The organism is Flavobacteriales bacterium, assembly GCA_016704485.1.
In the GTDB taxonomy this organism is placed as follows: domain Bacteria; phylum Bacteroidota; class Bacteroidia; order Flavobacteriales_F; family PHOS-HE28; genus PHOS-HE28.
This window is the reverse complement of the sequence record JADJAA010000001.1, coordinates 115,344-173,014: the sequence shown is the minus strand read 5'-3', so window position 1 is coordinate 173,014 and position 57,671 is coordinate 115,344. Positions and strand designations below refer to the sequence as shown.

Below are 57,671 nucleotides of genomic sequence, written 5' to 3'. Positions count from 1 at the left end.
AAATTACGGCCCTCATTCCGATCACGTAGAGTGGCAATCCTTCGAGTGCACTACCCCTTATCACTGAACCAAGCCTTGCGGCATCCTTTTCAGTGGTGACCAGCATTTTTGGGCCGGGTGCGAATTTACCAAAAACCGTCGCCAGATGGTGAAGGTCTTTTGAGGTGAATGCATGGTGGTCCTTGAAAGCGATGTGTTCAACGCTATCGGCCAAGCTGCGAACGTGTAACAGGAGAGGCCGAGGATCAGCAATTCCCGTGAACAAAAGGATCTTCGGCTTTTCGCCTTTTACTGCTACAGGATCACTATAAGGACGGAGGCTCTCGTATTCGATCCCACTGAAAAAAAGCTGCTGATGAGCATCGATCCGTAGCCGATGTCTCCACTTATCCTGTTCCGTATCGCTGGGTAAAGAAGGGCATTTGGTGACCACGATCACCTGCGCGGCTTCGGCCCTGTAACGCAGATCGCGTAGGGTCCCGGCCGGAAAGAGCACATCATCGCAATACGGTCTTTGCCACGTAGTAAGGAGAATGTTCAGGCCAGCATTGACTTTTCGGTGTTGCAAAGCATCATCCAGTACCACGGCACTCACATCCGGTAATTGTTCCTGTATTGCTACAATACCCGCAATTCGATCGGCTCCAACGAAGACATGAACTTGGGGAAAATTTCGTTTTACTTGTACGGGCTCATCGCCTGATAGCGCCGTTGCGTCATTGGCATTCACTTCGTGCAGGTCGGATCCCTTTCTGCCATAACCTCGGCTTAGCGTTGCGATCTGTTCAGTGCCCTTCAAAATTCGCAGAACAAGTTCCATCATTGGCGTTTTTCCAGTTCCGCCTAGTGCAAGATTTCCAATAGCGATGGTCGGTATTGCGGGGCGGACCGGTCTGATCACACCAGTGTCATAGAGCAGATGACGTATGCGAAGGACCGCAGCATGTAGCAACGTGAATGGAGCGAGAAGAATGCGCAGCAGGGTCATTGGGGGATCAAAGATGGCACAACTGCGGAATTGCTAACCATCGAATGGTTCAACCTGGACACAAACCATATTCACGGATGACCTTTCACTCAGGTCAACCGTAGTGGTCAGCTCACGATCATCAAATGCCCACGTTTGCTCACCTCACGTGTAAGTTCGCATGGGTCTCTGTGGCGCATGGTGTATACGCACTTGCCTACGGGCATCAGTGCGCCACCATACCTACTATCCTATTGGTCATTGGTATCCGTGGTCCTCCGCATTTCGGCGACAAATGTCAATCGTTGTTCGATGCAAATTCTGGGTTCAATAAGGCGTTTAATTTTGAAAGGAGTGCGGCAAGGTCGTTCCTTCGTGACATGAAATTGAGTAAATTGATCGCTGCTCTGGAACAATGGGCTCCTCTTAGCCTACAAGAGGCATATGACAATAGTGGATTACAGTTGGGCGATCCTAATATGGAAATTTTGAGTGCTATGGTCTGTTTGGACTGTACCGAGACTGTGATAGAGGAAGCTGCAATGCAGAATTGTCAACTCATCATTAGTCATCATCCATTGATATTCAGAGGGTTAAAGTGTCTGTCCGGGAATGGTTACGTAGAACGGACACTTAGAGCCGCGATAAAGCACGACATCGCTTTATATGCAATTCATACGAATCTGGATAATGTGCATGATGGCGTGAATGGAGAGATCGCGTCACGTCTGCGATTAAAGCCAATGGGCGTTCTGGAACCTAAAGTTGATCTACTCCGCAAACTATCGGTATTCGTTCCGCATTCACATGCCGAACAAGTGCGTGAGGCTATGTTCCGGGCCGGGGCCGGGCACGTGGGCGATTATGACGAGTGTAGTTTCAATGTTGAAGGAACCGGCACATTCAGAGGTACGGAAGGAACGGTGCCCTATGTGGGGAAGATCGGTGAACGCCACAAGGAGCCCGAAACGCGCGTGGAGGTCATTTATCCAGTATTCAAGGAAAGGATGATCATCAGCACCATGAGAGAAGCACATCCCTATGAGGAAGTGGCTTATGACCTGGTTCCATTGCATAACAGGCATCCTCGGGTCGGAAGTGGTCTGGTCGGTGAATGGGACAAGCCATTGTCAGAACAAGAGTTCTTGGCACGATTGAAGGAAGTTTTCGGGCTAAAGACCTTACGTCATTCCAAATTATTGGGTAGACCCATTAAGCGCGTTGGAATGTGTGGTGGTTCCGGTGCTTTTTTGATCAACAGGTCGAAGAGCGAAGGTGTTGATGCGTATATCACTGGGGACGTGAAATACCACGAATTTTTTGATGCTGATGGCAGTCTGTTATTGGCTGATATTGGGCATTTCGGCAGCGAACAATTCACGATGCACCTGATCCAACGCAGATTGGCCCAACTTTTCCCTACCTTTGCCGTCCGTTTGACGAAAATTGTCACGGATCCCATATACCATTACTGACCATGGCGAAGACCAGCGTGAAAGAAGCAAAGACTGCATCGGATAACGGTAAGGCTACTAAAAAGGCCGCAACGAAAACCGATAATACGATCGCTGAGAGGCTCGTTGAATTGTACCGTTTGCAGCACTTCGATACATTGGTCGATAAGATCAAGACCCAACGTGGAGAGCTTCCACTTGAGGTACAGGACCTTGAAGATGAGGTTACTGGACTTGAGACACGCATGACCAAGCTGCAAGGCGAGCTCACGGAGATGGAGGAGCAGGTCACTGATAAGCAGAATGCGATCAAGGACGCCAAAGCACAGATCAAAAAGTACGAGGCGCAACAGGCCAAGGTGCGTAACAACCGTGAATACGATTCTTTGACCAAGGAAGTGGAATTCCAGAACTTGGAGATCCAGCTTGCAGAGAAACGCATCAAGGAAGCCAAGGCGCAGATAGACGGCAAGAAGACGGTGGTAGAGGAGAGCAAGGAGCGTTATACTGAGCGCAAGAAGGATCTTGCTTTGAAGAAGAAGGAGCTTGATACCATCATTGCCGAGACGGAGAAGGAGGAGAAGGACCTGATCAAGAAAAGTGACGCTGCTGCTAAGCACATCGAAGCGCGTCTGTTGAGCGCCTATGCCCGTATTCGTGAGAACTCACGGAACGGGCTTGCTGTTGTACCCGTTGAGCGTGGTAGCTGCGGGGGTTGTTTCAATAGCATTCCGCCACAGCGCCAATTGGATATAGCTAGCCATAAGAAAGTGATCGTTTGCGAACATTGCGGACGCATCCTTGTGGATGAATATGTAGTGGAAAGTGTTGAAGGCGGTAAGTGATCCTTTAATACCATTTGGAAATAGAGATCCATTCAATCTGCTCGCTCTTTTCCGCCCATGCTTCTTCAAAAACTAGTTCCGTAGCTATGGCTATGCAAATATTTTTTGAATCGCCTGGTCAAAACTTAACACGTGCCTTCGGCAGTCAGGTTCGCATCTTCGGACGAATCTCTAATTCCAAATGGTATAACGAACCAGAAATTCAAAGCCCTTCGCCTAACGGTGAGGGGCTTTTTGATGTGTGTCGAAAAGAATGGAGTTCTTGGTTCGAACTGTGCTATGGCCTTAGGCTCACAGTGACCAATCCTCGATAATTGGTCAGATCCTCACGGATCGGATCGACCAGATCAGCATTGTAGGGGTATCTGGTCGCTGAGCGATCACTATAGTTCAGACCCAATTCAACACCTACATGGTCCGTGCGATAGCCGATGCCCGCAGCATAGGTCTTCAGCGCCTGTCCATGTCGTGGATCCGAAGTCAAATAGGCATCAGGAACAAAGCTCCAACCCAACCGGTAATACCAATTTCCAGCTCGCCATTCCATCCCAACACGGATAGTATGAACAGCTCTGAAGCTTTGTTTGATCGCAGCATTCTCTAAGGAAAAATCATAATCATCAACCAATTTATCATTTCTACGGAATCGCATTTTCGCATAGTCCGCATATTCATAATCCACACTGATCACTCCGTTCTTTCCGGCAACGTAAGCGGCGCTTAGCGCCGCTCTCCACGGAGACCTTACACGGTAGCTGAACGCGCCATCAGGCGATGTTTCGGAATAGCTGGATCTCCCATCAGCATCAGGAGTGCGGAACGAGGTCTTCAATTCATAGACATAGACGTCATTCAACTGCATCCATTGAGGACTATGGAAAGCAGCGCCCATGCGGAATCGCTCCGTAATTCGGCCTATTACTCCCACTTTCGCGTTCACGCCATTCCCGGTCGTATTCAGGTCCTCGGTATAGGTAAGGTCCTTCAGGTCCAGACTTTCATCCAAGCTGGTCTCGGTATGCTTGGTCGTGCGTTTGAACCGGTGACTTGCAATGCCGATTGAAATGCCAACGTAGAGCCGATCCATGTAGTTGCCGGAATAAAAGAAATTAGTGTTCGTGTTCGCTCCACGGGAATCCACGGAATGGACTTGTTCAGTGGTCGACCCGAAAGGAATGGCGGGTGTATACTCGTTCAGGAGTGTATCACCATCCACAACCGCAGGATCTATTCCATACGCATACCAAGCCAAGCTAGAGCTGAATGGAAACGCATCGGTACTTAGATCGTCAATACTGGTTCCGCTCGCCTCATTTACGAATCGCTGAAGTATAGTACTGGGGATCTCCTTGCCTACCGCTCGGGATGCATAGTGGTGACTTTGTTGTCGGTCATAGACCACGCCGAAAGTCCCACTGCGCCATTCATTATCCTTTTTGGCTGGGTTATGCAGGATCAGTGATAAATTGTTGAAATAGAAGCGAGCTTTAGAGTCGGATGTGTTTTGTCCATAGAATCTACTTGAGGCGTCATTCACTTCCAACGAAGGCGTTAGAGTAAGCTCGGAGTTGCGGTACAACCCAAAACCTGCGGGGTTTATTCCGATGGATCCGGGGTCTGCGCCAATTGCACCAAATGCATTGGCCATACCATTGCTACGTGCTGTACCACCTGGCAAAAGGGAACTGATCCGAAGTGCATCTTCTTCGTTCTGGGCCATGGACGCAGTAGCCAATACCAAAGCCAGTCCGGTAAGTACGGAAAGCCGGATTCGATCTAGAGCCATCATCCCCGATCCGCTGATCATCGACGACGTCCGCCGCTACCTCCGCCGGAACCACTACCGCTACCAGAGTCATTGTTATTTCTACTGCCGCCGTCATTACGAGACGGTGTGGCTCTTTCTGTACCATGGTTCTCACGGGCCGGGGCAGTTCGCGGTGAGGTTTCCCTCGTGGGCCTTGTAGTCGGTTGACGCTCAGGTTCGTAATAACGGATCCTGGAATGGTCCGGTGTACGTGTTTGTTGACCTTGAACAGGTTGTGACCGCACCCCTCGCTCGTCAACAGCCCGGTTGGTCAAACCTATCGGATCCCGGAATTCATTGGCTGGTCTCGATGATGTTCCACCATTTCCTGAACTGTTACCACCCATTCCAGGGCGATGGCTTACCACGGTACTGCTGCTACCACCTACAATTACAGGTGAATAATACGGGCAGGCGTTACCATACGGACCATAGTAAGGTCCCCACCCACCATTATATCCACCGTATGGATTTCCATAATAACCACCGTATGGGTTTCCATAGTAGCTACCGTATGGGTTTCCATAATAGCCCCCGAAACCTCCGTAGCCAATATCATAGGTCCATGGTGCGTAATGTGCGTTTCCATAATACCCGCCATATCCATACGGAATTGAGGACCAACCGCTGTACACTCCGGTACCGTAGCCAAAACCGATCATCATTCCATTCTGCCCATAACCATAACCGGTCCTTCCTGCTAAGCCGGTCAGGCCAGAGTTGAATCCGAAGCGACCATAATTGTAGTAGTATGGGTCGTTATAGGCCATGTCGTAATAATTGCTCGGGGCATATTGTGTGGCCGTTTCAGCATTGTAATAATCATCAGTTGGAGGTGTACTCTTTGGTGCAGGCTCGGGTGCAGGTTCAGGTGCTGGAGGCACATCCGCGACACTGGCAGTCAGGGGAGCATCGCTCGGCATGTAATACACATCATCACGTACATCACTCGCGGTGCGTATACTGCCACAAGAGACAATAGTAAGAGCCAATAGAGCAACTACTGGCGAGATCCGGATCGAAGTGTTCATGTTCATCTTGTTGTTAAACCCGTGTAACGCTGCCACGCGTTATCGGGATGTGTACTTTAGCCGCCCATATTTCAGGGTGTACAGAACAAAAATAATACCACATTAGAGGCGATGGCGGATAATCTTACTAAAAGAGCGGATGACTATGCAAAATGGTACAACGACCTTGTACTGAAAGCGGACATGGCCGAGCATAGTGCTGTGCGAGGTTGTATGGTGATCAAGCCACATGGTTACGCTATTTGGGAGAAGATGCAAAGTGCGCTGGATCGAATGTTCAAGGACACCGGACATGTAAACGCATACTTCCCCATTTTCGTGCCTAAAAGCCTGTTCGAGGCCGAAGAAAAAAATGCGGAAGGGTTTGCCAAGGAGTGCGCCGTTGTTACGCATTACCGGCTAAAGGCCGATCCGAACAATAAGGGTAAGTTGATGGTGGATCCGGAGGCCAAGTTGGAAGAAGAACTTATCGTACGACCAACAAGTGAAGCCATCATTTGGAACACCTATCGTGGCTGGATAAAAAGCTATCGGGACCTGCCGTTGTTGATCAACCAATGGGCCAATGTCGTTCGTTGGGAAATGCGAACGCGCCTTTTCCTTCGTACCGCTGAATTCTTATGGCAGGAAGGGCACACAGCACATGCCACAAAGGCCGAAGCGATCGAGGAGACCGAACGTATGTTGCAAGTGTATGCCACATTTGCAGAGGAGTGGTTGGCGATGCCGGTATTACAAGGGGTGAAAACCGCTAGTGAACGTTTTGCAGGAGCTGAAGAAACCTATTGCATTGAAGCGATGATGCAGGACGGCAAAGCGTTGCAAGCGGGTACTTCGCACTTTCTCGGACAGAACTTTGCCAAGGCCTTCGATGTGGTCTTTACCAATAAGCAGAATACGCAAGAGCATGTTTGGGCAACAAGTTGGGGAGTTAGTACGCGGTTAATGGGAGCGTTGATCATGACCCATAGTGATGACAATGGGTTGGTCCTGCCACCCAAACTGGCACCGGTGCAGGTGGTTATTGTACCTATTGCCAAGAATGAAGAGCAGATGGAGGCGGTCCGTACTTATGTAGCTCCAATGATCGGCGAGCTTAAGGCCAAGGGGATCTCTGTGAAGTTGGACGATGATGACAAGCGGAAACCCGGATGGAAGTTCGCAGAATATGAATTCAAAGGTTATCCTATACGTATCGCGATCGGCCCTCGGGACATGGAAAATGGAACCGTGGAGGTTGCTCGTCGCGACACGTTGGAAAAACAGGTTATGCAGGTAACGGATATAGCGGAAAAGATCGAGCATTTGCTAGGTCGCATCCAGGACAATCTTTACCAGAAAGCGTTGGCGATGCGCGAAGAGTTCACTACTGCGGTGGATACATACGATGAATTCAAAGTAGCCATAGAGAAGGGTGGATTCATATACGCACACTGGGATGGTACGCCAGAAACCGAAGAGAAAGTGAAGAACGAGACCAAAGCCACGATCCGCCTTATTCCGTTAAAAAGTGATGGGAAACCCGGGAAGTGTATGGTTACGGGCCAACCAAGTACGCAACGCGTAGTTTTTGCTCGCGCTTACTGATGAAAAAGTCGAAAGAGATCGCACCGGACCCACATGACTTGGTTGTAAGGGCATTACGGACCAAAGCCGCTGTTAAGCAGGACATTTATCGACGTACAAAAGAGATGTACGCGGAAATGAAAGAAGTCTTAGATGAGATCGCGACGGACCTGAAGGAGTCGGTCAAGGAGGATGAACGGCTCGTGGTCGATTTTTTGGATAAGGGCAGTGCATCCTGTGAGCTGAAAGTTGCCGGAGATACCTTGATCTTTCACATGCACACCAATGTGTTCCGGCTGGATCAAAGCAATAGTCTGTGGAAGACCAGCTATCTTGAAGAAGATGAAATGCGAGGCTACTTTGGAGTAGTGAACATGTATAATTTCCTAAGCGATTCGTTCTCATTCAATCGCGAGCGGGACGTCGGTTACCTTGTTACGCGTCTGCTATTGAACAAGGACGGGCATTTTTTCGTTCAAGGCAAGCGGCAAATGGGGTTCTTGTACAACGATCTTGCGACGAATGTCCTGGATCGGAAGCAACTGAAGGAACTATTGTACGCTGTGATCAATTACGTCATGGAATTCGACCTGCTTGCACCGCCTTATGACCAGGTAAGCCAAGTGTCAGTCAGTGAGATGAACGAATTGAATGCGAACCAACAATTGAGTACAGGAAAGCGCTTGGGATTCAGGTTCCAGGCCGATGTGGACTCCACGCATTAACTTTTCTGACAAAAAGAATCGGTATCGTTATTTGTAGAACCGCTTCAACTCGCTACATTTGCCGTCCCTTTGCAAAAAATCGTTGCAGCGGGAATTGACTTAATGGCCCGTTCGTCTAGGGGTTAGGACGCGTCCCTTTCACGGATGAAACAGGGGTTCGATTCCCCTACGGGCTACAGGCAGAACGCCGCATTCCTTACATTAGTAAGAGAATGCGGCGTTCTTGATTCCGCTGACCTAGGTCGAACTCCACATGCCATCAGGCAGCATTTAAGGTGGAGACGTGGATACTATCTACCGGCCCTTCGACGTTCATGCAGGTTCATACACGCTTCATTGTGTGTTATTAGCAATACATCCTATCTGCACCGCAGCTCCCCGTGTATCTTTGGCCGTTGTTCTGTTAGAAGCCTCATGGAGTGCTGGAACATAGCAATTGAATACCGGTTCATACCAACTACATCCACCACGCATAGATCGATCGAGCATGGCATTTAAGAAGAATTGGGTCCTTGGAATTTTAGTGGTCCTCATGCTGGGATCCTGTGTAGGTAAGCGTAATATCAATTACCTGAATGACCGTTCGCTGAGCACGGGCTCAAGCAAGTTGTTCGAGAATCGCAAGTTCGAGTATCGTATTCAGTCCAATGATGTTCTCTCCATCAGGGTGCTTGGTCTCGATGAAGCAACAAGTCGGTTCTTCAATGTTGAATCTGCCGGTGCTGCTGTGGGTATGAATGAATCATCGTTATACGTGAATGGCTTCAGTGTGGATAAGAATGGTCAGGTCCAACTACCTACCGTAGGTAAAGTGAAGGTCCAAGGGCTTACTGTGGGCGAGGCCCAGGAGCTTTTGCAGCGGAAGATCAATGAGTATTTCACCAACGCTACGCTGATCATGAAGTTGGTCAGCTTCCGCGTTAGCGTTCTGGGCGAAGTTGGGCAGCCAGGAGCTTATTTCGTGTATAACAATCAGATCACCTTATTGGAAGCACTTGCCATGGCTGGTGGGCCAAAGGAATACGGCGATAAAACGCATGTGACCTTAATGCGCCAAAGCGAACGCGGTGTTCAAGCACTGTATGTGGACCTTTCCAGTACGGATGTGTTGAGCAGTGAGTATTATTATTTGTTACCGAACGACGTTGTGTATGTACCGACCCTGAAAGCTAGACCTGGCCGGATGAACCTGGAACTTCTCGCGATCCTGCTCAGCACATTGAGCACTGCTGCGGTCGTGTTCACGGTTATTCAGAACAATACCAAGTAAATGAGTGCATCTGCGAACGATACGATCGATCTGCAAGCGATCTTCAAGAAGCTCCTTTCTAAATGGTGGGTGTTCTTCATTACATGCGCGTTGGCAATAGGCGGAGGAGTGGCCTACATCAAGACCACGGCCAAGATCTACTTGGTGAAGACCGTAGTGATGATGAGTGAGAAGGACAAGAGTGCAATGGGGTCAAAGGAGGAATTCCTTAAAGGCAGTGCGCTCATGAACAATAGTTCCGCAATTGAGGACCTGATCGCACAGTTGGTCTCGGTCTCCAATGTTACCAAGACCATGCAACGGCTGGAATTCGGTATCGCTTATTATGAACGGAAGGATTTTCTTACACAACAGAAATTCGAGTATCCACCATTCTTCGTGAAGTTGGATACGGTCGCCATACAGGTCTTTGGCCTTCCCATTCATGTGAAAGTGGACCGTGAAGCAGGTACCTATCGTGTGCAGGCAGAAGCAAAGCACGCACAGCTGTACAACGTTCAAAAGCAGATCGAACTGGAGGGCTTCATTGCCGATTACAAAGTGGATGAAGTACGCAAGATCGGTGAACCATTCGTTGCGGAAGGGCTCAGCTTTACCATTGAATTCCCTGAGGATCGCAACTATGGGAACGATAAGGAACGGTACTTCACGATCAATAGTTTGGACGCGTTGGTCGCGGAGTACAGGGACAAAACAACAGCCGGTGCGCTGAGTGAAGAGAGTAACATCGTAGAAGTGATGACCACAGGTGAGGTCACTGCGAAGGAAAAGCAATACCTCAATAAGTTGGTGGAGACCTTCATTGAAAGTGAGCTGTTGCGTCGCCAGCGAAAGGGTCGGTCCACGATCAACTTCATCGATGAACAGATCGGGGTCGTTTCCGATTCATTGCGGAAATCACAGGAAAGCGTTGAGAAGATCAGAAAGCAGGATGGCGTATTTGATGTTGGCCAATCAGTTGACGTGATCCTGAATGATCGTTCACGCTTGGAGGATGAGCGTTCACAATGGGTTAGAAAGAGACAGTATTGCGTGTCCATACTTTCGAAATTGCGTACGAATACGGACTACCGCAACGTACCTGCACCACAATCATCCGGTATTGATGATGCCGTACTGAACAGTACTGTTCTGGAGCTGACCAAACTCTCTGCGGACCTGGCGGCCGAGAACATGAACACCGTGAAGAGCAATCCGAAGATCGTGACCATGGAGCGCCGTATTCGTAACCTCGTGGGTTCGTTGATCAGTACTGCGGAAGGATTGGTCGAGCAAGCTGATATTACCATCGCGGACCTGAGCAAACGGTTGGGAACGTTGAATTTCCGCATGAATAAGATGGGGAGGACTGAAGGAAGTATTTCCAGCGCTGCGCTCACTTCTGAATTGACCGGAGACCTCTACAATTATTTGATGGAGAAGAAGTATGAGGCGAGTATTGCGGTTGCCAGCGATCAAGTGGATAAATACGTGATCGATATTGCACGGAATGCAAGCGGGAAGCCCATCAAGCCGGCCAAAAAAATGGTGTTCGGCACGGCGTTGATGTTAGGACTTCTGCTTCCATTGGGATTCCTGCTGATCCGTGACTTCTTCAATGATAGTATTGAGAACCTGGATCAGTTGAAACGCGTTTCATCCATTCCGGTGCTGGCTACGATCCCTTCCAGCAAGCGGAAACGCATTATGCCGGATGAGCCAAAGTCGTTGCTGGCGGAATCGTTCCGGACCGCACGGATCAACTTGCAATATTTGAATACGGGTAAACAACGCCAGGTCGTAGGATTCACTTCCAGTACGAGTGGTGAGGGTAAGACGTTCTGCGCAGTGAACCTTGCCACGGTAATGGCATTGAGCGGTAAGAGTACGATCATGGTCGATGCTGACATGCGCAGGCCACGACTTACCGAAACGTTAGGGCTTACCGAAGAGAACAAGGGTTTATCGACCTATTTGATCGGTGAAGCGCGATTGGATGAGATCATTAGGAAGACGGACATTCAGGGCATGGACATGATCAGTGCAGGACCGGTTCCTCCGAACCCATTGGAACTGGTTGAATTACCCAAAATGGAGGAGTTGTTCATTGAGTTGCGCAAGCGTTACGATAACATTATCGTAGACGCATCGCCAATGGGCCTGGTCAGTGAATATGTGATCATTTCTCGCCATACGGACGTAACACTCTATGTTGTGCGTGAGCGATATACCAAACGTGGCGCATTGCGGTTGATCAATGAGATGGTGAAAGGAAAGAAAATGACCGACATCGATCTGTTGTTCAATGATGTGGAACAAGCCAGTGGCGATGGCTACGGCTACTACACCAAGTAGGAACGGCACCCACGTATGCTCCGCACCGCAGGGTTCCAGAAATACCTCGCCAACACCTCTTGGTTGTTCGTTGAACGCGTGGTGCGTTTGGGCGTTGTTCTACTCACCGGAATACTGGTTACACGCTACCTGGGTCCGGAACTTTTCGGCCAACTCAACTATGCTACCGGATTTGTAGGGATCTTCTTTGCACTCACGACCATGGGCTTGGATGAGATCGTAGTACGCGATCTCGTTAAACGTCCGGATAGAAGGGATCAGCTACTAGGGACAGCGGCTGTGATCAAACTTGGTGGTGCTGCGTTATTGATGTGTCTGGTCATTATCGGAACGGTAGTGCGTGATATGTCCAGCCTAACAGCTTCTCTTGTTGTGATCGTAGGAGCGGCCGAATTGCTGCGTCCATTCGGGGTGATCGATTGGTACTTCATGGCCAACGTGCGGAGCAAAGAGACCGTGGTCGTGCAAATGGCCCAGGTCTTCATCAGTGCAGCCGCAAAGGTGATCCTGGTGTTCATGGAAGCCCCGTTGGTCTGGTTCGCTTGGATCTATGTACTCGAAACGGCAGCATTATCCATCGGGTATGCCATCATGTACGTGCGAAGCGGCGCAGCAATGCGTGCATGGAAGTATACCAAGCACATGGCTGGTTATCTTTTGAAGCAGAGCTGGCCCTTGGTGATCTATGGCCTCGCATTGTACATACAGGCCAAGATCGATCAGGTCATGATCTTCGAGGTGTTGAAAGAGCGGATCGGAGAAAAGGCGGCGAACATCGAGGTCGGTCAATATTCCAATGCATTGAAGATGATCGAATCACTTGGGTTCCTTCCGGTGATCATCCAAAAGTCTCTTGCACCTGCCATAACGCGGGCCAAAGTGCAAAGTGAAGCGCTTTATGCCGATCGCTTATTGAACCAGTACCGCTTGATGTTCCTGCTTTTCCTAGGAACGTCAATACCGCTGTACTTTGTTGCCGAGCCAATGATGGTCTTCTTGTTCGGTGAGGAGTTCCGAGCATCGGGTCACTTGCTCGCGTTGTTCGCGATCCGGTTGTTCTTTACCAATATGGGCGTGGCAAAAGCCAGCTTCATTACAAATGAAAGTCTGTTCCGATATTCCTTGTTAACGGCCGTAGTTGGTGCATCGTTGAACATCGGGCTTAACCTGGTCCTCATCCCTCCGTTCATGTCGGTCGGGGCGATCTGGTCCATGATCATATCCTTCTTCGTAAGCTTATTTGTTTTAGACCTGTTCTTTAAGAGCACAAGACCTAACTTCGGTTGGATGATGAAGGCCATGGTCAGTTTCTGGAAGATCAATAAAGTGACATGAGCAATTACGAAAGCGATAGGCACTTGGTACCGCTTTATCCTACACCTGTAGCTCCGGGTAAATGCCCTGTGTGCGATAGTGAGAATGTTGAGGTGAAAGGAACCGTGTTCCCCGGGATCCATGTCATGGCCAATGTGCATTGCACCCAGTGCGGTTCGGACCTGTTGCAGGATCAGCCCGTGGGTTTTGCCTTGGACTATCCAATGGCCATTAATACGCAGACGAAAGCCTTGGTGAAAGCCGAGGAGAAATTGGATTGGATCCACAACCCGTTGATCACGAATTATTTGGCGCCTTCCAAAGATTCCGTAAAAGTGGAACGCAAAGTGCATAAGGAGCACCGACGTGTGGTGATCCTGAACACATTGGATTTTCTATACGGGCACGTTTTGTTGAAGCTGTATAACGCTGCACATTACCTGGAGCGTTATCCGGATCTCGGCTTGATCGTGATCGTGCCGCGCATGTTCGAGTGGTTGGTGCCTAAGGGGACAGCTGAGGTATGGTCCGTTGGTCTGCGCTTGGGACAAATGCACGGCTGGTATCCAGCGTTGGATGCGTTCGTTCAGGAACGTTTGAAACAATATGATGAGGTCTATCTAGGGCGCGGCTATGCCCATCCGGAATTCGCCACGATCGATATTGAACGGTTCACCGGCGTGCAGCCATTCCCGTTGCAGGAGTTCGATAAGCGTCCACCACACATTACGTTCGTCGCTCGTGAGGATAGGTTGTGGTTCGCGACCCGACCGGGCAAATTCGTCTATCGCGCACTCGGACGGTTAGGACCGTTCAAGGGGTTGCGCCGTTGGTTCGTTTGCAAACAGGACCGCATGATCAAACGCTCCATGCGCGCTATTTTGGAACGCATACCCGAAGCAAAATTCACTGTTGTGGGGTTGGCAAAACCTGGCGGTTACGGTTCCATTGCTGAAGATCTGCGTACGCGGAATATGAACGACACCGTTGAGATGGCTTGGGTAAATGCATACGCGCAAAGTCAGGTTGTAGTTGGAGTGCATGGTTCCAATATGCTCTTGCCAACGGCACATGCTGCGGGTTGTGTTGAGATATTGCCGGATGATCGCTTCGGGAACATCGTTCAGGACATCTCCGTTCGTTGGCACGATCGCATGCAGGTCTTCATGTACCGGTTCGTGGACGAATTCGCACCACCAAGGACCGTTGCGCGGCATGTAACGGCAATGTTCAGTGAGTTCAATAATTACCATCGGAACAATAGGCTCAACGGTTTTGCGAACGAACGATGAGTACCATACCGTTCTCAACGACCGATCGAAAGCAAACGGATCCAGAAACGCAGTGATTTGCAGATCTCCAAACGCAAACTGATCAATGGCCTGTTCACGGCAGGAATACCCTTCTACGGAGTAGGGTTCTACATCGGTGCGCGGTTCTCGTTCTCTATGGGTATGCTCGTTTCGCTCATACCATTCGTACTCCTCCTATTGGTGCATTTCTTGGACCTGATCTATCGTGGTACGGCATTGCGCATGGTCAATAAGGTGTATTACATCGGGTTGTTGGCGTTGCTATCAATGGCGGCTGGTATGTGGGTGGCATTCAGTCGGGGCTTCCCCGGATATGATGCATTCAATACCTCGCTACAAACGCTGATGATCCTCTTGCCGTTCCATGCAGGTATTATCGTACAGATCACGAATCGGGAGAATGATGACTTCGATTTCGCCCGCATGTTCCTGAAAGGGGTTTCAATCTTGATCGTTGTGAATTATTTTGGGTACGCAGCGGGTTTCCATAATTTGATGCATGCGTTCCCAGGCAGGATCAACTTACCGTTCATGCGGGGGTTGTACGATGCTGCTCACTTGTTGTCCATCATCAATCTGATGCTCTTATTCTACATCAAGGACTTCACCAAAAAGCCGGGTACGTTCGTCGGCTTATCACTTTTCTATATGGTGAATATGGCAGTAATGATCAGTGTGAACAGCCGCTTATCATTCCTGGTCTTCTTGATCATAACCATCCTGTTCGTAAGCAGGATCATGCGCACGGCACGGTTCGTTTACCCTATAGCAATGTTCACCTTGCCCTTGCTCATGAGCTTTGCATTGTTGATCTATGAGATCCTGACATTGCCGATCTTCTCAGCTGTGCTTTCGCGGGTGAACAAGGCCGACATTACCTCATTCAATGGAAGGTCCTACATCTGGGAAGCCGCGTGGGATTGGTTCGTGAATGATCGTCGTGATCTCATATTCGGTGGGGGATACAATGGCCAGTATTGGATCGGATTCATGGACCGGATAGCGGTCTTGTGGGGAGTAAAAACACCGAAATTGATCCACATGCACAGCAGCTCATTGCAGGTCCTGTTCGCTCAAGGTATCGTTGGTGTAGTGCTCATGTCCGTTTGCTTGTGGTACATCTACAAGTGGTATCGCGAGCGTTATATCGCCAATGCCATGGAGGGACCTTTATTCGCGGTTGCAGTTTATTTCGTGTTCATCTGGCAGATCGATATCTTCGTTTACGGGCTTGATTTTGGTGTTCCACTGGTTTTCATGATGCTCTCTTACATTGCGATCAAACCACAATTCATTACGCGCAAGAATGCCAACACCATGTTGCCACAAGAGCCAATAGAAGCCTAATGGAAGGAGGAACACGCACATTGGGAAAAGGTCCGGTGGGAACACCCCAAGAACCTCTGGTCAGTATTGTAACGGTGGTGTACAATGGTGAGGCATTCCTTGAACGCACCATCAAAAGCGTGTTGGCACAGAACTGGCCGAACATTGAATATGTGATCGTTGACGGAGGATCCACGGATGGGACATTAAAGATCATCAAGAAGTATGAGGATCGGATAGCCTATTGGAACAGCGCGAAGGATAAAGGGATCTACGATGCCATGAACAAAGGCATTTCACTTTGTACGGGCGAGTGGGTAGGTCTGATCAATGCAGACGATTGGTACGAGGAGGATACGGTCGCACGTGTAATGCGTGAGGCATTAGCACATCCGGAAGTGAATATCGTTCACGGCGATATCTGGTTGCATTATCCGAATGGAGAACGTGGACTGAAGAAAGCGAAGGTGAACGGCTTTCTGTTGAAGTACTGGGAAATGGTGCTGAACCATCCCAGCTTTTTCGTGCGACGTTCCTATTACAATGGGCGACCATTCGATGATAAGTTGCGCGTAAGTGCCGATCACAAATGGACTTACGAAGCGTTCCGAGAAAGTGCAGCCCAATTCATCTACATCGCGGAACCGTTGGCTAACTTCACGGTAGGTGGTGCGAGTATGAGCGTTCCGTTGTACAAGGTGATCAAAGAAGGAAAGCGTGTTAGTCAGGACCTGGGTATGGGAGCATTCCAGACCATGATCGGTACGGCGGTGCGCGCAGGCATGTACCCGCTGCAGCACATGAAGTTGCGGTACAATCAATACGTTAAACCCAAGCTGAAAGGCTCGAAATAACATGGCAAGCGTATTCGCCATTTTTCAGGACCGAAAGGCCAACGCGGGCAATCCCAAGGGCATGTTCGTCATGGTACTTTTCCGCATTGCGCATCTACTGCGACAGAGCACGATCACCTTCATTCTGTTCTTTCCTTATTTCTTATGCTATCGCTTTTTCGTGGAATGGATCCTCTGCATTGAGCTACCATGGAAAACACGGATCGGTCCGGGTTTCCGCATAGATCATGGACAAGCGTTGGTCGTAAATGATAAAACTGTTTTCGGCGCGAATTGCATCGTGCGCAACAGCACGACGATCGGCAATAAAAAGCTGGCGGATGGCACGTACAGCGCATCACCGAAATTCGGTGACCGAGTGGATATCGGTGCGAACGCCGTCATCATCGGACCGATCACCATTGGCGATGATGTCGCGATCGGTGCAGCAAGCGTAGTCCTGAAAGATGTGCCAGCCGGGCATATCGCGGTAGGGAATCCAGCGCGGATCATTCCGCGCCGCGGTTGAGCATCTGCTAGTGCGGGCTGTGGCGTAAATTCGTTCATCTCGCTGCTCAGCCCATTTGGATTTTATTTTTGTTGATCGTTACACCACCAGCTGTTTTCAATATGGATGTGTTGGTAGGTATTACTTCAACCGCAAAACCACAAGCATTTCAACTCGTACCGAACCCAGCACACGACCGGATCCAGATCCGGTTGGAGTCCACCTCGTTGGTCCAGTACCGTGTAAACGATGCACTGGGTCGCGTTGTAATGATTGGAACAGTGGCGCCGAACGGTTGGGTGGACCTACAAGCGCTTTCGGCGGGGCCATATCTCTTGGAAGTGTTGCACAACGGGACATGGCCTAGCCAGCGGTTCATGAAGCAATAGTTCAGAAAATTGCAGTAGTCGGTACTGTCAATGTTTGCGAATGGGTGCCTCTTAACTGTCAAGCGTTAACTTGCAGACAGCGTTTTTCTGTTGAGCTATGTCTATAAAACGAACGGTCTTTCAAGTTTGAAACGACCAAACGATCAGTCGCTATGAATATTCGATCTTTTGTTTTCAGCAGTGTGCTAGCAGTATTTGCGGGAGGTATAGCAGATAACATCAATGCGCAGGTGTTCATACCTGACCTTAACATGCGTGATGTGCTGAATTCATACATCCCCGGTATTGTTGATGTATCGGGCATGATGGATACTTTAGATCCAGGCATAGCTGATCTCGAAGTTATGAGTTTGGGCGAAAGCTTCAGTACTCTTCCTGGATCGATAGATCTAAAAGGGATAGAATATTTGGATTCACTCCGATCCTTGTATCTCGATCTATCTTATGGTTGGCAGCAGTTCGAGTTGACTTGGGAGGCTTGCCCGCCAAATTTGAGAATGCTTGAAGTACAGAAGGTCTGTGGGTCGATCGTGGTTCCGACGCTGCCACAGACTTTGGAGCGCATGGAACTGAAAGGGTTGGGTTGTACTAATGGCACTTCGACCTTTACGATCACCGACATGCCGGATTCGCTCGATCTGGTTATGGAAGGCGATTTTAATGTGGATTGGTCCGTAATGGAATACATTAAATATATGGAGATCAGACCTTGGGACCAGGATAATATAGTCATCCCACCCATCCAAGTTGAGTCTCTGCTTTTGGACTTGGTCTATTCGCTTCCTGTGTCCCTCGACTTTTCTGCTGTCGACTGCCCATGGGTTCATTACGTGGAAGGTGAAAGCACCATCATTTGGCCGCCGACAATGGAAGAACTAACGGTAGGTTTCGATGTTTTTGGATCTCTCGGATCCATACCCTCTTCACTGCAAAGCCTGATTATTAATTCAACATATACCTGCGTACCTTTTCTACCGGATGGATTGACACTACTCTATATTACCTCTGTGTCCAGCTGTATTCCGAATTGGCCTTCAGCTTTAACAGAAGCTTTCATTGGTGGCGAGGATATCACACAAGAAACGGCCACCTATTGCTCGATCCTGAATACCTATTGCACGGGTATCTATCCTGGGATCACCGGGCGCGTGTTCATGGACACTGATGCCAATGGCCAATACGATGTTGGTGAACCAGGCCTGCCACAGGTAATGGTCAAACTACAACCCGGAGGTAATACGGTTGGCTGTAGTGATCTCGGATATTGGGAGACAATAGTGCAACCAGGAAGTTATACGGTTACACCAGCATCGAGCTATCCGTACATCGCATCCATTGCTCCTACACAGCATACCGCCGATGTGCTAAGCATGGGCGACATCAGTACGGGTAATGATTTTGGAGCGGTACTTACCCCGAACATCCAAGACCTTCGCGTATCGCTCACCGCAGATCCACCGCGGCCGGGCTTCGATAACCGGCTCTACCTTTCCTGCCAGAACTACGGTACCATACCCGTGGGTGCTAATGTTACACTGACCTACGATAGCGACCAATCGTGGGTTGGCAGTTCCATTGCTCCGGATGTGCAGAACACGACCACCGCAACATGGAATCTTAGTGGCATCGCGGTCGGTGAAACGAAATATATTTCGGTAGATCTGAACACCGCTGCAAGCATCGCACTCGGCACCAACATTCTGCACACGGTGATTGCCGCTCCATTGGCCACGGACGAAACCCCTGTAGACAATAGCTACACGTTCAAGGATAGTGTTGTAGGTAGCTACGATCCGAATGACAAACTCCTCACCCCGAAAATGCTCTCACCCGCTGTTGTTGTACAAGGTGAAACACCACTCGAATACACCATCCGTTTCCAGAACACCGGAACGTATCTCGCAGAGCGCGTCCTGATTCTGGATACACTTTCAGAAGACTTGCAATGGGAGAGCATGCGTTTCATTGCAAGCAGTCATTCGAACCACTGGTACATTACGGATGGTGTGTTGCATGTTTTCCATGATGACATCATGCTACCCGATAGCACCAGTGATGAACCGAACAGCCACGGCTTTTTCTCGTTCAGCATGTTGCCCGCAACGGACCTACAGGATGGTGCCACCGTTACCAATATTGCACACATCGTTTTCGATTTCAACGAGCCGATCATTACACCACCAGCCGTGTTCAGCGTGGATGTGTTGGCCGGTATAACCTCAAGTACAGAACAGCGAACATTCCAACTTGTGCCAAACCCCGCACACGACCGTATCCAGATCCGGTTGGAGTCTACCGCATTGGTCCAGTATCGTGTGAATGATGCACTTGGTCGCGTTGTAATGAACGGCACGGTAACACCAAATGGTTGGGTGGATATACAAATACTTTCTGCAGGGCCATACCTTTTAGACGTATTGTACAAGGGGACATGGACGAGCCAGCGGTTCATGAAGCAATGAATATTTGTAGCGTTGTTTTCAATAGTGCCAAGTGATGTGATCCGGTGTTGACCGAAACAGCAAACAAACTATTGTAAACTAAAGAAAGCCTGCATTTATGCAGGCTTTCTTCAATTTTGAGTATGTCGTTTTTTACAGAAATGGAACTTCTTCTTGGAGGTGCTACCGCGTAACGACCAAATGGATTTCTTCATTGCGTGTTTCGGACACCAGTACCACATTGTAAGCACCCGGACGAATGTTCGCATTGATGTGGATGTAGTTCTCACGTGGGTTCATGCGGGTCTCTTGCACAACACGGCCTGCAATGTCGAACAAACGTACTTGGGTTGCGGACTTCATTGCTTCAGTGAATGTTAGTTTCTCACCAGCGGAAATTGGATTCGGATAAGCGACAACGTTGTTCAACTTCGTCATGATGGGATCATCAACTCCGGTCGTGAGTGCGCAGCTGCTTTCCGGTTCCAACTGCAATGCCAACGAGCTATAGGCAGGTAATGTGATGGTACCGAAATGCACTACTCCATGAACATCCCTCCAGCACTCCGTTAGTGTGAATTGCTGTGGTGTGGCTTGATCATTCACGAGTAGGGTATGGCGCTCGTAGGCATCCACTTCCTGTACGGTTACGCGCTCAAGCGTAACGTTGTCCATCCAGTAACGACTTTCCATATAGCTGTTGATGAATTGGATACGTGCGGTCTCTGTGCGGTCACTTTGGAAAATGATCGTCTTGTCCCGACGAACAGCATCGAACGCTACGTTGGTATTGAAGAAGCTGTATGGACCGGTCATTTGTGAAGCGCCTTTCACCTCTGTACGCAGCATTCCGGTCGCATTGCTTTGGATGCTGAAATTCAATCGGTACCACTCGTTGTTCTGGATCGCTGGCATGGCATCAGGGTACATGAAGAACACATCGTATGTAGCGTTATTGCTGAAATTCACCTTCAGTGCTCCATTGTCCAGAAAGGTCGCATCGCGGGTCATCTGTCCTTCGGTAGGCCAGCCGGTCCATCCAGTAGTGTTGCTATCGAACGCACCGTTCGGGATCATGTTGGCACCGTGAACTTGCGTAACATCATACTTGTTCAGATTCTGCATGCTTCGGGTACTGTTGGAGTCCTCGTTGCGGGCCACTTGCCATTGTTCCAAGGTGTAGTACTTCTGAGCACCGCTGTTGGTATTATAGATGTAGATGCTCACATCCTCATAAGGGCTGAAGTATTTATTATTGGTGAACGTGCCGAAGTCAACAGGGTTCGGGCTGTATACGTTGTAGTGGCGCATGCACAATTGGTCCGGGCGTATGCTGTACATGATATTTCCGGAGTAGATATCATTGAAGTTCGGAACGTGGTAAGGTGCTGTTGCTCCTGGTCCTGCGGCGTTACTGAAATCGCTGAGACTTAGTTGGACCTTGTTGTCGAACAGGACGTTGTCCTTGATCTGATTGTTTATGGATACCATGGTATGGTCCACGTGGATACCTGCACCGGTACAACGTGCTACAGTGTTCCGTTGAACCAAGGTGTTCTTCAAGGATGTATTCCCGAAATAAATACCGAAGCAGATCTTGTAATAGGCTTGGTAATTCGTGGCAACGCTCTCCAAGCTACCGACCATGTCCGTAACGATGTTGTCGCGAATGATCATACCGTCGGAGTTATCGAATGCGATACCACCACCATCATTCAGCAGTGCAACTGCGTTCGTCACAACGTTCTTTTCGATCAATGCATTCTTGTTCGCTGCAATGCCGATGTATCCGATGTTCATCAAACGATTACTTGCAATAACGTTGTCGAAACCGGTCGAGTTGATGCCCATATGGCCCCAGATGTTTTCACCAAGTCCAGGGTGCATACCACAATCGGTCAATGTGTTGAAGGTGATCGTAGCATTGTCATCATAGATGTTGATCGCGGAAGCGTAGATGTCATTCAAGATGTTGTTGGTGTAGGTATTGTTGGTGCCTGAACTGCTGATTGCTTTGTACATGTGGCGGAATGTGCAGTTGCGTACGATCACATTCGAACTATTCTCCGTGCTGATACCTGCATCTTTCTGACCTTGGAAACAGAGGTTCTCAATGATCATATCATGTTTCTGCCATCCGGGTACGAAACCTTTGGCGTGTATGGACCCAAGTACGTTCAGGTTGTTCGGGTTAGCGTTGTTTGGCGCCCACAAGTACACTTTGCCTTGGGCAGCATCATAGTACCACTCGCCGGCCATGTCCAATTCGCTCAGCTTATTGCTTAGGAAGAATCCCCAATCATTGTCATTCAAACTGCTGGAGATCGCACTGAATGTGAGATTACCACCATTGGATGCGGTCACCGTTGCATTCTCGAAGCACCAGTTCGTAGAACGTATCGTTACGGTTGCACCGTTCCAATAATTGGATCCTTGGGTGAGCGCGCTACCCGCGTTGATCTGCGTGTTGCTGCCGTTGATGTTCCTTAGCCAACCTGTATTCGGATAGCGGGCAACCGTCATCGGCGTATTATTGACCATCAGGTATTTCACAGGTTGCGCAACCGAGGCACTGTAGATATTGCCTTGGTGAACGGTCCATGTGGTGACGGGAAGTCCACCGGAAATGATCGGTTGTTCGCCCGTACCATAAGCACCATAGGTGACCGGTGAGCCGGAGGTTCCATTGGCATAAAGGGATAGTTCACCAGGGAACGTGCCTCCGCGTTGGAAGAGAATGATGTCGCCGGGCAAGTAGTCGTACATGCTTTGCTGTACGCGGGCTACGGATGCCCAAGCAGTACTTTGTGATGTGCCATTGTTGGCATCGTTACCGGTTGACGATACATAGTATGTGGTCGCCATTGCGGATATGCTGCTCGTAAAGGCGGCGAGGAGCATTAAGTTTCTGATCTTCAATTTCATCATGGTGCTGGTATTGTTGGGTCGTTGAACCCCATTATGGGTACTACGGTTCGCAGATCTAGACCAAAGGCACAAATTGCCCGACGAATGACCTTTAGGATATGGTTCACTGTTCCACCTTTGAATGTTCATGGTAGGTTGGAGGCAGCGGAAAAGGACTGCTCAAGGGGTCTATTTTTGCGCAGTGGAACAGGTCCCTTACCGCATTCTGATCGTTGGTCAAACGCCCCCGCCTTTTGGTGGTCAGGCGGTAATGATCCAAAAGTTATTGGACGGTAAATTCACGCGGATTCGCTTATTCCACGTTCGCATGGTCTTCTCGGATGATATGGAGAGCGTGGGCAAATTCGCGTTCAAGAAGCTTTGGGTCCTATTCACCACGATCCTGCATATCTGGAGGGCGCGGTTCCGGTACAGGTCACCTGTGCTTTACTATCCGCCTAGTGGTCCGAACAAGGTTCCTGTGCTGCGCGATATCATTTTGCTATGTGCTACAAGATGGCTATTCAGGAAAGTCGTTTTCCACTTTCATGCGGGAGGCGTTTCTGGTTTTGAGAAGGAACTGCCATCGCCATTAAGGCCATTGTTCCGGTGGGCGTATCGCGGTCATACACTGGCAATTCGAACCGCACCTCAGAATCCGGAGGACGGAGAACTTCTAGGCGCGAGAAAAAGTATTGTCATTCCGAACGGTATCGAGGATATGCGTGGCTCCGTACCGGAACGAACTGCCGGTCCAGGTGAGCCGGTACTGATCCTGTTCACCGGCGTGTTGATCCCAAGCAAAGGTGTTTCGGTGTTGTTGGAAGCATTTCGCATCGTCATTGCCCAAGGGATTGATGCGCGGTTGCAGGTCATGGGTAAATGGGGCGACGTGGCCTATGAACAGGAATGTAGAACATTCATTGAAGCACACGGCTTGAGAGATAAGGTAGAATTTCTAGGTGTGAAACGGGATGCCGAGAAGTTCAACTTCTTCGCGGGGTGCGATATATTTTGCTTCCCCAGCTATTTCGAGGCCGAGAGCTTCGGGCTTGTGCTGGTGGAGGCTATGCAATTCGCTAAACCGCTGGTAAGTACGCAATGGCGAGGTATACCATCCGTGGTGCGGGATGGGGTGAATGGTTATTTGACACCTATTCAGGAACCAAGCGTTACAGCGGAGAAACTGGTACTCTTAGCACGGGATCCGGCATTAAGGGAAAGGATGGGGCAGGAGGGAAGACGCATCTTTGAGCAAGAATTTACGTTAGAGGGATTCCACCGATCCATGGAACGAGCGTTCGTGGGCCTTTTTGAACAGCAATAGAAGAGCATGCGATTATTGGTAACCGGCGGTTCCGGATTCATTGGTACCAACTTGATGGAGGTCTATATTCCACTAGGAATACCCTTGGTGAATATTGATTGGAACCCGCCCTTGAACAAGGATCAAGCTCCATTCTGGAAGGAGGTGGACTTAATGGATCCCGATCAGTTGCAAAAAGCCTTCGAGGAATTCAAGCCCACGCATGTGGTCCATCTTGCGGCCCGCACGGATACGGATGAGAAAACAGATGTGGACGCCTATCGTCAGAACCATGAGGGTACGCGGATCTTGCTGGAGGTCGTGAAGAAGTTCGCCGCAATTGAGCGGGTCATTGTTACCAGCACCCAGTTCGTTTGCGAAGCGGGTTATCAGCCGAAGCATGATCAAGATTACAAGCCGTTCACGGTTTATGGTGAAAGCAAACGGCTAACCGAGCAGATCACCCGCAATGCTGGCCTTCATTGTCCATGGACCATCATCCGGCCAACCACCATCTGGGGACCTTATTCGCTACGTTACCGCGATGTCATGTTCAAGGTGATGCGCAAGGGGCTTTATTTCCACCCTGGCAGAGGCAAAGTGGTGCGTAGTTATGGCTATGTGGGTAACGTAGCGTGGCAGATCCAGCAAATGCTTGCCGCGCCCAAGGATAAGATCGATGGACAGGTCTACTATGTCGGTGATCGACCACTTGATCTTAAGGTTTGGGTAGAAGCTGTTTCAATGGAACTTCTTGGTAAACCTGTACGTTACATCCCAACGTGGTTGATCAAGACCATCGCTTTGGGAGGGGACGTTCTGAAATTCATCGGGATCCCATTCCCTATTACCAGTGGTCGTTTTCGGAGTATGACCAGTGATTACATAACGGATATGGACAAGACCATCACCGCGTTCGGTGAAGCTCCATATAGTATGGAACAAGGTGTGAAAGAGATCGTGAATTGGTACGATACGGTTAGTCATGACATTAAGGCACCCGGGCGTATCGATGTACGCAAGGCGCAGGACAATTGATGCCGATCGAGCCACAACCCCTGCCGAAGCGGCGCGTGATCACTGCGGATATTTCCGTTGGAACGTTCGCGGAGCATATTGAGCGGTTCGTTGCATTCGGGGCTGCGCACAAGAGCAGCTACGTGTGTTGTGTAAATGCACACATGACCGCGGAAGCAAGCAGACCTGATTTTGCCAAGGTGGTCAACACTGCGGATTTCGCTACTGCTGATGGAATGCCCGTAAGGAAAGCATTGAGCATCTTACAGGGAGTCAAGAACGAACGTGTAGCTGGGAACGATATCATGCCTGCGTTACTCGCTAAAGCAGCGGAGCTTGACCTCGGAGTATACTTGTATGGTGGCACTACCGAAGTTCAGGAGACCATAGTTAAGCGTGCAGCGGTGGACTATCCGGGGATCCGGTTCGCCGGGATGTTTGCACCACCATTCATGCCGATCGAGAAAATGGATCTTGCTGCCGAGGCGGATCGGATCAATTCCTCTGGAGCACATATCGTTATGGTTTCCTTAGGCTGCCCGAAGCAAGAGCGATGGATGTCCGCCATGAAAGGTCGGGTGAATGGGCTGATGTTAGGACTTGGTGGAGCGTTCCTATTATACGCTGGAGTTGATACACGGGCGCCGAAATGGATGCGCGATCTGTCATTGGAGTGGCTTTATCGATTGTGGTTGGAGCCTGGTCGACTTTGGAAACGTTATTTGGTCACGAACAGTCATTTCCTGTTACTTTTCGCTGGAGCCTTCGTCAATAGGCTGCTAAGAGGGCGTGACAGGCGAGGTGAAAAGAATGGAATTGTTGATGGATCGGTTACTATTTAGGTCAGAATATGGATCTGGCACGGGATGTGATTAGAGCGGTAGAATTAAATAAATGTTCGACGAATGATAAGTTATCAACGACGAACTTGACAAACCTCGGGAGTCGGCCTACTTTTGCCCTCACTTGCGGATTGATCTCTTGAGTTGCTGGCTAACAGCAAAATGGAAAAAACGACATTCAACAACGGAAAGGGTCCTGGTCCCATAAGGCGGATCTATTCGGCAGCGGAGGTTTCCAGTGAACTTTCCAGCTTGTTGCGTACAAGTCGTAGAGTTCAGGATGGTCTCAACAAGGTTCTTACGTTGGAGCCGCTTACGGCAGTAAAGGATCTGGTCATCGTTGGCAATAGCCCTGCTGCGGAAGACATATTTCAATATTGTCAGGACCAAACGGTACGCGGTTATCGGTTTTGTGGTGTTTTCAGTGATGAACCCATAGAAGGAAAGTTGGGGTCCCGGTTGATCGGTGATGTTGAATCAGCGAAGGCCTACACGTTGCAGAACAAGATCGATATCGTTTATTGCGCTTTGCCAGGAACGCGCAGGCAGGAGATCACGGATCTAATGGAGTTCTGTGAGCGTAATACGATCCGCTTCCGGGTAATTCCGAGTGCAGAGAGCTTCATCCCTGTAGTGAACGCCTCACAATTGGAGTTCCATGGTGCAGTGCCCGTAAGCAAATTGCGTAGGGAACCGTTGGATAAGAAACTTAGTCGGGTCGTTAAAAGAGTGTTCGACTTCGTCTTCTCTTTAAGCGTTATTCTATTCATCTTCACTTGGCTTTTTCCGATCCTTGCTCTATTGATCAAATTGAGCAGTCGTGGTCCGGTATTTTTTAAGCAGAACAGGTTGGGCCGCGATAACAAGAGCTTTGTGTGCTGGAAGTTCCGGAGCATGAAAATGAACAAGGAAGCAGATAGCAAGCAGGCCGTTAAGAACGATCCACGTGTAACCGTGGTGGGCCGGTTCCTACGCAAAAGCAATTTGGACGAAATGCCTCAGTTCCTCAATGTACTGACCGGGCAAATGAGTGTTGTAGGCCCGCGCCCGCACCCTTTGAAACTGAATGATCAATACCGGGATATCATTGATAAGTACATGGTCCGTCATTTCGTTCGTCCGGGAATTACTGGTTGGGCGCAAGTAAATGGGTTGCGCGGCGAAACGCGTACACCGGAACTGATGGAACGTCGTGTAGACCTGGATATATGGTATTTGGAGAATTGGTCTTTCTTTCTGGACCTGAAGATCATCGTGAAAACGGTGACCAATATGTTCGGAAAGGACCCTAATGCTTACTGAGCCGCCTCGCTAGCGCTCTGAATGGTCCTGCTTGTCAGGGCCATTTTCTTTTAGTGCATAGTTGCCAGAATAAGAAAGTACCCTATATTTGCGCTCCCTTTCCAAAGAAGGAACACTAGAAGCCAATGGCCAATCATAAGTCAGCCCTTAAGCGTGTCCGTCAAACAGAGACCCGCAACGACCGTAACCGTTACCAGCACAAGACCATGCGTAATGCGCTGAAGGTCATTCGTACAACGGAAAGTAAGAAAGAAGCTGAGGCATTGCTTCCAGAAATTGCGAGCATGTTGGGCAAGTTGGCCAAACGCAATATCATCCACAAGAACAAAGCAGGTAATTTGATCTCCTCCGTGACCCGTCACGTAAGTACACTCAAGTAGACCAACTCATACGTTATCTTGCGCAGGTCCTCAATTTGGGGACCTGTTCTTTTTCCACCCCATGGAAGACTCGCTACGGGAAGCAAAATTGAGCATACGTGACTGGGCCAAGAGTGATCGCCCTCGCGAGAAGCTTATGACCCTGGGTGCAGGTTCGCTCTCTGATGCAGAGCTTATTGCGATACTTATACGCAGCGGCAACACCAAGGACAGTGCACTGGAGGTGGCCAAGAAGATCATGTCCAGTGTTGGTAATGACCTCCATCGGTTGGCTCGATTGGGTGTACATGACCTCACAAAATTCAATGGCGTTGGAGAAGCCAAAGCGATCTCCATTGTAGCGGCATTGGAATTGGGTCGAAGACGAAAGGATGGCGCACAAGCGGAACGGTTTCACGTGATCTCAAGCGTTTCGGCCTACGAATTCCTTCGGCCTTTCATGGCGGATCTACAGCACGAGGAGTTCTGGGTACTCTTCCTGGACCGCGGCAATCGTTACTTGGACCACCAATGCATCAGCAAAGGTGGGATGCATGGTACAGTAGCGGATCCGAAGGTCATCTTCAAAGCAACATTGGATCGGAAAGCGGTCTGCATCGTTATTGCACATAATCATCCAAGCGGGCAATTACGCCCTAGCGAAGAGGATATCAAACTTACCAAGAAGGTAGTGGAGGGAGGCAGGTTGTTGGATGTACAGGTCCAGGATCATTTGATCATCACGTCCACGGGCTTCTACAGTTTCGCTGATAACGGCTTGCTCTATTGATGGGATCTCCGTTGCGATTGGTCACCATATTAGGAGCCCGGCCCCAGATCATTAAATCCGCGGCAATTAGCCGAGTAGTGCGGAAACAATTCCAGGATAGGATCCAAGAAACACTTATTCACACTGGACAGCATTATGATGCGGCCATGTCCAGTGTGTTCTTTAATGATCTAGGAATACCGGAGCCGGATGTTCAGTTGAATGTGGGTGTGGGAACGCAGAGTACGCAAACAGCTCGAATGATCGATGGGCTGGATACAGCACTCCGTTCGGCGGCACCTGATCTTGTGCTCGTATATGGAGACACCACCAGTACGTTGGCAGGAACAATTGCTGCTGGTAAACTCAATATTCCGGTAGCTCATGTTGAAGCGGGTCTGCGCAGTTACGACCGTAGCATGCCCGAAGAGTTGAACCGATTGGTCTGTGATCACACGAGTACGTGGCTGTTCTGCCCGACCACTGTTGCCATGAATAATTTGGAGCGAGAAGGCTTGAATGTCACAGGGGGTGGATCGGCAACACCGGATGATCCGAAGGTTGTTCTAAGTGGCGATGTCATGTACGACAATGCCCTCTATTTCGGTGGCATTGCGAATGATCGAAGCACGTTGATCCATTCAGCGGGTCTTCCAGGGAAGGAATACATTTTGGCCACGGTACATCGGGCAAAGAACACGGATGATCCCGTTCGCTTGAATGCGATCTTCCAAGGATTGTTGGACCTGCAAGTAAAATTGAACCTACCTGTAGTGCTGCCCCTGCATCCCAGAACGCTAAAGGCGTTCGATGAGGTCATGGAGCCCCGGTTACGTAAAGCAATAATGGACGCTTCCGGTATGCATATTCTGCCACCGGTCGGCTACTTGGATATGTTGGCCTTGGAGCGGAATGCGAGATTGATACTGACCGATAGCGGCGGCGTGCAGAAGGAAGCTTACTTCTTCGGTAAACCGTGTGTGATCCTTCGCGCTGAGACGGAATGGGTCGAGATCGTAGAAACCGGTCGTGCGCTTCTGGCGGATGCGGATCCCGATATGATCATGAAGACATCACACCAGCTGCTTGAGTTGGCAGATCAGCCAATGGCTCCGCTATTCGGCGATGGTAATGCTGCGGAGAAGATCTGTGAGGAATTGTTGCGGTGATACCATGTTCCGGACATCCCCGTTACCTTTCCGGAGATCCTCCTCTGCATGGCAGTAGTGCATGTACACATAGAGCACCCAACGGCAAGATCGCGTTACGTGATAAAACAGCTGATCGAGCGAATGCTTGGATGGCCCTTGGAATTCGTGAACAGCACTGCTGATCTGGCAGCGCTGAAAGGTCCAAGATTGGTATATGGTCAAACGCCTGTGGAAGGTGCATTTCACATTCATCCTCATGGATTATTGGAGGACGAAGGGATAGGAAAAGTAGATCCTAAGGTCAGCGCTTTCTTAGGTGTGCCGATATTGTTTCCATCGGATCTAGGTGATCTTCCTTATGATCTGTTCGCGGGGGCATTCTTTCTACTTACCGCTTATGAGGAATGCAGCGGTATTGGACTGGATGAACATGGTCGTCCGCTTTCCAAGGAACTGCACAGTGTTCGGCACGGGTACGTTCATCGTCCGGTTGTTGATGAGTGGGCGTTGCAATTGGCGAAACATTGGAAAGCCAAGGACCCGAACCTGCCTGTTCCCGATCGGAAATACGAACATGTGGTGACAGTGGATCTTGACAATGGCTTCATGTATCGCGGTCGTGAATGGTGGCGAACGGTTGGCTCGGCAGTTCGTGATCTGCTCAATGCTCGATGGACGAACGTAATAGAGCGCTTTCATGTTCTACGTGGCAAGCAAAAAGATCCATACGACGTCTACCAAGAACTTCGAAAGGAGTTTGCCGAGGTATCGGATCGTACCATCTTTTTTGTACTCACAGCTCCCCGAAGTGAATGGGATCACGCTGTACCGGTTTCTGATCCAAGCTATGCTGGGCGGCTGAAGGAACTGAGCGAGTGGGCTGAGATCGGGCTTCATCCTTCGTACCGGAATATGCTGAACAGTGAACTTATTGCGAAGGAGAAGAAGGTGTTACAAGAAGCCTTGGGTAAAGTTGTTACGCTCAGTCGTCATCATTTTCTGCGGATCACCGTTCCGGATTCATTTCCGCAGTTGGTTCGAAATGGATTCGTTGAAGATCACACGATGGGACTGCACGATACATTGGGGTTCCGTGTAGGAACGTGTACACCTTATGTTTGGTTCGATCTCAACGAACAAAAGGAGTTGCCGATCACGATACATCCATTCTGCGTGATGGATAATACACTTCGGAATAAATTGAAGCTCGATCCTGATGCAGCTGTGCACGAAGCCACCGAATTGATCAAGCGCGTTCGAGACGTGCAAGGGACGTTCATAGGGCTTTGGCATGAAAGTTTTTTAAGCGACCACGGGGATCACCGAGGTTGGGGAAGTGCTATTCGACGGATCATTAATAATGCCAGGTCATGATCGAGCACCTACCACATACTGCGATCGATAAGCACTGGTGGGATATGCAACTGCTGCGTTCTTGCAATAAGATGTGGTATGCCCAAAGCTGGGTGTTGGATCTTGCTTCACCCGGCTGGGAAGCCTTGGTGGATAGGGATTCCGGCGCGATCATGCCACTCACATGGAGAAAGAAATATGGACTCCGTTACCTATATCAACCGTATGGTCTGCAACAATTGGGTGTGTTTGCACCAGCCATCGTCGATGGACTTCAGGAAATGTTCTTGGATGCCGTACCGCAGAGGTTCAAATATTGGGACATCTATTTGAATACGGCGATCAAGCAGGTCAAAAAACCGGATGTGATCACCACAACGCGCATCGATCAGGAAATAAAGCTCGATCGACCCGCTGAAGAAATACGTGCTGCTTTTGGAGTGAACCATCGAAGGAACTTGAAAAAAGCAAGAGTCGCTGCCTCGTATTTTGTCGGAGATGTACTACCATCGGAATTCGTTGCACTCTTCGAGCGAACGACTGGTGCACGCTTCGGAGATACGGATCCACAGCACATGCGCGGTATGCAGGAGCTTATTGCAGAGGGAGTGAAACGTGGTGAATGTTCAGTGATCGGCATTCGAAAAGATGCGGTATTGCATGCTGCTGCATGTCTTATAAAATGGCAGGGTAGGCTGATCTGGTTCAAAGCAGCTTCTGATGAAGAGGGCCAAGCGCTCAAGGCCATGTTCTTTTTAATTGACCATGCCATAGGGCAATATGCTGAAAAGGAACAGGTCATGGATCTAGCTGGGTCGAACGATCCGAACGTTGCGCGATTCAATAAGGGGTTTGGTGCAGAGTCCTCGGTATATTTACACCTGAAGCGGAACACTCTTCCGCCACCGCTCAAATGGTTCAAGAAATGAAGTTACCATGGTAAGGGAATTTGAAAAAGAGAGCAGTGTTGCGAACCATTTCATAGCAGAACTGCGTGATGTGGACGTGCAGAAGGATCCCATGCGTTTCCGCAGGAATCTGGAGAGGATCGGTGAGGTTATGGCTTTGGAATTGAGCCGGACCTTGGAATACGAAGAGCAGGAAGTGACAACACCCTTGGGTATTGCGCGTACGAAATTGATGGTGGAGCAACCCGTGCTTGCAACCATACTGCGAGCAGGTCTGCCGTTGCATCAAGGCATGCTCAATTACTTCGATCGAGCTGACAGCGCTTTCGTAAGTGCTTATCGAAAGCATAATAAAGGCGAGGATACGTTCGAGGTGGAAGTGGAATACTTGAGCAGCCCTACTCTTCAGGATCGTGTCGTTGTGTTGTGCGACCCTATGCTTGCTTCCGGCCGATCCATGGTGTTGGTCTACAAAGCGCTCTTGCGTTTAGGTAAGCCCAAGTCCTTTCATGTTGCTGCTGCGATCGCAAGCGCTGAAGGAATGGCTTATGTCAAACAGCACATGCCCCCCGGAACCCGGTTCTGGATAGGTGCAATTGATGAAGAGATGACCGCTCAGGCATACATCGTTCCTGGGCTTGGTGATGCCGGTGATCTGGCATATGGAAGCAAGATGTAGATGATGGAACCGTGGCAAGCCATACCCGTGGTGCTTACGAGCATGGTGAAATTCTTTTTCAGCGGTCTTGTAAGCTACCAGATGGGTAATACCTTCTTGGAAACGTTGATACTTACGGGAGGCGGTGGAGTGGTGGGCACCTTGATCTTCTATTACTCCGGTGTTCAGGTCCTGGAGTGGTTCCGTAAGCGACATGTAAGGCGCGTTGCGGATCGCACAGCAAAGGGGATTCCACAGAAGAAGATCTTTACGCGGACCAACCGGTTCATCGTTCGTATTAAGCGCGGTTACGGGTTACAAGGATTGGCCGTTGTAGGTCCTGCCATACTTTCCATTCCGATCGGATCCATTCTAGCGGCCAAGTATTTTCGGCATGATCGACGCACATTGCCTGTCATGCTCTCTTCAGTTCTGATCTGGTCGGTAGTGCTCAGCTTCGCATGGAGCTTCACCAAGTGAAAAAGTACGCACACATCTTTTGGGACCTAGATCACACACTGTGGGATTTCACCGCCAATTCCAGAGCAACTCTTGCTGAACTTTATGATCAAGAGGATCTTGGATCGAAAGGGATCCCGGATACGGATGCGTTCATTGATGCATATGAGGAAGTGAACCTGGGGCTTTGGTCAAGCTATGAAAAGGGTCAGTTGAAAAAAGAAGTTCTGCGCGTGCTACGGTTCCATAACACGTTGATCCAATTCGGTATTTCGGACAATGAAACGGCCGAGCGAATGGGTCGGGATTACCTGGAGCTCTGTCCGCGCAAACCGTTGCTTATCCCTGGCGCCTTCGCGTTGTTACAGGATCTGGCGCCGCATTATTCGATGCATATCATCACCAATGGATTCGAGGAAGTGCAACACGTTAAGCTGGCTTGCAGTGGTATTACTGAGTTCTTCGATGTTGTTGTGACCAGTGAACAAGCCGGTGCGCGTAAGCCGGATCTGCGCATATTCGATCATGCTTTGCATTTAGCAAAAGCAAACGAACAGAACAGTCTAATGATCGGGGATAATCCGGAGGCTGATATGGCAGGAGCCAGAAATGCAGGTTGGGATCATGCACACTATGCAGCAGAGACCGCGCAATGCGCACTATCCACCTTCCGGTTGAAACACTTGGATGATCTGCGTCCGATCCTGCTTTGATCCAAGATCACGGGTCGGCCCTGAAAAAGTATTCCTTGATCCTTCGATCACCGTTGATGTGGCTGTACCGCTCGAAACGGAGCGTTGAGTCGTTCGTTACATTCCCGCGATAATCAATGTTCCCGCGTTCTGGTTTCGTCACAAGAAATATGCTGTCACGCGCATAGATTACTGGTACGTTGTACCAACCCATTTCAGTATTACCAACGGCATTTGGTGTAAGAAGCGGCGGTAAGCTGTCGGCGATCTGTGCAGAACCATTGATCAGCACAGCGTTCCCTTCTGGAAAGAACCGGATCAAATAAACCAGCCCACTGACATCTTCCCGGTAATAGCCATCGGTTCGCGACATTGCATTATGCGCGGGCACGGATAGTTCAGAAATAGGTTCGTCAACGATCTCGTGCGGTGCCGTATCGCCGGCACACGAAACCCAAAGCAGAGCTACCGCTATTGCTCCGATCGCTTTCATACAAAGCGCGCGATCACCGATGTGGAGCCGCTTACTTTCTGCCCAAGCTCAACTTCGATCTTGGCAGTTAGTGGTAGCAAAAGATCTACGCGTGAACCGAACTTGATGAATCCGAACTCGCGCCCTTGAACGGCGGGTTGCCCAACTTGGCTATAGGTGCAGATACGTCGCGCCAGTGCTCCTGCGATCTGGCGGAACAGTATTTCGCCGTGCCGTGAATGGCGTGTGACCACCGTACTTCGTTCATTCTCCGTACTGCTTTTCGGGTGCCAGGCCACAAGGTATTTCCCCGGATGATATTTCGTATAGGTCGTAGTTCCACTGATGGGGTCGTAATTGATGTGGACATTCAAAGGACTCATGAATATCGAGACCTGGATCCTCTTATCCTTGAAATATTCCGTTTCAAGAACCTCTTCGATCACAACCACCTTACCATCACACGGGGACATGATAGCAGAATCATCCATGGTCACTTCGCGGTGAGGAACGCGAAAGAACCAGAGTATGATCAGCAAGATCAATACGGCGACAATACCAATAGGAATACTAATCCAAAGTGGCAGTACGGGCCATTTCAGCAAGGCAAATAGAACGAATGCAACGAAGGCAATGCCTAGCAGTATGGTAGTGGAACCTTCGCGGTGCAGACGCATATGATCGGTATCTCAGAGGCGGGCTAAGATAACAGCGTTATGTTACCTCAAAGATCCAATTCAAATAGATCACTACGGCTGGTACGGCGACCAGGAATCCATCGAACCGATCAAGGATCCCACCATGGCCAGGTAGCAAGTTGCCTGCGTCCTTCACCCCACGTGCACGTTTGAAGGCGGATTCGATCAGATCACCGACGGTAGAAGTTAAACTCGTTAGCGCCCCGACCATCAACCAATGCGTCATACTGATCGTGTCGTCATAGTAGGAAATGATGTAGGACGCCACCATGGTCAGAACGAATCCTCCAAGGAATCCTTCGACCGTTTTTTTGGGAGATACTGTTGGCATCAGCTTCGTGCGACCGATCGCTCGGCCGATCAAATAGGCACCGGTGTCGTTGGTCCAAAGCATGATCATGAACGCAATGAACATCCAACTACCATGTTTGAATAAATAGGGCAGGGATCCGAAGGGTAGTGCAACAAGTAGAATGATAATGAAAGACCCACCTAGCAGGTTGGAGGGGTTTGTAAACCCGCGTAACATGACCCAGATCAATGAGATGCTCAACAATAGAATGGCCAAACCTGCGGTATAGGTCCATTCCCAGAATGGTTCAAAATGCCCAAGCGCCATGGCCACGTACATCGCACCAGCGATCAGAACGCTCCAGAACGGTGGATATGATTCACCCTCGGCCCACAGCAATTTGTGCATTTCATCCGCGGCCAGGAGGCAAATGGGAAAAAATAGCAGCGCGGTCGTGAATGGTCCTGCGAGTGCAGCTCCGATCGTCAGGGCCACATACACGAACCCGGTCATTGCGCGAACAGCTACTTCGTTCACGACGTATGGTTCTTTTGTAGGCTGTACATGGCGCGAAGTAAGTGTTCTCGTTCCACAAGAACGGTAATATCTCCTGAACCGAGCTGTGGATAGGCCGAAGATGCGCCATTGTCCATGACCACGGCATTGAATCCATGATTTTCCAGAAGCCCCTTCACGATCTCCGCTTCATGCGGTGAACCCGTTGTGAAGGCTACGGCCCAGTAATTCATCAAGACCGGTCAGGAGGGAGTCTTGTTCTCGGCGGTTACATCAGGTATTTCTTCCGGTGCCACTTCCTGGGCTGGCTTTTCATCCTTTGGTTTGCCGTTCTGTGGTGCAGGAACACGCTCAGCGAACGGCCGCTCACCGAAGATCACAGCAAGGTCCTCTTTGAAGATCACCTCTTTCTCCAACAACTGGGTAGCCAGCGCGGTGAGTTTATCCTTATTCTCTGTTAGGATACGCTTCGCACGCTCATATTGGATCTCCACGATCTTGCTCACTTCCTCATCGATCGCTTGCGCTGTGCTCTCACTGTACGGCTTACCGAAAGAGTATTCGTTCTGTCCCGAGCTATCGTAATAGCTCACGTTACCGATCCTGTCATTGAGTCCGTACATGGTCACCATAGCGAACGCCTGTTTGGTCACCTTCTCAAGGTCGCTCAACGCACCCGTGCTCACTTTACCGTACATCACGAATTCCGCAGCTCGCCCACCCAGAGCAGCACAGATCTCATCCATCATCTGTTCGGTCGTGGTAAGGTGTCGTTCCTCAGGCAGATACCATGCGGCACCAAGTGATTGGCCACGTGGTACGATGGTGACCTTCACGAGCGGACTTGCATGTTCCACCAACCAGCTCACAGTAGCGTGACCCGCTTCATGGTAGGCGATCGCTTTTTTCTCTGCGGCGGTAATGATCTTATTCTTCTTTTCCAGACCACCGATCACACGATCCACAGCATCAAGGAAATCCTGCTTATCCACGGAGGTTTTCTTCTTCCGTGCGGCGATCAAAGCAGCTTCGTTACAAATGTTGGCAAGGTCAGCACCACTGAATCCGGGTGTTTGTCTAGCAAGGAAGGCCACATCCACGGTAACGTCGATCTTCAACGGTTTCAGGTGTACTTTCAGGATCTCCTCACGTTCGTTCAGGTCCGGCATGTCCACGAAGATCTGTCGGTCGAAACGACCAGCGCGCATCAAGGCACGGTCCAGAACATCTGCACGGTTGGTAGCGCCGATCAGGATAACACCGCTGTTCGTACCGAACCCATCCATTTCGGTAAGCAATTGGTTGAGTGTATTCTCGCGTTCGTCATTCGCACCCATGCTTGCGCTCCGTCCACGTGCACGACCAATAGCATCAATTTCATCAATGAAGATGATACTTGGTGCTTTTTCTTTTGCTTGTTTGAACAGGTCTCTTACGCGGCTGGCACCAACACCAACGAACATCTCCACGAAATCCGATCCGCTCAAACTGAAGAAAGGCGTATTCGCTTCACCTGCAACAGCTTTTGCAAGCAGGGTTTTACCAGTTCCTGGAGGGCCTACGAGCAATGCCCCTTTTGGGATCTTGGCACCGAGGTCAGTGTACTTCTTAGGGTTCTTAAGGAAATCCACGATCTCCTGAAGTTCCTCCTTGGCCTCTTCAAGCCCCGCAACGTCATTGAATGTTACGTTGGTAGTCTTGCTGCCATCAAACACCTGAGCGCGGCTTTTTCCGATGTTGAATATCTGCCCGCCTGGCCCACCACCTCCGCCTAAGCGGCGCATGACAAAGAACCATATCGCGATCATTACACCGAAGAACAGCACCCAATTGATGATCTCCCGACCCCAATTATCCTGTGATTCGTAGTCGTATTCAACATTGTATTTTTCCGCTTCTTCCACCAAGCGATCCTTTTGAAGGTTGCTGGTACCAACGTTGAATACATAATGAGGTCCGAATGTGTTCTCCCCGGAGATCGGCGAGCTTTTGATCTTCTCTTTGTGAACGTCCTTATTCAGGGCTTCCTTCTTCAGGTAAACTTTAACGGATTGGTCGTTCACTATTACAATGCGTTGCACGTCACCTGCCTCGAGCATCTTGCGATACTCGGTGGTGTCAATATGTGCCATGCCCCCGCTGTATTGGAACAGGTTGATGGAAAGGATCACCAGAATGATGATGCCATATATCCAATAGAAGTTGAAAGACCGTTTAGGTCCCTTCTCGTTCTTTTCTTTTTTCTCGTTATTTTCCACTTTGCTGAACTCTCGGCGTATGGTCCTTACGCCACGTTATCGTATGAAATTCGGGCTGCGTCGCCCCAAAGGTCCTCCAGTGCGTAGTATCCGCGTTTGTCGCGGTGAAAGATGTGCACGACCACGTTCACATAATCCAATAGCACCCATTCCCCGTTATTCTGTCCTTCCGTATGCCAAGGTTTTTCATCGGTCTGATCGCGGACCATTTTTTCAACTGAATTGGCTATGGCCGCCACTTGTGTACTTGAATCACCGTGACAGATCACAAAATGATCACAAACGGTGTTCGGTACGTCGCGAAGATCGAGGTGAACAATGTCCTTTCCTTTCACTTCTTGGATGCCTGAAACAACTGCATCCACTAATCGAGCGCTTGGTGCGCTCTTGTTTTTCTTCATGCGGTGGTATACTTGCGTTCGCTCAAAGGTACAAAGTTACCGCCCTTGATCGGGGTATCGGCCATGCGTACAAAGGATATCGGCAACCAATTCATTGAACTTGCTTCCACGGAGAGCACTAACAAAAGTGCGGCCGAACTTATAAGTCTGTCTAAGTTGCGGCACGGGGCTGTCATATTGGCCCATGATCAGACAGCCGGAAGGGGCCAACGCGATCGTATTTGGCAGAGTTCTCCTGGATTGGATCTGACCTTCAGTATTGTGGTTGAACCAACAGGGTTAAGGGTTGATGAGCAATTCGTGATCAGCAAAATGATCGCTTTATCCGTGCATCATCTAGTGCGAAAGGTCTTGGCAGGTGATGTTCGTATCAAATGGCCGAATGACATACTTGTGGATAGAAGGAAAGTGGCTGGCATACTTATACAGAACGAGTTGCAAGGGGAGAAGGTATTGTGGTCGATCATCGGAGTTGGCCTTAATGTGAACAGTAGCGACTATGAAGAACATTTGCTGGCCACGAGTTTATCCATGGAAGCGGGCCGGAATTTTGACCGGATGGAGGTTCTGGAGGCTATTTGCTTACGGTTCGAATTTCTTTGGGAGCAATGGAAAAATGGCGATGATGCTATTGATGAGGCGTATGCGGACCAATTATGGTCCAAAGGCCGATGGGCTCATGTGGAGCTGGATGGAAAGGATCAGCAGGTACGGCCCATGGAAGTTGATAGTACAGGGCGGTTACTTGTAGAACATGACAATGGGACAGTTGGTGCGTATGGCTCTGATCGTCTGCGATTTGCGCCAAGATGAATCGAGGTGAATTGTTCTTTTCAAGGACAAGGCAATTATCCGGGCGGGACTATGTGGCTGTTTCAGCTAGCTGATCCGCTTTTTGCGATTTCTTCGAATGTGAATGTTAAGGAAGCCCTACATAATTAGGCAGATCAGGCCCAAGTGCTGGGTCCGATCATATAATCTGGGTGCAACTACTTGCTCATTTGGGGAAAAGGGCTACTTTTGCCGTCCCTTACGAATTAACAGCGGCAATGAAACGTACCTACCAACCCAGCAAACGCAAGCGTACCAACAAGCATGGTTTCCGCAAGCGCATGTCATCTGCCGCAGGGCGTAGCATCTTGGCACGTCGCCGCGCTGCTGGCCGTCATAAGCTCACAACGAGCGACGAGCCAAGCCACAAATAGGCAGAACTAAAGTGAATTCTTAAAAGGCTTCCACCGCAAGGTGGAGGCCTTTTTTCGTTCTTGTTGCTGAACAAGATCGATCTATCCGACTATCTCAAGGATCGCCACCCCCAATTCGGGTGTAATAAGAACGTGCCCGAACGGCAGCTCGATCTGCGAGATCATATCCGGTGCATAAATGCTGAGATTCCTACCCAAGATCGGCTTGATGACACTGTCCCTTTCCCCGAATATTAATTGGATAGGGATCCCGAATTTGCTCGCATTGTGCGCTACTGTTCCCAGATCGGGTTCTATGGATCGGTAGCTCAACCAAACATCACGAAGCAACATGCGCTTGGCTCTACTATCGGTCTGCCCTTTCAGGAATCGGTGCATCTTTTGGCTTATCAAACGTGTTACTCCAAGAACATCGATGATCATTAGTGGACCAGCGGGTTGCTCAACGAAACGGCGATACGCCCATCTTCCGGGACCAGACCCTGCCAGACGTCTATACCATGGCTTGGTCTTAAGCCCATCAGGAGCTACAAGGAATGTACGTTCGATCCGCTCTGGGATCTGCTCCACTAAATTCAACGCTATGCGTCCTCCAAGGCTATACCCGAGGAGACTGAACTTCTCAACGTTCATCTCATCTGCGAAGGCGGAATAGAACACGGCTATTTCGTGCGGCGTGAAGGGCGTTTCCGCCCGATGCGGGTAACTAGGGCTTTTACCGTGAAAATGCAGGTCGAACGCATGGATCGTATAGCGTGCACCAAGCGATGGTTCCAGGATGGCGAAGTCTTCACCCGTACGTCCGAAGCCGTGCAATGCCACAAGCATCTTCGGCCCTGAACCATAGGTGCGGTAGGCCAGCGTAACACCGTGGGTGAAGAAGTTGATCAAGTTCCGATCGAGTTGGTCATTCCGAGCGACGACCCGGAAAAGAAAATGTGAGCATGCTGGTCAAGGAGACCTTAGCAAAGAAACAGCGCTTTGCTCTCCTGGCAACATTTATCAGGTCTTATCATAACGATCAGCGTCAGTCACTCCGGGCCACGACCCGGAGAGCGTTCTATTTTGCCCCCGACTTCTGAACGATCCGCAAACCTTATGCACATTCGTGCAAGTGGCGCGCTTGTCCGGTTAGCTTTGCGACCCGGTTATTCTACCGGACATGCCCAAAGACACTTCCATCAAGTCCGTACTCCTTATCGGGAGCGGCCCAATCGTCATAGGTCAAGCCTGTGAGCCTGCCTGCCGGCAGGCAGGTTCGATCATTCTGGCTCACACTTCACTCAACTTTGTCTCGCATGCCGAAGGACACTAGTATCAAGTCCGTTCTGCTGATAGGCAGTGGTCCGATCGTGATAGGACAAGCTTGTGAGTTTGATTACAGTGGTTCCCAAGCAGCGCGTTCTCTGCGCGAAGAAGGCATTGAGGTAACGCTGATCAACAGCAACCCTGCCACCATCATGACCGATCCGGTCACGGCGGATAACGTGTACCTCTTGCCGCTGACCTCGGCAAGCATTGAGCAGATCCTGCAAAAGCATAAGATCGATGCGGTGCTTCCCACCATGGGCGGACAGACTGCATTGAACCTGGCGATCGAGTGCGAAAAGCTCGGTATCTGGAAGGAACATAACGTGCGCATGATCGGTGTGGATACGGAAGCGATCGACATTACCGAGAACCGCGAGCGTTTCCGGAAATTGATGGAGAGCATCGGTATACCATCAGCGCCAAGCAAAACAGTAACCAGTTTTCTTGAAGGAAAAAAAGTGGCTCAGGAATTCGGATTTCCGTTGGTGATCCGTGCCAGCTACACGTTGGGCGGCGCAGGTGCAGCCTTCGTTCACGACCCAGCTGATTTTGATAAACTGTTGAAACACGGGTTGCAGGTAAGCCCGATACACGAAGTGCTTATCGACAAAGCACTGCTCGGTTGGAAGGAATACGAATTAGAACTGCTACGCGACAAGGATGACAATGTGGTGATCATCTGCAGCATTGAGAACTTCGATCCGATGGGCATCCATACGGGCGACAGTATCACCGTTGCACCGGCAATGACCTTGAGCGATCGTACCTACCAACGCATGCGTACGATGGCCATCAAAATGATGCGCGCTATTGGTGATTTCGCAGGAGGTTGCAACGTGCAGTTTGCGGTGAGTCCGGATGAGAACGAGGATATTTTTTCCATCGAGATCAACCCGCGTGTAAGTCGCAGTTCAGCGTTGGCGAGCAAAGCAACGGGCTATCCTATTGCGAAAATTGCGAGCAAATTGGCGATCGGTTACCGGTTGGATGAAGTTGAGAATCCGATCACCGGAACCAGTGCATTCTTCGAACCTACACTTGATTACGTTATCGTAAAAGTGCCGCGTTGGAACTTCGATAAATTTGAAGGAAGCGACCGTCGGTTGGGTGTGCAGATGAAGAGTGTGGGTGAGACCATGGGCATTGGTCGTAGTTTCCAGGAAGCGCTGCAGAAAGCCTGCCAGAGCTTGGAGATAAAGCGCAATGGCTTAGGGGCCGATGGCAAGGAAACCACCGACACCGCTGTGCTATTGGACAGTCTCGCGAACCCGAGTTGGAGCCGGTTATTTCATGTCTACGACAGCATCAAAGCAGGCATTCCGTTCAAAAAGATCCAGGACCTCACCAAGATCGATATCTGGTTCCTGCGGCAGATCGAGGACATGATCCTCACCGAAAAAGAAGTCGAGAAATACACGTTGGAAACCATTCCGCGCGATCTGCTCTTTGAAGCAAAACAAAAAGGCTACGCTGATCGACAGGTTGCACACTTATTGCGTTGTTTAGAAAGTGAGGTCTACAAAAAACGCAACGAGCTCGGCATTCAACGCGTGTACAAATTGGTGGATACTTGCGCCGGAGAATTCCCTGCTAAGACACCGTACTACTACAGCACGTTCGAAGAAGAGAACGAAAGCATCCCGAGTGACAAGAAGAAGATAGTCGTGCTGGGTAGCGGTCCCAACCGCATAGGGCAGGGCATTGAGTTTGATTACTGCTGTGTACACGGCGTGTTGGCAGCGAAAGAGATGGGTTACGAGACCATCATGATCAACTGCAACCCGGAAACCGTAAGCACCGACTTCGACACCGCCGATAAACTCTATTTCGAGCCGGTATTCTGGGAGCATATTTATGACATCATCCTGCACGAAAAACCAGAAGGTGTCATCGTGCAATTGGGTGGCCAGACCGCATTGAAGCTCGCCGAGAAATTAGAGAAGTACGGCATCAAGATCATCGGTACAAGTTTCGCTGCGTTGGACATGGCCGAGGACCGCGAACGCTTCAGTAGCCTACTCCGCGATCTGAAAATTCCGTACCCCGAATTCGGTGCGGTAGACAATGCGGAAGAAGCTATAACGCTCAGTCGTACGTTGGGTTTCCCGTTGTTAGTGCGCCCTAGCTACGTGCTAGGTGGGCAGAAGATGAAGATCGTGATCAACGAAGATGAACTCGAAGCGCAAGTGCTCGACATCCTGCGTTTGATGCCCGACAACAAGATCCTCATAGACAACTTTTTGGACGGTGCCATCGAAGCCGAATGCGACAGTATATGCGATGGTGAAATGGTGCGCATCATTGGCATCATGGAACACATCGAACCGGCGGGCATACACAGCGGCGACAGCAATGCCGTACTCCCACCATTCGACCTCAGCGAAAAAGTGATCCAGCAGATCCGCGAGCATACGCACAAGATCGCGTTGGCGCTAAAAACCGTCGGCCTCGTCAACATCCAATTCGCCATCAAGAACGAAGTCGTCTACGTCATCGAAGCCAACCCACGCGCGAGTAGAACAGTGCCTTTTATAGCGAAAGCCTACGGTGAACCTTACGTGAATTGGGCGACAAAGGTCATGCTCGGCGCCAAGCTCAAGGACTTCCAGTTCAAACCGAAACTAGAAGGCTACGCGATCAAAGTCCCGGTCTTCAGCTTCGATAAATTCCCGAATGTGGACAAGAGCCTTGGGCCTGAAATGAAATCTACTGGCGAGGCGATCTACTTTATTAAGGATCTGAAAGACCCGTTCTTCCGTCAAGTCTACGGTGAACGTTCAATGTACCTTAGCAAGTGATGAGCGTTCTTCGTCTCCGCTCGGAGTGCTACATCGCTCGCCGAGCGGAGCGCCGTGCAGAGCGAAGTCAAAGTGTCGAGGTGGGCAGGTTTGTTGGGAGCGGAGTGCGTACTTGAGCAAGTAGTTCCAATTGTCCAACAGCTTGTTGGACAATTGGGTTTTCGTTTCTTCTTTAGTGGCCGTGAATACTGGTAATTTTGATGTGTTTTGGTGCCCAATAAATAGTAATTCTACCACTTCGATTACTTTCGGTGCATGGCCAAGAAGCAGCCCAAACCAAAACCGAGATCAAAGGCAACAACGAAGCATAAAGCGACCACTGTTGCGGTGCTACCCAAGAACTATGCAGCATTGCTTGCATCGTTGAAGGAGCGCATTCGTGCTGCACAGTTGCGTGCTGCGATAGCTGTGAACCATGAATTGGTCACGCTGTATTGGCAGGTTGGAAAAGAGATCCTTGATCGGCAGGGTAAGGGAGGTTGGGGTAGTAAGGTTGTGGAACATTTAGCGAAAGATCTGCATAAAGAATTCCCCGGCATTGGCGGATTTTCCAGGTCCAACTTATTGTACATGCGGCTGTTCGCAGAGGCATATCCCGAGGCCGCAATTGTCCAACAGCTTGTTGGACAAATACCCTGGGGCCACAATATCCTACTGCTCACCAAGCTGAAAAAGCCTGCGCATAGACATTGGTATGCGCAGGCTACCATAGCCAATGGTTGGAGCCGTGCTGTGCTCAATGCGCAAGTTGCCACTCACGCGCACCGCAGACAGGGCAAGGCCGTTACGAATTTCAAACGCACACTACCTGCTGAACGATCGGACCTAGCGCAGCAAACCTTGAAAGACCCGTACGTCTTCGAGTTCCTGAACCTTGCTGCTGATATCCGCGAGCGGGATCTGGAGAACGCCTTAGTGGATCACATCCAGAAAGTGTTGTTGGAATTGGGGGCTGGTTTCGCATTCGTGGGCCGACAAGTGCCATTGAAAGTAGGCCGCAAGGATTTTTACCTCGACCTATTGTTCTACCATTTGAGGCTGCGATGTTATGTAGTAGTGGAGTTGAAAATGGAAGCCTTCGAGCCGGAACATGCTGGCAAGATGAACTTCTACCTTACCGCCGTGGACGAGAAACTGCGGCACCCGGACGACAAGCCCTCGATCGGATTGCTCTTGTGCAAAGACAACGATAAATTGGTGGTCGAGTACGCGTTGCGCGATGTCGTTAAACCGATCGGCGTGGCCGAATGGCAAACTCGTTTGGTCGCTAAATTGCCTAAGAAATTTCAAGGTGCATTACCAAGTGTAAAAGACATCGAGAAAGAACTGAGCGAATGAACACGTGTAAATTCCCAAATGTGGATAAGAGTCTTGGGCCCGAGATGAAGAGCACTGGAGAGCCTGTCTGCCGTGGCAGGGCGATCTACTTTATTAAGGATATGAAGAATCCTAGCACGCCGAGCGGAGCGCTGTGCAGAGCGAAGTCGAAGTGCCGAGGTGGGCAGGTTTATGGGGAGCGGAGTATGTATTTGAGTAAGTAGGTTCTTTGGGCGTGTCCCCGCCTCAAGTGCAGGCGCCGTCTGGCTTTCCCCTCCAAGTCCTCGGCCGGATTACGGCCTGTGGGCTTTCCGGTACAATCCCTCACGCGAAGCGCCGAGCTATTGGTCGGCCAAACGAATGAATTTTGTGGGTTGCCCGAGTAGGTTATCCTGCCAGGGATCACGGACCCAGATTAATTCGCGAAAGGCTTTCGTGGCAGAGTCGTAGAATTCTTTCCGGAGAGTAATTCCATCTGTATTTGAAAGAGGTGGCCAATTAAATGCACTCGCTATTGAATCCACTACAATGAGCATTGTGTCAATGAAACCGTCAAGGTCAAAATCCACAAGTTTCCCATGCTTGTTCGTGTGTTGGACGATGAGTTGAACAAAGGCATCCCAGAAATCCTGCTTCTTCAAATTGGTCTTATCCAAACATTGCATGAGCAAACTTACTTCGGCAATTAGGTCATTTGCCGCTGTCAATTGGCCGATGCTCATCACGCCTCCGAAGGGAGATTCTACTACCTGTCGGTACCGACCACTTAGTATGCGACCGGAGTTACTCTCTGACTCTTCAAGATCGACCGTAACCTGTCTTCCATTTACTTGATAGACCAATCGGAGAAACGTCTTTTCATCTCTGCCCACCTTGATGATTTTTGGAGATTGATTAGAACCATCCGTTGCATTATTAACTGTATTCACGCCAGCACTTCTCCCTGCTATGTAGGCCTTAACCAGGTCGATGAACTCAATGTGGGCATCGAGAGCGTTCATTGCCCTCAGCTCAGCGACGTTCTTCTCCAATAGTTGCTCAGCTTGTTCATATGAAGTGGTTGAACCGAAGTTTCCTCTGAATCTCTCGTCCAAAGATTTCAGCTTCTGTCTTATAATAGATCCGTTTGTACTTTCCATGTAGCCGTGTGTCACAGCTCCATCAACAAGCTCATACGCGTTGGCGGTTTGCCCAGATTTCAGCAATGCTAGTGCGAATTTGTCATAGATGTCCACATTGTGTGGATCCGGATGCAAGCACTTCGAAAGGATATCGCAACGGTCAAGCGGTGGTAGTATACTTAGAATGGACATGGCTGCAGGTTGAGTGCCAAACCGGTGTCGCTTGAAGTAGTTCACGAAGGAAAGTGCATTTGCCATGATATGTTGGAATTTAGAATTGCAAGGTATTGCTTCATTCCCATTCAAAGGCTGCGCTTCTCTACCTGCTCATTAACCATCCCTTCGCAGTCATCGATCACGCTGATCATAATGAGCTTGATTCCAAGCTTGAGCTTATCAGTCTCGGTGCAGACCCATTTGAGAGGAGTGTGATTAAGGAAATCTTCCGCTACTCGATGGATCAACGGGATCGGCCTCGGTTCGAATAGCTCCAAGTCCGCGTAGGTCTTACAGCGAATCTCGTGGATGAACTTATTGCGTATTTGAGCGAACGCTCTGAAGCGCTCCTCGCTCCGTGTGCCCATAAGTTTCCTTGAGATCAGGTAGTCGATGTTCTCTTTGAACGTCACATAGAGCGGCTCGGGTGTGTCCTTCCCTATTGTGCGGTTGAGATTCAGATTACGGATCATATTGGCGACGTGCTCGATGTTCAGCGAGGCGTAGAGGATCTCCGAACGGATGTCCATACCGAGTTGCTTCATCGCATCGGTTTTCACGACAGGCATTTGAGGGTCTTGAGCGGTGGTGATTGTCACAGACATATCGGAGACGTATTTACAAACGACGACAAAGAGAACACATTGGGTGAGCTGCTGCAAGAAGAAGTTCAAGCCCGTCGCTGCCGCAGGTATTCCAGCCATCCAAAGCTCTGCCTTCCTGCCGGGCTGGGTCACTTGTGGCGGCGAGTCCAACAGGTCTGTTCGGGGATTATCCATGAAGTTTTCAATCTTCACACCAATGATCTGAGCATCGGTTGTCATTAAAACTTCATACCCTGTGGGTTGCAGGCAGCTCCGAGGTAGTCCCGTGCAACAGTCTGCAGAGTGACGAGAGCTTCCGTACTTGCCTTGACTCTTAGACCTTTGCAGGGTGCCTTTCAAACCTGCGCCGGGTCTCCTTCCGCAAACCTGCGGAATCAGGACCTCTGCATCTTTGGAATGGGTCGATCCACCATTCAGGCGGGTCCTTTAAGAAAGCCACCACTACGGCAAATAATTCTAGTTCTGAAAAAGAGGGATTATTCGATCAACTATCAAATTATTAACAGCAGTTCTCTTTGAGTTAAGAGCTGCTGAGCCAAGTGAATTACTTGGGTCTGTTGTTTTGATCACACTCTGGTTTTCTGGCACGATGAATTCCGCCCAGCATTGTGCCTCGCCCATGTGATAATATTCTACGATGAATTCTAGAACAAAATCAGCACTTTCACGATCGTTCGTGATCTTCCAATATCCCCAAGATCGAAGGTCTCTTATTGCATGAGCTTGTGCATGGTCATCATTTGAATGGACAAATACTGAATTACCCCTTTGTGTCAACGATTGAAAAGATGTATCCTTTTTCGCTTCAATAACACGGGGCGCAAATTCTTCGATCTCGCCGTTCGAAAATTTTATAGAATGGATCTCTGATCTGTCTACAGTATATGTTGGGCCATCAATATTGGAGTATCTCTTATATTGTATTTCATCCTTATTGACCTCTAATACTTTCGCTTCGGTTTGGATGTTTGATCTGTAAATGACGGTGTCCTGAGAAAACGAAGACCACGAAATGGAATAAAGTAAAAATGAAGTTGCAATTGATCTGGTCATTCAGAGGGCTCAAGGATCTACTAAATGTTCGAACGTGAATTTTGGTTCTTGGTCACACAATACTAATGATATTCTTGACCACGTGAGAGTATTCACCCCACAGCCACCAAGTCTGTCAGTTGTTTCCGGACTTGAGCCGGGAATAGCGTACGACCCGCGGCTCTGCGCTATGCCAATTCAGCGGGAAACCTATTTAGTCCGTATCCGTTCAAGTGGCAAACAAAGCTTCGCTACCATGATCGTACGTTCAATGTCCCCGAAGGAAGTTGCCAATGACGCGCGAAAGGATCTGCCCGCCTTGGTGAATAAGTTGAAACCCATGGGTAAGCGCATGGAGCGTGAGCTTAAGATCTCGCCCAAAGGTATCGATCGCCTTGAGCAGGCGATCACGTGGCATTCGCCGCGCGGTAACGACTGGATCCTGGTCTTGGTCCGCACTAAGCGGAGCACCCAAATGGCCGGTCTGGTCCGCTATCACGGTTGCGATGATCGGCTGCGCGCAGTGCGGGTTGATCTGCTCGGTAACAGCATGGATATGTATTTCAGCGCCCACTTCTTCGAGCGCTACCACGAACGGTTCGATAAGGAGAAGGAACCACTAAAGCGCTTATTCAATTTCTTCTCTGTAAACCACACGCCCACCTTACAAGGAGTGAAGGAACTTTCGGACGGTACCACGGAGATCTTCGGGGCCATGTTCCACGGCAATGCGACCGGCATCTGGGACCCGGGTCAGCGCCTCACCTCATTCACCACCTTCCTTGACCAAGGTCTCCTTGGTGCGAGCCAACAAGCATTGGATGAATCGTTGAGCATGATGCGTTATTTCCAGCACTTCTCTCCAGGGCAGCGGCAGCGTATGTACCTGGATGCGGAAGCGGAGATCCTGCGCCAAGCGAAGCAAAGTCCGGAGAAGGCCCAGAAGGACCAACAGGCCTTGGCGCTTCTCCGTCAATGGACACAGACCGGAGCCGGACCTACCCTCAGTTCTTGAGCGGACGTGTAGAGATCTCCAGCAGCTGGAAAATTGATGATCTCACAGTCGTTCCATTTTGTGCAACAAGCTGTTGCACAATTGAGGTGCTTCATTCTTTGACCTGCGTTGACAAAGCGATGGTGTGCACACCGGCAGTGAGGAACGACCTTGCAGTTTTCAGTCATGATCGCAAAATCGTTCTTAGCATGTTCCGTTTTGACCGATCTGTCTTTAGAACAAGAGCGGGTTGTAGCATTGAATCTCTGTTCACAAGCTGACGTGTTCGCATCCGAGGTGGAGATCACGTTTTGCAAAACAGGTATTTCTACTAGTTCTGAGGTCGGTGGCTTGTAGTACTTTGGTATCGTTAGCGGACTTCCCCGTTACACATAAAATCCCACCAAGTACCATGAAAAATTTGCGTTCGTTATCTACTCTACTCGTGCTGAGCACCCTTGGCTTTACCTCGTTCGCGCAAGACGAATCCCCTTACAAGGACGGTTCGGTCTACCGCGTGACGATGGTGCGGACGGAGGCTAATTCCCAAGACGACTATTTCAAACAATTGGATCAGATCTATTATCCCACCATGATGCAAGCCAAGGAGCAGGGCCTGATCAAGTCCTTCAAATTGCTTGCTGGCGATGCGGCCACGAAGGAGGATTTTGACGTGATGATGCTGGTTGAGTTGGAGAACATGGCGGCGTTGGATGAAACACCGGAACGGGAAGCCAAATGGAAGGCCATTCGCGATGCGATGAAGTCGAAAGTTGGTGGCCAGGAAAAGGTGGATGGTCTGCGGGTGGCAATTAGTAGCAAGCGCGATTTTCTTGGCACCAAGTTGATGCGTGAGCAATTACACAGGTAGGCGGATCTATTTGGAACTCATCTTGAAGGGGCCGGTCTGTCATGGGGCGGCCCCTTCTGCGCTCAGGTGGGGTTTGGTACAACGCATGGTTTCCTTATCTGAGCCGGATGTGTGACCACACTGCGATGTATAGCCGAGCTACCCACGCTCACATCTAATTGAACAGCTACAGGATCGGACAACAGCTGTTGGAGAATTGCGGGTTCAGTGGTCGCTCCAATTGTGCAAAAAAAGTTGTACCACGGTCTCTCAAGTGATGCACGGAAGTCTTTGCAATGTTAGCCTTTACCAGCAACGCTATTTCTGCAGGTTCACGTTCCGCATAGGGCGGGTATTATAAGGAAGAGGCTAAGGCAATTTCTACATCGCGCAACAAAATAAATTTCACGAGGTGCTCTAATATGGAGAAACTGCGGGGTCAGAAATGGTACAAATTTGTCTCTGTGATCTATGTTCTTGCTTTGCCAAAGAGGGCCTACCAGCAAGTTGGTGTACGGCGCAATGTATCCAGCATACCCATTCGTGAAACATCCGCGAAGACTTCGGCCGTAAAGCCCATTTTTCAAGGATCGGCTGTCCATTCACGTTCAGCCCAAACGCAATACTTTCGCATCATAACATTCTCATCCTTCACACACCACCAAGCGATGACCCTCGAAGAATACCGCCAGCGCTTCGGCGCTGAAGATGCAGTGGGTTGGCAATGCATTGATGCGCAATTAGCCATGGTTTATGGTGATCGCGCACCTAGGCACTACGCGGCACCGTTGCATTACATCGCCGGTGGTCTTGATCCCTTGGACGGCACCAGCTACTACGATCGTCCAAACGATCCGCCGCACATCCACGTGGTGAGCTATGGATTGAGTGAGTTGTACTACAACGAAGCATCTGCAGGGGAGGAGTTCAGCAAGACCGGTTTCGAGCTCACCTTCCGGATAAAGCGGAACGAGGACGACACGGTGGACCCTACTTGGGTGAGCGTGGTAATGAACAACTTGGCACGCTACGTTCACAAAAGTGGACGGTGGTTCGAAGTGAACCAGTTCGTTCCGGCGGGTGGCCCCTTGTGTACGGACATGGACACGGATATCACGGGATTGGTCTTCGCACTGGATCCAGAATTGGGGCGGATAGATACACCACACGGTGAGGTGAACTTCTTACAAATGGTGGGTATTACCACCGCCGAACTCCAAAAGTTGCAAGCCGATCCAAGCCCTGAGGCGGTGCAGACCTTGATCGAGGAACTGCGCGCACACGATCCCTTATTGGTGACGGATATGGAGCGGCGTTAGGACTTTCGGAGCACGTTCGCATGGCATAGACACAGTGGTCCATCGCAGGGTTTCCTCCCGAGTCTCTGCAAGTTCTCGAACACCGAAGGATGCCCGCTTACCAAAACCGACGCCGGGTCTCCGTTTCGGGACGCTGCGCCGTTAGCACGGAATGGTTTATCGTTCATTAGGGGTCCGCAAGTAATGCCCCTGCCTTGCTTCAGCGTCTCACCAATGCGTTCGCGAACAAAGTGCACATGTAACAAACGTTCTATTGACCAGCTTTTTGAGGCACCCGACCTTTGCCTTAATAATTGCGGCGTAGCATCAGGCCTTTCCGGGAATGTGTTTGTCAGGACAGGGACAGCTATGGCGGAGCTCATTCACCATAAACGACACAATAATGAATCACTTCATCTACTCACTTTCGATGTCCGCTGGTCTAGTACTTTGTGGAACGACTAATGCGCAAACGGTACTTCTTTTCGCGAACGACTTCAGTTCACCGAACCAGGAGATTGTGGGTAACTGCGGACCGGATCTGGATGCCACGTTGGTGAACACCCTTTGGGGCGGCACGGGAACTGGCACCGGTGGCGGCGGTCTATGGGCACAGCAATTCACCGTAGAGACGATCTTGATCAACGGACCGAGCGGACAGTACACCGATACCGAAGCGATTGGTGGCGACTTTTGTGTCAGCATGCTTTCCACGATCAATGATGATAGGGCGGCATTTACGCTCGATTGTGAGCTGTTACCCTTCGTGAATCTTTACATGGATGTTTCATCGATCGATCTGGCCGCATGTGGTGGCCCTTTTGGTTTGGCGCAGCCTTCGTTCCATGTCTCCGTGTACGACACGCCGAGCGGGGTCTTTGATTTCGGTTCACTCGGAGTGCTTCTCGATGAGGATACCTTGTTCGGCGTCGTTCCATCCGGTGATCCCTTCACATTCACTTGGTCTTCGGTTAGTAGTGGTCTATCTGTTGCGGGATCGAGCAATGGTATGATCACCGTCGTACTTGATGTTCTTTCCTCACCCTATATGGCTTTGGACAACATTCAAATTGAAGCATCCGTGATCGCAGCGGGTATTTCAGATCACGACGGTGCGACGTCCACATTGGGGGTGTGGCCGAACCCAACAAAAGGCATACTGAATATCCCCGAGGCGCTGTTGCGCGAGCGTTGGTCGATCATGGATAATATGGGTTCTCCAGTCGCTACAGACCTGCGTGCCGATCAGGGCAAGCTTGACCTGAATTGGCTTGCTCAAGGAATCTACTTGCTGCATTCTGGGAATGGGCGTGCCATACGTTTCATCAAGGAATAGGGTAAGCTTTGTAGCGATCTTTTGATCTGGTGGTCTCCGCAGCGTGTCCCAGATCAACACTGGGTCTGCTTCCGCTGACCTGCAGAGTCGGCGTCTTGATTCTCAAGCAAAGCTGTATTGTGCTGTCAGTCTTGCTATAGTCAATTGCGCTCAGCATTATCTTGGATCGCATGAAAGAGAATTTCTTCTCACCGATCGCTAAGGAGTACGCCCGGTTCAGATCGCGGTATCCAGAGGAATTATTCAAGTGGCTTGCTTCTGTCGCGCCGTCGAATCAATTGGCTTGGGATTGTGCAACTGGTACTGGTCAATCGGCTTCAAGCCTTGTGAATTACTTCGAACGTGTTGTCGCCACGGATATCAGTGATGAGCTTTTGGCACAAGCCGCACTGCATGAACGCATCACCTACCGCAAGGCCGATGCGTTGAATAGCGGCATAGAATCCGCGTCCATTGATCTGATCACTGTGGCTAATGCTATGCACTGGTTCCATGGTCCGGATTTCGAACGGGAAGTACGGCGCGTGCTAAAACCCGGAGGCGTTATTGCGGCATGGAGTTTTGCGTTCGCAAGCATTACACCGGAAGTCGATCGGTTAACACGAAAGATGCACAATGAGATCGTTGATCCGTTCTGGATCGAACCGAACCGCATTGTGGAATACGGATATAAAGACCTGCATTTCCCTTATGCTCTACTTGAAGCTCCGGATATTTCCATGACGAGTTATTTAGATCTAGTTGCGATAGAAGGATACATGCGCACCTGGAGCGCCAGTACGAAGTATCAGGCCAAGAATGGCATGGATCCTGTATCACTAGTACATGATGATCTACTTGCTGCGTGGGGTGACCCATTAAAAGTGCGTGCCGTGAATTGGCAGTTGAATTTGAAAGCGGGACGGGTTTGAAACGTTCGTTCTTTTATCACCGAGTGAAGAACCCGAATGGGAACAGTGATATGTTTTGCGTATTGTGCGAACCTTCGGCTTTTGTCCGTCGGGCTTGAGCGTCAGCACTGTACCTCTTGCTATGCGTTAATGCCGAAATTGGAAACATCATGTTCTCCGCTTTACCTTTAGTCCATGCGACATTGGATGATAAGTTTTGTGTTGGTAGGGTTTGCATCGTGCACGGCAACTGCACCGTTGGATGAGACTGCTGCGCTGGAGAAAGGAAAGCGGATCACTTCAGCTACGTTCCAGGCACTTTCCGCCCGCTTGAGTGCTGCAATGCAAGCCGGCGGACCGGCACGTGCAGTGGAGTATTGCTCGTTGAATGCTTTGCCACTCGTGGATTCGATCTCTGTTGCAGAAGGGGTCCACATCAAGCGTACAAGCGATCGCTTGCGTGCCGTGCATGATTCTCCGGATGCCGATGAGAAGCGCGCGCTCCAAGTCATGCTTGATCAATGGGCACAAGGGAATGCCGGAACCGTTCTGTCGGATGTGCGGATGTTGGGTGATAGCGTAGCATATTACCAACCGATCCTCATCGCTTCACCGACCTGCTTGAAGTGTCATGGAACCGCAGGTCTGGATCTGGATAGCAATGCGTTCGCAGTGATCACCCAGCATTATCCGGAGGATGCTGCAACGGGTTATGCGCTTGGGGAGTTACGAGGGATGTGGAGCATCCGTTGGAAGAACTGAACGGTTCTTGCTTCGCAACACTGGTCAATACCGTGCAAACTTGATACGTTGTGATGGATCCTTATGTAGTGTCCGGTTCAACATTGAAGTCCTTTGTAGAGGATACGATCCGTGTATAGTGGTACAAAGGATCGGAACCACTTTCGTAGTATTGTAGAATAGTAAGTAAAAATGAGACTCCCCATCACCCTACTATCCTACTTCGCTTTTCTGACAGCGTTTGCACAGATCCCACCCTATGTTGCCGAGGATTTCGGTGAAGTTGAACAGGGTTATTATTTCATGACCCCGAACTATTTCCAGGGTGCGAGCAACGACCTAAGTGAAGCTGTTATACTGGATGGGAGAGGCAATGTTGTCTTTCATCAACCGGTACCTTACGTGTCCGATTTTCGGGTTTGGCCAAATGGTAGAATGAGTTATGCTGCACGCGGTAAGCATGTTCTGCTAGATGGTGGATTCATGTTGGTGGATTCCGTTTCCTGCGCGAACGGGGTAACGAATGATCTGCACGAACTGAGGATATTGGCCAACGGTAATTATTTGGTTCTGGGTTCAGAGGAGATCACAATGGATCTTAGTGGTTATACCTGCTTCCAGAATGGCACTGCTGCAGGAAGCCCAACAGCCATTGTGGAAGCAGCGGTGATCCAGGAATTGAATGCTGCACAGGATCTTGTTTGGGAATGGCACGCCATTGACCATTTTGATTTTCTCGATGTGGATACAACACGATTGAATAATCCCAATAATGTCGACTGGACACATTCCAATGCATTGGAATTGGATACGGATGGAAATGTGCTTTTGTCATCAAGACATTTCAATGAGATCACCAAGATCGATCGGAATACCGGTGAAGTCATTTGGCGTTTAGGAGGTGTGCAGAATGATTTTGGCTTTGGTAGCGACCCCGGTTTTTTTCTTCAGCACGATATCCGCAGGTTACCGAATGGCAACATCACGCTCTTCGATAACAGCAAGGCAACAGAGCATCCCGGTCGCGCAGTGGAATATGTGTTGAACGAGATCGACTTCACGGCAACAGCAGTATGGTCGCGCGCCTTCGGTCCCGGTACGTACAGCAGAGCGATGGGTAGTGTTCAACGGTTGAGCAACGGTAACACCTTGGTCGGTTGGGGTGCGCTTACGCCGAACAATCGGATGTTCACGATCTATGGGCCGGACAGTAGTCTAGTAAGTGAACTCTATTTTCCGGATACCTTGGTGTCGTATCGCGCATTCTTTTTTGATGAGCTACCATTCAGTATCGATCGTCCGGAAATAACATGTACACAGATCGGTAATTCCTATGAATTGAGTGCGACACCATTCGCTAGTTCCTATCTGTGGAGTACTGGTGAAACGAGCCAGGCCATTACGGTAGCACAGTATGATACGGTCCATGTAGAAATTCCGATCGGATCAGGAGGCTACCTCCGCTCGTCACCTTTTGTTCCGAATGGTGATTGTGGTATAAGTGGTGTCGAGGAGCTGCAAGATGGATCGCTGATCGTCGTTTATCCAGATCCGGCGAGTGACTTCGTGAATGTTCGGACCCCGAATATTGGTAGTGTCCATTCCATCGAATTAACGGATGCTCAGGGGCATGTGCTTTGGTCAAGAACAACAACGGAACGCGAAACCACCATCGACCTTACATCCTTACCGAACGGGTTATACTTGGTTCGGGTGAATAATACGGTGCGTGCACTCGTGAAAAGTGAGTGATGGGGTTCAGGCGTTTCGGGTCCGCAGTTCGTGGCAATGATCACCTGACCTTACCCTCGTTCTCCCACCATCAGCCTCGTTAGTATGCCAGTTAGGTCATTACGGCGTTGCGGAGGTGCAATGTCCTCGAGGACGAAGGAGCCTTTAGCGATTGAAGTGGCGAGCCAGATGCGATGGTCAGTAAGTGCAGCAAGAGTTCCGATAGCGTAGTTTCGCAACATGGAACGTATAGCACGGATCTTCATTTTTTGTATTTCTTTTTCCTGGGCTTTTGGATCGACCTCTGCACAGACCAGTTTCATGGTGGGCAGTACGGAGGTTTCCGTGAATGTGATGGCGAGTGACCTTGTTGTGCCGTGGGATCTTGTACTGGGTCCTGATGGATTTATTTGGTTCACTCAAGTGGGTGGCGAAGTGTACCGCATGGATCCGGCTAACGGAGCATTGCAACTTGTATATACCGAAACGGATGTAGTTGAATTCGGTTATTCCGCAGGGATGCACAGCATGGCATTCCACCCGGACTTTGCAAATGAGCCTTACGTGTATCTGCATTACACCAATAGCACCTCCACCTCGGTGATCAGGCGTTATCTATACGATGACGTGGATCATACGATGACAGAGACCGGTGGTCATTTATTGAGCATGCCCATTGCGGCTGGTGCATCGCACAATGGTTCGCGAATTATCATCGATAGTTCGGGCATGTTCTTGATCTGTCTGGGTGAGACGATCAACGCCAGTGCGAGTGCACAGGATCCGAATACTTCGCACGGTAAGATCCTACGGTTCACACCGGATGGAAGTATTCCAGCAGATAATCCGGTTGCGGGTTCTTATGTCTACAATTGGGGCCATCGTAATCCACAAGGAATGGTGCTTGCTCCGAACGGGATCATCTACAATGCAGCACATGGTCAGAACAATGATGATGAAGTGAACATTGTTTTACCGAACCGCAATAACGGCTGGCCAACGGTGCTAGGTCTATGCAACACACCAACTGAAGTGAGCTACTGTACAGCGAACAATGTCGTGGAGCCGATCCATGAGTTCACAACGGAAGTGGTTGCACCATGTGGCATGGACTATTTCGATCACCCAAGCATACCCGGGTGGCAGAATTCATTGTTGGTAGCGACCCTTCGCGGAAAGGAGATCCGGCAATTGCAATTGAACCTTGCAGGTGATGCGGTCCTGGAGGATAATACATTCCTGAGCCAGGAATTCGGTCGCTTTCGTGATGTACTGGTGCATCCCGATGGTCGTATATTCCTATGCACCAGCAATCGTGATTATATCGGTGTACCCATCGCTGCGGATGATCGTATTCTGGTCCTGCAAGGAAATGGGGGAAGCACCGGAGTAACGGGTCCTGAAGATCAGGAGATCCACATTTACCCGAATCCAACGAATGCCATTCTGCACATTGATCGTACGGTCCCAGTTGCAGAATTGAGCGTTCATGCATTGGATGGGTCTTGTGTATTGGAGCCGGTTCTGAATACGGATCAGCTGGATATCTCTAGTTTGACAACCGGCCTTTACCTGGTGCTTATCCGAACCAAGGATGGGAGACTTTCCCGAATGAAAGTGATGCTGCATCGTTAACCTTTTCCGGTTGATAATGGCTGCCTGTGATCGTATATGTGTTTCATGTTCCCGTAACCACCAATGTTCGGGCTTTTGTTCGTTCCGGTCTTTGCATAATAGGAATAG

At 49.9% G+C, this 57,671-nt stretch carries 51 protein-coding genes and 1 tRNA gene (1 of these 52 only partly in view); 38 read left to right on the top strand and 14 right to left on the bottom strand.

What is annotated here, in order from left to right:
- Positions 1 to 988 carry the 5' portion of a tetraacyldisaccharide 4'-kinase gene (lpxK, locus tag IPF95_00710; protein MBK6473216.1) on the bottom strand. 68 nt of this gene lie to the left of the window's left edge, so only the first 988 of its 1,056 coding nucleotides appear in the window; its start codon is at positions 986 to 988; its stop codon lies off the left edge, out of view.
- A 359-nt stretch (positions 989 to 1,347) separates the two neighbouring features.
- Between lpxK and IPF95_00705 the strand changes: the two genes are divergently transcribed.
- Both IPF95_00705 and IPF95_00700 read left to right on the top strand, forming a co-directional pair.
- Positions 1,348 to 2,442: a Nif3-like dinuclear metal center hexameric protein gene (locus IPF95_00705; protein ID MBK6473215.1), complete on the top strand. Its 1,095-nt coding sequence runs from the start codon at positions 1,348 to 1,350 to the stop codon at positions 2,440 to 2,442.
- A gap of 2 nt (positions 2,443 to 2,444) precedes the next feature.
- Positions 2,445 to 3,266, top strand: a complete 822-nt coding sequence (locus IPF95_00700) for a hypothetical protein (protein MBK6473214.1) — start codon at positions 2,445 to 2,447, stop codon at positions 3,264 to 3,266.
- 277 nt (positions 3,267 to 3,543) lie between these two features.
- Here IPF95_00700 and IPF95_00695 read toward each other — a convergent pair whose 3' ends face one another.
- On the bottom strand, positions 3,544 to 5,055 hold the full coding sequence (locus tag IPF95_00695) for a hypothetical protein (protein ID MBK6473213.1): 1,512 nt from the start codon (positions 5,053 to 5,055) through the stop codon (positions 3,544 to 3,546).
- 14 nt (positions 5,056 to 5,069) lie between these two features.
- Complete coding sequence (locus IPF95_00690; GenBank protein ID MBK6473212.1) at positions 5,070 to 6,104, bottom strand: hypothetical protein; 1,035 nt, start codon at positions 6,102 to 6,104, stop codon at positions 5,070 to 5,072.
- Between the two features lie 111 nt (positions 6,105 to 6,215).
- Here IPF95_00690 and IPF95_00685 point away from each other — a divergent pair, with 111 nt between their 5' ends.
- From IPF95_00685 to IPF95_00630, 12 genes are all read left to right on the top strand, one after another.
- Positions 6,216 to 7,691, top strand: coding sequence for a proline--tRNA ligase (locus IPF95_00685; GenBank protein ID MBK6473211.1), 1,476 nt, complete (start codon positions 6,216 to 6,218; stop codon positions 7,689 to 7,691).
- Positions 7,691 to 8,395: a hypothetical protein gene (locus IPF95_00680; protein ID MBK6473210.1), complete on the top strand. Its 705-nt coding sequence runs from the start codon at positions 7,691 to 7,693 to the stop codon at positions 8,393 to 8,395. The genes IPF95_00685 and IPF95_00680 overlap by 1 nt, the downstream gene beginning before the upstream one ends.
- 104 nt (positions 8,396 to 8,499) lie before the next feature.
- Positions 8,500 to 8,571: transfer RNA gene (locus IPF95_00675), tRNA-Glu, on the top strand.
- A gap of 311 nt (positions 8,572 to 8,882) precedes the next feature.
- The gene (locus IPF95_00670) at positions 8,883 to 9,665 is read left to right on the top strand and encodes a polysaccharide export protein (GenBank protein ID MBK6473209.1); all 783 of its coding nucleotides are present in this window, start codon (positions 8,883 to 8,885) and stop codon (positions 9,663 to 9,665) included.
- On the top strand, positions 9,666 to 11,999 hold the full coding sequence (locus IPF95_00665) for a polysaccharide biosynthesis tyrosine autokinase (GenBank protein MBK6473208.1): 2,334 nt from the start codon (positions 9,666 to 9,668) through the stop codon (positions 11,997 to 11,999).
- A gap of 15 nt (positions 12,000 to 12,014) precedes the next feature.
- The gene (locus IPF95_00660) at positions 12,015 to 13,334 is read left to right on the top strand and encodes a flippase (protein MBK6473207.1); all 1,320 of its coding nucleotides are present in this window, start codon (positions 12,015 to 12,017) and stop codon (positions 13,332 to 13,334) included.
- Complete coding sequence (locus tag IPF95_00655; protein ID MBK6473206.1) at positions 13,331 to 14,605, top strand: hypothetical protein; 1,275 nt, start codon at positions 13,331 to 13,333, stop codon at positions 14,603 to 14,605. Before IPF95_00660 ends, IPF95_00655 begins: the two co-directional genes overlap by 4 nt.
- Positions 14,606 to 14,662: 57 nt before the next feature.
- On the top strand, positions 14,663 to 15,973 hold the full coding sequence (locus tag IPF95_00650) for an O-antigen ligase family protein (GenBank protein MBK6473205.1): 1,311 nt from the start codon (positions 14,663 to 14,665) through the stop codon (positions 15,971 to 15,973).
- Positions 15,973 to 16,806, top strand: coding sequence for a glycosyltransferase (locus IPF95_00645; protein ID MBK6473204.1), 834 nt, complete (start codon positions 15,973 to 15,975; stop codon positions 16,804 to 16,806). Before IPF95_00650 ends, IPF95_00645 begins: the two co-directional genes overlap by 1 nt.
- 1 nt (position 16,807) lies before the next feature.
- Positions 16,808 to 17,314 (top strand): serine acetyltransferase, encoded by a 507-nt coding sequence (locus IPF95_00640; GenBank protein ID MBK6473203.1) that lies wholly within the window; start codon positions 16,808 to 16,810, stop codon positions 17,312 to 17,314.
- Between the two features lie 71 nt (positions 17,315 to 17,385).
- Positions 17,386 to 17,682 carry a T9SS type A sorting domain-containing protein gene (locus IPF95_00635; protein MBK6473202.1) on the top strand — a complete coding sequence of 99 codons (297 nt, stop codon included), beginning with the start codon at positions 17,386 to 17,388 and terminating at the stop codon, positions 17,680 to 17,682.
- Positions 17,683 to 17,834: 152 nt separating this feature from the next.
- Positions 17,835 to 20,144 (top strand): T9SS type A sorting domain-containing protein, encoded by a 2,310-nt coding sequence (locus tag IPF95_00630; GenBank protein ID MBK6473201.1) that lies wholly within the window; start codon positions 17,835 to 17,837, stop codon positions 20,142 to 20,144.
- 162 nt (positions 20,145 to 20,306) lie between these two features.
- Here IPF95_00630 and IPF95_00625 read toward each other — a convergent pair whose 3' ends face one another.
- Positions 20,307 to 23,051 carry a right-handed parallel beta-helix repeat-containing protein gene (locus tag IPF95_00625; GenBank protein MBK6473200.1) on the bottom strand — a complete coding sequence of 915 codons (2,745 nt, stop codon included), beginning with the start codon at positions 23,049 to 23,051 and terminating at the stop codon, positions 20,307 to 20,309.
- A 127-nt stretch (positions 23,052 to 23,178) separates the two neighbouring features.
- Here IPF95_00625 and IPF95_00620 point away from each other — a divergent pair, with 127 nt between their 5' ends.
- The 12 genes from IPF95_00620 to IPF95_00565 all read left to right on the top strand — a co-directional run bounded on the left by IPF95_00620 (position 23,179) and on the right by IPF95_00565 (position 33,867).
- Entirely contained in the window at positions 23,179 to 24,357 is a 1,179-nt protein-coding gene (locus IPF95_00620) for a glycosyltransferase family 4 protein (GenBank protein MBK6473199.1), read from the top strand.
- A gap of 6 nt (positions 24,358 to 24,363) precedes the next feature.
- Positions 24,364 to 25,374 carry an NAD(P)-dependent oxidoreductase gene (locus IPF95_00615; GenBank protein MBK6473198.1) on the top strand — a complete coding sequence of 337 codons (1,011 nt, stop codon included), beginning with the start codon at positions 24,364 to 24,366 and terminating at the stop codon, positions 25,372 to 25,374.
- Positions 25,374 to 26,195: a WecB/TagA/CpsF family glycosyltransferase gene (locus IPF95_00610; GenBank protein ID MBK6473197.1), complete on the top strand. Its 822-nt coding sequence runs from the start codon at positions 25,374 to 25,376 to the stop codon at positions 26,193 to 26,195. The genes IPF95_00615 and IPF95_00610 overlap by 1 nt, the downstream gene beginning before the upstream one ends.
- A gap of 162 nt (positions 26,196 to 26,357) precedes the next feature.
- Positions 26,358 to 27,497, top strand: coding sequence for an exopolysaccharide biosynthesis polyprenyl glycosylphosphotransferase (locus tag IPF95_00605; GenBank protein ID MBK6473196.1), 1,140 nt, complete (start codon positions 26,358 to 26,360; stop codon positions 27,495 to 27,497).
- Positions 27,498 to 27,622: 125 nt separating this feature from the next.
- Entirely contained in the window at positions 27,623 to 27,877 is a 255-nt protein-coding gene (locus IPF95_00600) for a 30S ribosomal protein S20 (GenBank protein MBK6473195.1), read from the top strand.
- A 61-nt stretch (positions 27,878 to 27,938) separates the two neighbouring features.
- Positions 27,939 to 28,646, top strand: coding sequence for a DNA repair protein RadC (radC, locus tag IPF95_00595; protein MBK6473194.1), 708 nt, complete (start codon positions 27,939 to 27,941; stop codon positions 28,644 to 28,646).
- Positions 28,646 to 29,794, top strand: a complete 1,149-nt coding sequence (gene wecB, locus IPF95_00590; GenBank protein ID MBK6473193.1) for a UDP-N-acetylglucosamine 2-epimerase (non-hydrolyzing) — start codon at positions 28,646 to 28,648, stop codon at positions 29,792 to 29,794. The genes radC and wecB overlap by 1 nt, the downstream gene beginning before the upstream one ends.
- A 48-nt stretch (positions 29,795 to 29,842) precedes the next feature.
- Positions 29,843 to 31,150 carry a polysaccharide deacetylase family protein gene (locus IPF95_00585; protein ID MBK6473192.1) on the top strand — a complete coding sequence of 436 codons (1,308 nt, stop codon included), beginning with the start codon at positions 29,843 to 29,845 and terminating at the stop codon, positions 31,148 to 31,150.
- The gene (locus IPF95_00580; protein ID MBK6473191.1) at positions 31,147 to 32,058 is read left to right on the top strand and encodes a GNAT family N-acetyltransferase; all 912 of its coding nucleotides are present in this window, start codon (positions 31,147 to 31,149) and stop codon (positions 32,056 to 32,058) included. The genes IPF95_00585 and IPF95_00580 overlap by 4 nt, the downstream gene beginning before the upstream one ends.
- 7 nt (positions 32,059 to 32,065) lie before the next feature.
- On the top strand, positions 32,066 to 32,716 hold the full coding sequence (gene upp / locus IPF95_00575) for a uracil phosphoribosyltransferase (protein MBK6473190.1): 651 nt from the start codon (positions 32,066 to 32,068) through the stop codon (positions 32,714 to 32,716).
- Positions 32,717 to 33,175 carry a hypothetical protein gene (locus IPF95_00570; protein MBK6473189.1) on the top strand — a complete coding sequence of 153 codons (459 nt, stop codon included), beginning with the start codon at positions 32,717 to 32,719 and terminating at the stop codon, positions 33,173 to 33,175.
- The gene (locus tag IPF95_00565; GenBank protein MBK6473188.1) at positions 33,172 to 33,867 is read left to right on the top strand and encodes a noncanonical pyrimidine nucleotidase, YjjG family; all 696 of its coding nucleotides are present in this window, start codon (positions 33,172 to 33,174) and stop codon (positions 33,865 to 33,867) included. Before IPF95_00570 ends, IPF95_00565 begins: the two co-directional genes overlap by 4 nt.
- A gap of 7 nt (positions 33,868 to 33,874) precedes the next feature.
- On the opposite strand, the gene IPF95_00560 is transcribed toward IPF95_00565, so the two are convergent.
- Genes IPF95_00560 through rsfS form a run of 6 tightly spaced genes read right to left on the bottom strand, consistent with a single transcriptional unit; the run spans position 33,875 to position 38,483 of the window.
- Positions 33,875 to 34,339 (bottom strand): hypothetical protein, encoded by a 465-nt coding sequence (locus tag IPF95_00560; GenBank protein ID MBK6473187.1) that lies wholly within the window; start codon positions 34,337 to 34,339, stop codon positions 33,875 to 33,877.
- Positions 34,336 to 34,995 (bottom strand): phosphatidylserine decarboxylase family protein, encoded by a 660-nt coding sequence (locus IPF95_00555; GenBank protein ID MBK6473186.1) that lies wholly within the window; start codon positions 34,993 to 34,995, stop codon positions 34,336 to 34,338. Before IPF95_00555 ends, IPF95_00560 begins: the two co-directional genes overlap by 4 nt.
- A 37-nt stretch (positions 34,996 to 35,032) precedes the next feature.
- The gene (locus tag IPF95_00550; GenBank protein MBK6473185.1) at positions 35,033 to 35,845 is read right to left on the bottom strand and encodes a phosphatidate cytidylyltransferase; all 813 of its coding nucleotides are present in this window, start codon (positions 35,843 to 35,845) and stop codon (positions 35,033 to 35,035) included.
- On the bottom strand, positions 35,842 to 36,057 hold the full coding sequence (locus IPF95_00545; protein ID MBK6473184.1) for a DUF2007 domain-containing protein: 216 nt from the start codon (positions 36,055 to 36,057) through the stop codon (positions 35,842 to 35,844). The genes IPF95_00550 and IPF95_00545 overlap by 4 nt, the downstream gene beginning before the upstream one ends.
- A 9-nt stretch (positions 36,058 to 36,066) precedes the next feature.
- Complete coding sequence (gene ftsH / locus IPF95_00540) at positions 36,067 to 38,082, bottom strand: ATP-dependent zinc metalloprotease FtsH (protein MBK6473183.1); 2,016 nt, start codon at positions 38,080 to 38,082, stop codon at positions 36,067 to 36,069.
- Positions 38,083 to 38,108: 26 nt separating this feature from the next.
- Positions 38,109 to 38,483, bottom strand: a complete 375-nt coding sequence (gene rsfS / locus IPF95_00535) for a ribosome silencing factor (GenBank protein ID MBK6473182.1) — start codon at positions 38,481 to 38,483, stop codon at positions 38,109 to 38,111.
- A 63-nt stretch (positions 38,484 to 38,546) separates the two neighbouring features.
- On the opposite strand from rsfS, the gene IPF95_00530 reads away from it, so the two are divergent.
- Both IPF95_00530 and rpmH read left to right on the top strand, forming a co-directional pair.
- Positions 38,547 to 39,296: a biotin--[acetyl-CoA-carboxylase] ligase gene (locus tag IPF95_00530; protein ID MBK6473181.1), complete on the top strand. Its 750-nt coding sequence runs from the start codon at positions 38,547 to 38,549 to the stop codon at positions 39,294 to 39,296.
- Between the two features lie 236 nt (positions 39,297 to 39,532).
- Positions 39,533 to 39,688 (top strand): 50S ribosomal protein L34, encoded by a 156-nt coding sequence (rpmH, locus tag IPF95_00525; GenBank protein ID MBK6473180.1) that lies wholly within the window; start codon positions 39,533 to 39,535, stop codon positions 39,686 to 39,688.
- 81 nt (positions 39,689 to 39,769) lie between these two features.
- Here rpmH and IPF95_00520 read toward each other — a convergent pair whose 3' ends face one another.
- Positions 39,770 to 40,579 carry an alpha/beta fold hydrolase gene (locus tag IPF95_00520; GenBank protein ID MBK6473179.1) on the bottom strand — a complete coding sequence of 270 codons (810 nt, stop codon included), beginning with the start codon at positions 40,577 to 40,579 and terminating at the stop codon, positions 39,770 to 39,772.
- A gap of 407 nt (positions 40,580 to 40,986) precedes the next feature.
- On the opposite strand from IPF95_00520, the gene carB reads away from it, so the two are divergent.
- Positions 40,987 to 43,797: a carbamoyl-phosphate synthase large subunit gene (carB, locus tag IPF95_00515; protein MBK6473178.1), complete on the top strand. Its 2,811-nt coding sequence runs from the start codon at positions 40,987 to 40,989 to the stop codon at positions 43,795 to 43,797.
- A gap of 255 nt (positions 43,798 to 44,052) precedes the next feature.
- On the top strand, positions 44,053 to 45,135 hold the full coding sequence (locus IPF95_00510) for a DUF1016 family protein (protein ID MBK6473177.1): 1,083 nt from the start codon (positions 44,053 to 44,055) through the stop codon (positions 45,133 to 45,135).
- 320 nt (positions 45,136 to 45,455) lie between these two features.
- Here the strand turns inward: IPF95_00510 and IPF95_00505 are convergent, their stop codons facing one another.
- From IPF95_00505 to IPF95_00495, 3 genes are all read right to left on the bottom strand, one after another.
- Entirely contained in the window at positions 45,456 to 46,349 is an 894-nt protein-coding gene (locus IPF95_00505; GenBank protein ID MBK6473176.1) for a hypothetical protein, read from the bottom strand.
- Positions 46,350 to 46,537: 188 nt separating this feature from the next.
- The gene (locus tag IPF95_00500) at positions 46,538 to 47,275 is read right to left on the bottom strand and encodes a hypothetical protein (GenBank protein MBK6473175.1); all 738 of its coding nucleotides are present in this window, start codon (positions 47,273 to 47,275) and stop codon (positions 46,538 to 46,540) included.
- Positions 47,276 to 47,512: 237 nt separating this feature from the next.
- Complete coding sequence (locus IPF95_00495; GenBank protein MBK6473174.1) at positions 47,513 to 48,109, bottom strand: hypothetical protein; 597 nt, start codon at positions 48,107 to 48,109, stop codon at positions 47,513 to 47,515.
- Positions 48,110 to 48,344: 235 nt separating this feature from the next.
- Between IPF95_00495 and IPF95_00490 the strand changes: the two genes are divergently transcribed.
- The 8 genes from IPF95_00490 (at position 48,345) to IPF95_00455 (ending at position 57,563) form a co-directional block, all read left to right on the top strand.
- Complete coding sequence (locus tag IPF95_00490) at positions 48,345 to 49,103, top strand: hypothetical protein (protein MBK6473173.1); 759 nt, start codon at positions 48,345 to 48,347, stop codon at positions 49,101 to 49,103.
- Positions 49,104 to 49,494: 391 nt separating this feature from the next.
- Positions 49,495 to 49,953 carry a hypothetical protein gene (locus IPF95_00485; GenBank protein MBK6473172.1) on the top strand — a complete coding sequence of 153 codons (459 nt, stop codon included), beginning with the start codon at positions 49,495 to 49,497 and terminating at the stop codon, positions 49,951 to 49,953.
- A 647-nt stretch (positions 49,954 to 50,600) separates the two neighbouring features.
- A complete protein-coding gene (locus IPF95_00480; GenBank protein ID MBK6473171.1) occupies positions 50,601 to 51,251 on the top strand; it encodes a suppressor of fused domain protein in 651 nt (216 codons plus the stop codon).
- A gap of 382 nt (positions 51,252 to 51,633) precedes the next feature.
- Positions 51,634 to 52,566 carry a T9SS type A sorting domain-containing protein gene (locus IPF95_00475; protein MBK6473170.1) on the top strand — a complete coding sequence of 311 codons (933 nt, stop codon included), beginning with the start codon at positions 51,634 to 51,636 and terminating at the stop codon, positions 52,564 to 52,566.
- 170 nt (positions 52,567 to 52,736) lie between these two features.
- Positions 52,737 to 53,477: a class I SAM-dependent methyltransferase gene (locus IPF95_00470; protein MBK6473169.1), complete on the top strand. Its 741-nt coding sequence runs from the start codon at positions 52,737 to 52,739 to the stop codon at positions 53,475 to 53,477.
- 174 nt (positions 53,478 to 53,651) lie between these two features.
- Positions 53,652 to 54,218, top strand: a complete 567-nt coding sequence (locus tag IPF95_00465) for a DUF3365 domain-containing protein (GenBank protein MBK6473168.1) — start codon at positions 53,652 to 53,654, stop codon at positions 54,216 to 54,218.
- A 171-nt stretch (positions 54,219 to 54,389) separates the two neighbouring features.
- A complete protein-coding gene (locus IPF95_00460) occupies positions 54,390 to 55,949 on the top strand; it encodes an aryl-sulfate sulfotransferase (protein ID MBK6473167.1) in 1,560 nt (519 codons plus the stop codon).
- Between the two features lie 219 nt (positions 55,950 to 56,168).
- Entirely contained in the window at positions 56,169 to 57,563 is a 1,395-nt protein-coding gene (locus tag IPF95_00455) for a PQQ-dependent sugar dehydrogenase (protein MBK6473166.1), read from the top strand.
- Positions 57,564 to 57,671 lie beyond the last annotated feature (108 nt).

What these genes read in the sequence shown, in the direction of transcription:
- IPF95_00705 (MBK6473215.1), top strand. Translation starts at nt 1,348, where the DNA reads ATGAAATTGAGTAAATTGATCGCTGCTCTGGAACAATGGGCTCCTCTT.
- IPF95_00700 (MBK6473214.1), top strand. Translation starts at nt 2,445, where the DNA reads ATGGCGAAGACCAGCGTGAAAGAAGCAAAGACTGCATCGGATAACGGT.
- IPF95_00695 (MBK6473213.1), bottom strand. Translation starts at nt 5,055, where the DNA reads ATGATGGCTCTAGATCGAATCCGGCTTTCCGTACTTACCGGACTGGCT.
- IPF95_00690 (MBK6473212.1), bottom strand. Translation starts at nt 6,104, where the DNA reads ATGAACACTTCGATCCGGATCTCGCCAGTAGTTGCTCTATTGGCTCTT.
- IPF95_00685 (MBK6473211.1), top strand. Translation starts at nt 6,216, where the DNA reads ATGGCGGATAATCTTACTAAAAGAGCGGATGACTATGCAAAATGGTAC.
- IPF95_00680 (MBK6473210.1), top strand. Translation starts at nt 7,691, where the DNA reads ATGAAAAAGTCGAAAGAGATCGCACCGGACCCACATGACTTGGTTGTA.
- IPF95_00670 (MBK6473209.1), top strand. Translation starts at nt 8,883, where the DNA reads ATGGCATTTAAGAAGAATTGGGTCCTTGGAATTTTAGTGGTCCTCATG.
- IPF95_00665 (MBK6473208.1), top strand. Translation starts at nt 9,666, where the DNA reads ATGAGTGCATCTGCGAACGATACGATCGATCTGCAAGCGATCTTCAAG.
- IPF95_00660 (MBK6473207.1), top strand. Translation starts at nt 12,015, where the DNA reads ATGCTCCGCACCGCAGGGTTCCAGAAATACCTCGCCAACACCTCTTGG.
- IPF95_00655 (MBK6473206.1), top strand. Translation starts at nt 13,331, where the DNA reads ATGAGCAATTACGAAAGCGATAGGCACTTGGTACCGCTTTATCCTACA.
- IPF95_00645 (MBK6473204.1), top strand. Translation starts at nt 15,973, where the DNA reads ATGGAAGGAGGAACACGCACATTGGGAAAAGGTCCGGTGGGAACACCC.
- IPF95_00640 (MBK6473203.1), top strand. Translation starts at nt 16,808, where the DNA reads ATGGCAAGCGTATTCGCCATTTTTCAGGACCGAAAGGCCAACGCGGGC.
- IPF95_00630 (MBK6473201.1), top strand. Translation starts at nt 17,835, where the DNA reads ATGAATATTCGATCTTTTGTTTTCAGCAGTGTGCTAGCAGTATTTGCG.
- IPF95_00625 (MBK6473200.1), bottom strand. Translation starts at nt 23,051, where the DNA reads ATGATGAAATTGAAGATCAGAAACTTAATGCTCCTCGCCGCCTTTACG.
- IPF95_00620 (MBK6473199.1), top strand. Translation starts at nt 23,179, where the DNA reads ATGGTAGGTTGGAGGCAGCGGAAAAGGACTGCTCAAGGGGTCTATTTT.
- IPF95_00615 (MBK6473198.1), top strand. Translation starts at nt 24,364, where the DNA reads ATGCGATTATTGGTAACCGGCGGTTCCGGATTCATTGGTACCAACTTG.
- IPF95_00610 (MBK6473197.1), top strand. Translation starts at nt 25,374, where the DNA reads ATGCCGATCGAGCCACAACCCCTGCCGAAGCGGCGCGTGATCACTGCG.
- IPF95_00605 (MBK6473196.1), top strand. Translation starts at nt 26,358, where the DNA reads ATGGAAAAAACGACATTCAACAACGGAAAGGGTCCTGGTCCCATAAGG.
- IPF95_00600 (MBK6473195.1), top strand. Translation starts at nt 27,623, where the DNA reads ATGGCCAATCATAAGTCAGCCCTTAAGCGTGTCCGTCAAACAGAGACC.
- radC (MBK6473194.1), top strand. Translation starts at nt 27,939, where the DNA reads ATGGAAGACTCGCTACGGGAAGCAAAATTGAGCATACGTGACTGGGCC.
- wecB (MBK6473193.1), top strand. Translation starts at nt 28,646, where the DNA reads ATGGGATCTCCGTTGCGATTGGTCACCATATTAGGAGCCCGGCCCCAG.
- IPF95_00585 (MBK6473192.1), top strand. Translation starts at nt 29,843, where the DNA reads ATGGCAGTAGTGCATGTACACATAGAGCACCCAACGGCAAGATCGCGT.
- IPF95_00580 (MBK6473191.1), top strand. Translation starts at nt 31,147, where the DNA reads ATGATCGAGCACCTACCACATACTGCGATCGATAAGCACTGGTGGGAT.
- upp (MBK6473190.1), top strand. Translation starts at nt 32,066, where the DNA reads ATGGTAAGGGAATTTGAAAAAGAGAGCAGTGTTGCGAACCATTTCATA.
- IPF95_00570 (MBK6473189.1), top strand. Translation starts at nt 32,717, where the DNA reads ATGATGGAACCGTGGCAAGCCATACCCGTGGTGCTTACGAGCATGGTG.
- IPF95_00560 (MBK6473187.1), bottom strand. Translation starts at nt 34,339, where the DNA reads ATGAAAGCGATCGGAGCAATAGCGGTAGCTCTGCTTTGGGTTTCGTGT.
- IPF95_00555 (MBK6473186.1), bottom strand. Translation starts at nt 34,995, where the DNA reads ATGCGTCTGCACCGCGAAGGTTCCACTACCATACTGCTAGGCATTGCC.
- IPF95_00545 (MBK6473184.1), bottom strand. Translation starts at nt 36,057, where the DNA reads ATGAATTACTGGGCCGTAGCCTTCACAACGGGTTCACCGCATGAAGCG.
- rsfS (MBK6473182.1), bottom strand. Translation starts at nt 38,483, where the DNA reads ATGAAGAAAAACAAGAGCGCACCAAGCGCTCGATTAGTGGATGCAGTT.
- IPF95_00530 (MBK6473181.1), top strand. Translation starts at nt 38,547, where the DNA reads ATGCGTACAAAGGATATCGGCAACCAATTCATTGAACTTGCTTCCACG.
- rpmH (MBK6473180.1), top strand. Translation starts at nt 39,533, where the DNA reads ATGAAACGTACCTACCAACCCAGCAAACGCAAGCGTACCAACAAGCAT.
- carB (MBK6473178.1), top strand. Translation starts at nt 40,987, where the DNA reads ATGCCGAAGGACACTAGTATCAAGTCCGTTCTGCTGATAGGCAGTGGT.
- IPF95_00510 (MBK6473177.1), top strand. Translation starts at nt 44,053, where the DNA reads ATGGCCAAGAAGCAGCCCAAACCAAAACCGAGATCAAAGGCAACAACG.
- IPF95_00500 (MBK6473175.1), bottom strand. Translation starts at nt 47,275, where the DNA reads ATGACAACCGATGCTCAGATCATTGGTGTGAAGATTGAAAACTTCATG.
- IPF95_00495 (MBK6473174.1), bottom strand. Translation starts at nt 48,109, where the DNA reads ATGACCAGATCAATTGCAACTTCATTTTTACTTTATTCCATTTCGTGG.
- IPF95_00490 (MBK6473173.1), top strand. Translation starts at nt 48,345, where the DNA reads ATGATCGTACGTTCAATGTCCCCGAAGGAAGTTGCCAATGACGCGCGA.
- IPF95_00485 (MBK6473172.1), top strand. Translation starts at nt 49,495, where the DNA reads ATGAAAAATTTGCGTTCGTTATCTACTCTACTCGTGCTGAGCACCCTT.
- IPF95_00480 (MBK6473171.1), top strand. Translation starts at nt 50,601, where the DNA reads ATGACCCTCGAAGAATACCGCCAGCGCTTCGGCGCTGAAGATGCAGTG.
- IPF95_00475 (MBK6473170.1), top strand. Translation starts at nt 51,634, where the DNA reads ATGAATCACTTCATCTACTCACTTTCGATGTCCGCTGGTCTAGTACTT.
- IPF95_00470 (MBK6473169.1), top strand. Translation starts at nt 52,737, where the DNA reads ATGAAAGAGAATTTCTTCTCACCGATCGCTAAGGAGTACGCCCGGTTC.
- IPF95_00465 (MBK6473168.1), top strand. Translation starts at nt 53,652, where the DNA reads ATGCGACATTGGATGATAAGTTTTGTGTTGGTAGGGTTTGCATCGTGC.
- IPF95_00460 (MBK6473167.1), top strand. Translation starts at nt 54,390, where the DNA reads ATGAGACTCCCCATCACCCTACTATCCTACTTCGCTTTTCTGACAGCG.
- IPF95_00455 (MBK6473166.1), top strand. Translation starts at nt 56,169, where the DNA reads ATGGAACGTATAGCACGGATCTTCATTTTTTGTATTTCTTTTTCCTGG.